The organism is Streptomyces sp. CWNU-52B (assembly GCF_047444975.1).
In the GTDB taxonomy this organism is placed as follows: domain Bacteria; phylum Actinomycetota; class Actinomycetes; order Streptomycetales; family Streptomycetaceae; genus Streptomyces.
Map to the genome: position 1 here is coordinate 396,377 of NZ_JBLFJV010000006.1, position 55,968 is coordinate 452,344.

Here is a 55,968-nt window from a genome sequence, read left to right on the forward strand (position 1 = left end):
GGGGGTGCCGCCGGGGAGGATGAAGGAGCGGAGCTTCTCCAGGCGTTCGTTGAAGCGGTCGCAGTCCGCCTCCAGCTTGTCGATGTAGAACTGCTCGACCCGCAGGGGCGGGAACTCGGGGTTCTCGACGACCGGCGTGCAGAGGTCCGCACCCACGTCGAACAGGTCGTTCTGGACGCGGGAGAGGACCTTCACGACCTCCTCGTCGAGGTCCCCGAGGGCGATCGCCGTGCCGATGGCCGCGTTCGCCTCGTTGGCGTCGGCGTACGCCGAGATCCGCGGATCCGTCTTGGCGGTGCGGCTCATGTCGCCGAGGGCGGTGGTGCCCTGGTCGCCGGTCCTGGTGTAGATGCGCGTCAGATTGACCATGCGGCCAGCGTAGTGACGCCCCGGCTGTTCGGAACACTTCGGAACACGCGTACGCCTCACCGGTCACTCAACTAGGCCGTACGGGCGGCGGAATGAGCTGCCCGGTGTGATGTCCGTCAGATGAGACGTGACGCGCGTTACTTACCGGTCACACGGCACCGCACGGACGCTAAGGTCCGCCGGAGAGACAACTCGAGGGCGCGTTGTTCGAGGCTGTCTCGCGATGTCAACGCCAGTCGTCCCAGCCGGCCCCTCGCCGGCTGGGGTCCGGGGTCGCGCGGCAGCAGCCGCACATCGACGCGGCCCCCGGGAAGAAGCAGGGGAGTCGGACAGTGGCAGGGAAGCTCGCCGTCATCGGAGCCGGACTCATGGGGTCCGGTATCGCCCAGGTCGCCGCACAGGCCGGCTGGGACGTCGTCCTGCGGGATGTCACCGATGCGGCGCTCACCCGTGGCACCGACGGCATCAAGGCCTCGTACGACAAGTTCGTGAGCAAGGGGAAGCTGGACGCCGGCGCGGCCGAGGAGGCGCTGGGCCGCATCAGCACGACGACCGACCTGGACGCGGTCGCCGACGTCGACATCGTCGTCGAGGCCGTCTTCGAGAAGCTCGAAGTCAAGCACGAGATCTTCCGTACGCTCGACAAGCTGGTGAAGGACGAGACCGTACTCGCGTCCAACACCTCCGCCATCCCGATCACCAAGATCGCGGCGGCCACCGGGCGGCCGGAGCGGGTCGTCGGCGTGCACTTCTTCTCGCCGGTCCCGATGATGCAGCTCTGCGAGCTGGTCCGCGGGTACAAGACGAGTGACGAAACGCTTCGCCGCGCGCGGGAGTTCGCCGAGTCGGTCGGCAAGACCTGCATCGTCGTCAACCGCGACGTGGCCGGCTTCGTGACCACCCGGCTCATCTCGGCGCTCGTCGTCGAGGCGGCCAAGCTGTACGAGTCGGGCGTGGCCACCGCGGAGGACATCGACCTCGCCTGCAAGCTGGGCTTCGGGCACGCCATGGGACCCCTCGCCACCGCCGACCTCACGGGTGTCGACATCCTGCTGCACGCGGCGAGCAACATCTACACCGAGTCCCAGGACGAGAAGTTCGCTCCGCCGGAGCTGATGCGCCGGATGGTTGACGCCGGTGACATCGGGCGCAAGAGCGGGCAGGGCTTCTACGCGTACTGATCCACGCAACGTGATCCACGTGATCGATCCACGCAACTGATCCACGCAACTGATCCACGTACTGACTCCGTGGTGATCCTCGACCCGTCGCTCTGTCACTCGTCGGAGTGGTTTCGGTATCGGATCGCTTACAGAGGGCAACTTCTGCACCGGTATGGCAGTCAGTCCTTGCAACACAGGACGCAAAGAAGACGCTGAGGACGAATAAGCACTCTCGGGGAGCGCATATGTACATCAGGGGCGACCACGCCGAGCTGGTCGTCGGGGGCCGCCTCGACGTACGCAGCGCGGCGGACGCCCGTACGGTCCTGCACTCGGCAGTCGACGACGGAGTCGGCGACCTGGTGCTCGACCTGTCAGAGCTGGACTCCTGGGACGCCACCGGACTCGGCGTCATCATGGGGGCCCACCGGCGGGCGGGGCGGTGCGGCCGGACGCTTGTGCTGCGCGGCGTCCCGCCGCAGATGCAGCGCCTGCTGGTGGCCACCCGGCTCCACCGCATCCTGGCGATCGAGGGCGGCATCGGGGTCGAGTCACTGCCCCGGGTCTGACTCCCTCCTTCTCCGTACGCGGCCCCGCGTCACTGCCGCAAACGGCGAAGACCGGACGGGGACCGGATGGGAAGCGACGTACGAAACCCGTACCTCGCGAACAATCCTCACGAAGCTGTGACGTCTCGGACGGCGCGGTACCCCGTGTGTTCATAGATACTGTGCGAAGGTTTAGGGTTCGGCTGCCCGCAACTTCAGAACCCGTGAGCGGGCACCGGACCAGAAGCGACAGCGCGGTGTGCGGCAGGCCGGGAGGGGCTCGGCACACGACGCTTTTGGGGGGCTTGGACCTATGGACCCGACAAACCGGGGACCCGAAGAGTACGGCCACGACGACGGCTCGGCGCCGCGACAGCGCCCACCGCGTGATCCTTTGACGCACGCGCTGGGGCAGGGCGGTGCCCAGCACACACCCGCTCCGGCCCGTACCGTCCGACTGGTCGCGGGCGATCACCTGGTGACCGTCAATCCCGTCGACGGCAGCGAGATCGAGCTCTGCCCGCCGGGCGAGCGGCCGCCGCGGCCCACGAAGTTCAGTGCGTCCGACCGGGCCGACCTGGCCCGCGCCGCACGGCCTCCCGTACCGCCGGGGGCCCCGCAGCACAGACTTCCGCTCCTGGAGCGTCAGGAGGAGCGTGAGCGGCTCGTACGCCTGCTCGCGCGCGGCCGCTCCGTACGGCTCACCGCGGCCTCGGGCTCGGGCCGCACCGTTCTGCTGGACGCCGTCGCCGACGACTGCGCGGACCTCGCGCCCGACGGCGTGATCCGGCTCAGCGGCCATCGCCGCACGGCGGACGATCTGCTGCACGGACTGTTCGCCGCCGTCTACGACGCGCCGCTGCACCGACCGGAACAGGACGAACTGCTCGCACTCGTCCGCGACATCGGCGCGGTCGTCGTCCTGGACGACGTGGAGTTCGGCGGCGCCGCGCTCGACGACCTGCTCGACGCGGCGCCCGAGTGCGCCTTCCTGGTCGCCGCGACCCCCGAGGTCGCCGCGCCGTCCGCCGACTCGCTCCTCGAAGAGGTCTTCCTCGGCGGTCTCGGCCGCGCCGGAGGCCTCGAACTCCTCGAACGTGCCGTCGGCCGCGTCCTGACCGAGGAGGAGGCCAACTGGGCGGGTGACCTCTGGTTCGAGTCCGAGGGACTCCCGCTGCGGTTCGTCCAGGCCGGCGCCCTGCTGCGCCAGCGCGACCAACTGCGCGCCGACCCGGACGCCTTCGGCGAGGCCGGCGGCTATCCGGACGCCCGTCCCGACACGTACTCCGACCCGTACTCCGGCACCTACGACGACGCGGCCACGCAGCCGCCCCCGGACGCCGAGGACAGCCCCGACGTGCCGCTGCCCTCGCTCGCCGAGGGTGCCGCGCCCGCCGCGCTGCTCGCCTCCCGGCTCGGCGAGTCGGCCCGCGCCACGCTGCGCTTCGCCGTCGCGCTGGGCGGCGAGGTGCCGCACCAGGCGCATCTGCCCGCCCTCGTCGGACACACCCACGCGGACGCCGCGCTCGCGGAGCTCGTGGGCTGCGCGCTGCTCACCCCGGTCGGATCGCACTACCGGCTCGCGGCCGGCGTACAGACCCAGCTGGAGGCCGTGGGGTACGCGGCCGAGGCTCCGGCGACGGCCCTGGCCGCCGCCCGGCACTACACCTGGTGGGCCGGACATCCGTCCGTCACGCCGGAGCGGGTCGCCGCCGAGGCGGACGCCGTGCTCGCCGCGCTGGCCGCCCTGGTGCCGCTCACGGCGCCGCCGGCCGAGGACGAGGAGAGCGCCCCCGCGGTGGCGCTGGCCAGGACCGCGGCGCCCGCCTTCGCCGCGGGACTGCACTGGAGCGCCTGGGAGCGCGCGCTGCGCTCGGGGAGCGAGGCGTCCCGGCTCGCCGGCGAGGTCTCGGATCAAGCCTATTTCCACCACGAGTTGGGCGTCCTCGCGCTCTGCGGCGGACAGTTCGACCGGGCCCGTGCCGAGCTGGAGGCCTCCATCGGCCTGCGCGGCGCCCTCTCCGACAAGCGGGGCACCGTCGCGGGCCGGCGCGCCCTCGCCCTGGTGGCGGACCGCACCGGGACCACACCGCCCACGGGCATCGGTCCCATGGCGGGCGAGGAGGTGCCCGACGCGCGGTACGAGGAGTCGGCGTCGCCGCCCGGCGGCGTACCGGCCGCGTTCGCGGCGGTCCCCTCGCTGCAGGGCCCCGGCGAGCCCGCCACCCTGATCACGCACCGCGGCGGTCCCGCCGCCCCGGCGAAGGCCCGCGGGGTCGGGGGCCGTCTGGTCAACGGCACCCGGCGCAATCTGGTGGCCGTCGGAGCGGGCGCCCTGCTCGCCGCCGTGCTCGGCACGGTGGTGACGCTCGGCGCGACCTCCAACCCGGACGACAACGCCCCCGCGGAGAAGGTCGGCACCAACCCGTCGGCCACCGCGGGCGACGAGGACGGCGGGCTCGACGCCGACCGGCCGAAGAAGGGCAGCAGCGACGTGGAGCCGGTGGCTCCGCCGACCGACGCGGGAGAGGACGGCGTCCTGGGGACCGCGGACGACCCGACGCCGACGTCGACGGGCGAGCCGTCGGACGACCCGAGCGGGTCGAAGGAGCCGAGCCCGACCAAGTCCACGACGAAGCCGCCGACCTCCAGCAAGCCGCCGACGACCAAGCCGCCGACCACGAAACCGCCGACCACGCCGCCGAGTTCGCCGACCGACCCGCCCGAGTCGCCGGATCCCACCGACGACCCCACGGACCCTCCGTCGTCACCGGACACCTCCGACTCGGCCAGCGGCCCCGCGTCCAGCCCCGCCGAGAGCAGCGGCCCCGCGAGCAGCCCGGCGGACAGCGGCCCGTCAGGCTCGCCGACGGTGATCTGAGCCGGACACAGAGCGGTGGGCCGGGTCCTGTGGAAGGACCCGGCCCACCGTCATGTCGTGGCGATGCCGTGCGGTCGAGGCCGTGGCGCGGGCCCCGCCGCCGTCAGAACAGCCGCAGCTTGTCGTCCTCGATGCCCCGCATCGCGTTGTAGTCCAGGACCGTGCAGCCGATGCCCCGGTCCGTGGCCAGGACGCGGGCCTGGGGCTTGATCTCCTGCGCCGCGAAGACGCCGCGCACCGGCGCGAGGTGCGGGTCGCGGTTCAACAGGTCCAGGTAGCGCGTCAGTTGCTCCACGCCGTCGATCTCGCCGCGCCGCTTGATCTCCACGGCGACGGTGCCGCCGTCCGCGTCCCGGCAGAGGATGTCGACCGGTCCGATGGCCGTCATGTACTCGCGGCGGATCAGCGTGTAGCCCTCGCCGAGCACCTCGATGCGGTCGGCGAGGAGCTCCTGGAGGTGTGCTTCCACGCCATCCTTGATCAGGCCGGGATCGACGCCGAGTTCGTGCGACGAGTCGTGGAGGACCTCCTCCATCGTGATGATGAGCTTCTCGCCGGCCTTGTTGACGACGGTCCAGATGCCTTCGTCGTCTCCTGAGCCCTCCTTCAGGGTGCAGGGCGGCGACATCCAGTTGAGGGGCTTGTAGGCCCGGTCGTCCGCATGGATCGAGACACTGCCGTCCGCCTTCACGAGGATGAGGCGAGGGGCCGACGGGAGATGGGCGGTGAGCCGGCCCGCGTAGTCAACGGAGCAGCGGGCAATGACGAGACGCATGGTCGGCAACGCTACTCGACCGGTACGGGTCGGCGCGATCCGCCCAGGAGGCTCGTCGACCGGCGCTTCTCCTGGCGCCCCTGTTTCCCCGGATAAGCCCTGTTCGAAAGTGGCCGGTTGTGTGCACCTCCGGACCGCACTGTGTGCCCGATGTCCTGGTGCGGCCACGAACAGTTGCCTACCGTATGAACGGGAGGTCGCGATGCGTGTACTCAGCGTGTTCGGTGTCGCGATCCCCTTCCCTGTCCGTCAGCCCCCTCTCCCGAGGGGGTGCGAGAGGAGAACCCATGTCGCTGGACGTCTCACCGGCCCTACTCGAAAAGGCCGAGCGAGGCGAGGTCGACGAAGCGGAATTCGTCGACTGCGTCCGGACCTCCCTGCCTTACGCATGGGAGATGATCAGCTCCCTGGTGGCCCAGCTGAAGGTGGACGGCGGCAACTTCGCCGACAACCAGACGCCGCCGCCGGACGAGCAGGCGCGGGGCCAGCTGCTGCGAGCCCTCGCGAGTGACGCGATACGAGGTGCGTTGCAGAGGCACTTCGGGGTGAGGCTGGCCTTCCAGAACTGCCACCGCGTGGCAGTGTTCCCGCTGGACGGCTCGGTGGACGACACCCTGGCCCGCTTCACATCAGTGCGCAGTCAGCTGCTGAACCAGTCGCCGGAGTTCCGGGACTGCTGATGCCGTGATACCGCACAGCTTGCCGCTCCGTACGCGGGAGGTGTTCTGTACAGGAGCGGCAAGCTTCCGGCGGCTCGGGCCCGCCCGGCCCGGGTGCCGGGCCGGCTCACCGGAGCCGCGGCAGTACCTCGCACCCCAGCCGTCGCACGTTCTCCTCGGTGGCGGCCAGATCGCCCGAGCCCTCCACGAGGAGGGCGAACCGCGTGATCCCCGTACGCTCGGAGGTCGCCGCGAGGCGGTCCGCGCACAGCCGGGGGGTGCCCACCGGGTGCAGCCCGCAGAGGAGTTCGGTGTAGGCGGAGGGGTCGCGCATCGACCGCGCGCGGTCGTCCACCGTCACATGCGCCTCCAGGCCCTGCTTCAGCCATCCGGGCATGGCCTTCTGCAGCAGTTCGACGGCCTCCGTGCGCCGGTCCGCGATCTGCGCGACCCCGGCCGAGACGTGGGAGGTGCCGGCGATCTCGTCGGGGGAGCGCCCCGCGGCGCGTGCGTACGTGGTCCACAGCGCGACCATCTCGGCCTTCTCCTCGTCCCCCACGTGCATGCCGAGCAGCATCGGCAGCGCGCGCTCGGCGGCCATCCGGATACTCGCGGGCGAGGTGCAGGCGACGACGACCTCGGGGCTCTCACCGCCGGACAGGGCCTCCGACGCCCTGGGGACGACCTGGACCTCACGGAAGCCGAAGCGCTCGGAGCCACCCGCCACGGAGGCCTGGCGCAGCCAGCGCACCAGCAGATCGAGTGATTCCGGGAACCCCTTCTCGTACGCCTCCAGGCCTGCCCCGAAGACCTCCAGGTCGACCCAGGGGCCGCCGCGTCCCACGCCGAGGGAGAACCGCCCGCCCGACGTCACGTGCAGCAGCGCGGCCTGCTCGCCGAGCGCCACCGGGTGCACGGTGGGCAGCACACTGACCGCCGTGCCCACGCGGATACGACGGGTGCGGCCGAGCAGTAACGCCGCGAGCGTCACGGCCGACGGGCACGTCCCGTACGGCACGAAGTGGTGCTCGGCCACCCACACCGTGTCGAGCCCGGACTCCTCGGCGACCTCCGCGGACCGCACCGCGCGGTGCAGCGCCTCGCCTTGGCCCTGCCCGGGAAACTGGGCCGCCAGAACAAAACTTCCTACGCGCATCGCACTCCTGCCTCCTTGTGCCGACGCGGCTCCCCCACATCGCATAACCGTCTGACACGTGCCAAGGACACGGCCTGGTGGGGGGATTGGCGGATTGTCTGCAGAATGAGCCGGCCGTGCGGGGGATTCGTGTGGATAGGCGACGTACACGCACCCCTGGGTGCTCCGCGTAGGCTGGACACAGCCCGTGCTCCCTGTATAGCTCCGTGAGGTGTCCTGTGTCCCCGCGTCGCAACCGTCCCCACGCCGTCGGCTCCGGCCGCGCCGCGGACGAGGATCCGTCCGACCGGTACGGCGGCTGGCAGTCGTCCGAGAGCTGGCAGGGGGAGTCCTGGAGCGTACGGCACGTGGCGGGCGCGAGCGCCCAGGGCAAGACGTACCGCTGCCCGGGGTGCGACCAGCAGATCCCCTCCGGCGTCCCGCACGTGGTGGCCTGGCCCGAGCACTCCGGCGTGGACGAGCGCAGGCACTGGCACAAGTCGTGCTGGAACGCGAAGGACCGCCGCACCACGAGGGTGCAGCGGTCCCGTAACGCGCCGAGGTTCTAGCGCCCTCCCGAGGGGGCAAATCCTGGGACGGGTCTCACACGTCCCGTCGCTCCAGCAGCGCGTACGCGCCCGCGATGGCGGCCGCGGTGACACAGACGAGCAGGATGAGCTGCGGGCCGCCGGTGCCCTCCTCGGCGTCGATCTCGAAGATCTTGGCGAGCGCGTTCGGGGCGTTGTAGTCCAGCATCTTCTCGCCGATCGCCTTCAGGCTGTCGGAGATCATCAGGAACGCGGGCAGGATCGCCGGCACCAGCACCAGACCGAGCATCGCGGTGATCGCGCCGGCGGAGTGCCGCAGCATCGAGCCCACGGCGAGCGCGAGCACCCCGAGCAGCGACACGTAGAGCGCGCCCTTCAGGACGCTCGGGATCCACGAGACCTCCGACGCCCCGCTGTGCATCCCCGAGGTGGCCAGCCCGACGAACCCGATGGCCAGGGCCGACACGACGAACGCGACGGTGAAGAAGATCAGCAGCTTGGCCGTGAGCACCCGGTGACGCTGCGGCGAGGCGGTGAACGTCGTACGGATCATGCCGGTGCCGTACTCGGACGAGACCACCAGCACCCCCAGGGTGATCAGGCAGATCTGCCCGAGGATCAGCCCGAAGAAGGCGGGGATCGTGTAGGGGGTGTCCCCGTAGTCGACGTCGCTCGTGTTGGCGGCGACGAGGAGGCCGATCCCCACGACCAGGAGCAGGAAGACACCGATCGTCCACATCGTGGAGCGCACCGACTTGATCTTCGTCCACTCCGAGGTGAGCGCGTGCCCGAGGTGGGTGCGCGTCACCGGGATCGGCGAGGTGTACGTGTTCCCGGGCGCCGACTGCCAGTTCGGGGCAGGGGCGGCCTGCTGCTGCGACTGCGGCTGGGGCGTGCTCATCGGGCGTCCTCGGGCTTGGTCAGGTCGGCGGCGGCGGAGGGCTGCGCGGCGGCGGGCCCCGCGGGGGCGGGCTGGACGGGCGCGGCGTACGGATTGGGCTCCCCGGCGCCCAAGGCGCCCTGAGCGCCGTACGGGCCCGCCTGGGGCTGCCCCTGGGGCATCGCGAAGGGCTGCCCGCCCTGCTGGGGCGGCGGCGGTGCGTACCAGCCCGGCTGGCCCTGTCCCGGTACCGGCATCTGCGGCGGGGGCATCGCCCCGGGCGGCAGCTGCTGCTGGAGGCCCGCGCGCTGGTCGGTGGTCGAGCGGTAGTCGACGGCGCCCTGCGTCATCCGCATGTACGCCTCCTCCAGCGAGGCCTGGTGCGGGGAGAGTTCCCACAGCCGGACGTCCGCGTCGTGCGCGAGGTCGCTGATGCGGGGCAGCGGCAGCCCGGTGACACGCAGCCCGCCGTCCTGCTCGGGCAGCACCTGGCCGCCCGCCTCGGTGAGCGCGGCCGTCAGCTTCTCGCGCTGGTGGGGCTCGGTGTCGGGGGTGCGCACCCGCGCGAAGTCGGCGGAGTTGTGCGAGATGAAGTCGCGGATGTTCATGTCCGCGAGCAACTGGCCGCGGCCGATCACGATGAGGTGGTCCGCGGTGACGGCCATCTCGCTCATGAGGTGCGAGGAGACGAAGACGGTCCGGCCCTCCGCGGCCAGGGACTTCATCAGGTTGCGCACCCAGAGGATGCCCTCGGGGTCGAGCCCGTTGACCGGTTCGTCGAACAGCAGCACCTGCGGGTCGCCGAGCAGCGCGGCCGCGATGCCGAGCCGCTGGCCCATGCCGAGCGAGAAACCCTTGGAGCGCTTTCTCGCCACGTCCTGGAGCCCCACGACACCCAGCACCTCGTCCACCCGGCGGGCCGGGATGCCGGACAGCTGCGCCAGGCACAGCAGGTGGTTGCGGGCGTGCCGGCCGCCGTGCACGGCCTTGGCGTCGAGCAGCGCGCCGACCTGGCGCGGGGCGTTGGGCAGCCTGCGGTACGGGTAGCCGCCGATCGTCACCTGCCCGGCGGTGGGGTTGTCGAGCCCCAGGATCATCCGCATGGTCGTCGACTTGCCCGAGCCGTTGGGGCCGAGGAAGCCGGTGACGGAGCCCGGCCTGACCTGGAAGGAAAGGTTGTACACGGCTGTCTTGTCGCCGTAGCGCTTCGTCAGGCCGACTGCCTCGATCATTCTCCGCACCCATCGAAAGGTTCAGGACGTCGGGGCGCACGCCCCCGTAAGGGTTAGGAGGATATCGGGGCGCTGACGGTTCCCCTCAATTCCAGGTAAAAAACCTGAGCCCTACGCGTCCCGCCTCTTCAGCAGTACGTACCCGCCGGCCACCGCCGCGATCACCCACAGCACCATGATCCCCAGGCCGCCCCAGGGCCCGTACGGCACGTCGTCGTCGATCGGGGTGACCACCTGCATGATCTTGCTGCCCGCCTGGTCCGGCAGGAACCGGCCGATCTTCTTGGTCGCCGGGACGTTGCCGAGGATGTTGGAGATCAGGAAGAAGAACGGCATCAGGACGCCGAGGGAGAGCATCGGGCTGCGGAGCATCGAGGCGACGCCCATCGAGAAGAGGGCGATGAGCGTCATGTAGAGGGCGCAGCCGATGACCGCGCGCAGCACACCCGGGTCGCTGATCGAGGCCCGGTGCGAGCCGAGCATCGCCTGGCCGAGGAAGAAGGTGACGAAGCTGGTCACGAGGGCCACGAGGAAGGCGAGCGCGGTCGCCACCGCGAGCTTGCCCGCGAGGAACGTGCCGCGTTGCGGGACCGCGGAGAGCGAGGTGCGGATCATGCCGGTGCTGTACTCGTTGCCCACCACCAGCACACCGAACACGATCATCGCCAGCTGGCCGAGGCTCGTCCCCGCGAAGCTGATGTAGGTGGGGTCGAAGGAGAGCCGGTCGGCGCGGTCCATCTTGTCGAACTCGTTCTTGGACAGCAGCGAGATCAGCGCGCCGAGCGCGACGGTCACCACGGCGGCGAGACTCAGCGTCCACACCGTGGACGCCACCGACCGGATCTTGGTCCACTCGGACCTGAGGACCTGGGTCGCGGCCATGGAGTTCAGCCCTTCTTCCAGTCGGAGCCCCACTGCGGTCGCGGCTGCTCCCCGGGAGGCGGCGGTGCGGAGAGCGACGTATCGACGGGAGGCGCGCCGGTGGGAGGCGTGCCGCTGTGCGCGTGGTACTCCACCGACTCCGCCGTGAGCTGCATGAAGGCCTCTTCCAGCGAGGCCTGCTGGGGGCTCAGCTCGTGCAGCACGATCCCGTGCCGGGCGGCGAGCTCACCGAGGTCCTGCGACGGGACGCCGTCCACCTCCAGCGTGCCGCCGCCCGCCTCGACGGCCGTGACACCGCCCCGGTGCAGCTCGTCGAGCAGCTGCTCCCGCTGCGGAGTCCTGATCCGTACGTACGAGCGGGAGTTCTCCCGGATGAAATCGGCCATGGACGTGTCGGCGAGCAGCCGGCCCTGGCCGATCACCACGAGGTGGTCGGCGGTGAGGGCCATCTCGCTCATCAGGTGCGAGGAGACGAAGACGGTACGGCCCTGGGCGGCGAGGGACTTCATCAGGTTGCGGATCCAGTGGATGCCCTCGGGGTCGAGCCCGTTGACCGGCTCGTCGAACATCAGGATCCGCGGGTCGCCGAGCAGCGCGGCCGCGATGCCGAGGCGCTGGCCCATGCCGAGCGAGAAGCCCTTGGCCTTCTTCTTCGCCACCGCGGTGAGGCCGACGGCGTCTAGGACCTCGCGCACCCGGCTCCTGGGGATGCCGTTGCTCTGCGCGAGGCACAGGAGGTGGTTCTGCGCGCTGCGGCCGCCGTGCATGCCCTTGGCGTCGAGGAGGGCGCCGATGTACTTCAGCGGGTCCTTGAGCCGGTCGTAGTGCTGCCCGTCGATCCGGACGTCCCCCGCGGTCGGCCGGTCGAGCCCGAGCATCATCCGCATCGTCGTGGACTTCCCGGCCCCGTTCGGCCCCAGGAACCCGGTGACGATCCCGGGCCGCACGGCGAACGTCAGATGATTCACCGCCACTTTCTCGCCGTACCGCTTGGTCAGCCCCTCAAGCTCGATCATGCCCCCACGCTAGAACGCACCAAAGCCCCCTGCCACCGGAGTGACAGAGGGCTTGGAACCAGGTTCGGCAGCGGGCCGCATCGATATGCGGCTCCGCCGCGTGGGCGCGACCAGCCGCAACTGCTCAAGGGGCGCGGGGAACTGCGCGACCAGCCACAGCCGACCCGCAGCTCACCCACAACCCAAAGCCGTACCCGACGGACCCGTACGCGAACCTCTACGCGACGGACCCGTACGACCTACCGGGTCTGCTGAGCCGGCACCCCACGGGTGACCGGCTCGTCCTCGGGCGCCCCCGCCGCAGCGACCGCCGCACCGGTGAGCGTCGCCAACATCTCACGCACGTTCGTGAGCTGAGCGTTGATCGAGTCACGCCGGTTCGTCAGCGCCGCGAGCTCACGCTCGGACTCCGACCGGATCCGGTCGGCCTTCGCGTTCGCATCGGCGACGATGTCCTCGGCCTGGCGCTGAGCCGTCTCCACCGTCTGGCGGGCACGACGCTCGGCGTCCGTACGCAGCTTCTCGGCCTCGAGCCGCAGCTGCTCCGCGCGGTGCTCGATCTCCGCGAGGCGCTTCTCGGCCTTGGCCTGCCGCGAGGCAAGGTCGCGCTCGGACTGCTCGCGCCGCTTGGCGAGGTTCGTCTCGAAGTCGGCGGCGGCCTGCGCGGCCTTCGCGCGGGTCTCCTCGAAGAGGGCGTCCGCCTCCTCGCGCTTCGACTGCGCGTCCTTCGTCGCCTCCTGGCGCAGCTGGGACGCGTCCGTCTTCGCCTTCTCGACGATCCGGACGCCCTCGTCCTCCGCCTTGGACTTGCGGTCCGCGGCGAACGACTCCGCGTCGTTGCGCACCTGCTGGGCCGACGACTCGGCCAGCTCACGGTGCTGTTCGGCCGCGCGACGGGCCTCCTCGCGCAGGTCCTTGGCCTCCTCCTCGGCGAGGCGGAGGATCTTCTCGACGCGGGCACCGAGGCCGGCGTACGACGGCTCGGCGTCGCTTACCTGGGCCTGGGCGTTCTGCGTTTCGAGATGGAGTTCCTCGATGCGCTTCTCGAGAGCAGTGATACGGGCCAGAGCGCTGTCACGGTCGGAGACGAGCTTCGAAATGCGTTCGTCCACCTGAGCGCGGTCGTACCCACGCCGCACAAGCTCGAAGCCGTAGGGGGAAGTGTCGCTCATGGGGTTCCTGTCGAATGAGACCGGTGAGGTGATAGGTGGAATCCTAGGGGTCAAGACGGTGTGTCACCGAGCAGTAGCCCGATTGATATGGAGAATGACACCCTTTTTTGATGGTCGGCGGCCGGAGCGCCTGCCGGAGAGCTCTCTCAAGCACCCCGGCGAGCACGGAAGTTGCCCCTCAGGCTAGCCCTCCGACGGCTTTCCACCCGATCGAGTCACACCGGCCGCAGCGCCCGCCTTGACGCCACCGTCCTTGCCGCTCGACGGGGCCTCAAAAGACTCCAACGCCTCCAGGACGTCCTGGACACGGGAGATCTCGGCATTGATGTCGGCCCGGCGACGGACCAGCACCTCCAGCTCCCGCTTGCCCTCGTCGACCGCGGCCCGCGCCTCGGCGACCGCCTCGGACCTGATCCCCTCGGCCTCGGCGATGAGCGCGGCCTTCTTCTGCTCGGCCTCCTTGAGGAGCCCCTCCGCCTTCTTCACCGCCGCGATCCGGACCTTGCTCGCCTCGGAATTGGCCTCCGACACCAGGTCCTTGGCCTTCGCCTCGGCTTCCTTCAGCTGGTCCTCGGCGGCCCTGATCAGCGCGTCGCACCGATCACCCGCCGCTCTCATCGTCTCCGCGGACTCCCGGCGGGCCCGGTCGTGCAGCTCCTCGATCTCACCGGTGATCCGGTCCCGCAGCTCCTCGGCCCGCTCTCTTATGGCCGTCGCGTCCCGGCGCGCGCCGACCAGCAGCTCGTCGGCGTCCGTCCTGGCCCGCTCCACCAGGGAGTTGCCGTCGACGGTCGCCTCGGAGAGCACCCGCTCCGCCTCGTTGCGCGCGGCGCCCACCATCGAGTCGGCCTGCGCCTCGGCGTCCGCGGTGGTCTTGCGCGCGCTCTGCTGCGACTCCGAGAGGAGCTTGTCGGCCTCGGCGGTCGTCTCCGTGATCAGCTTGTCGACCTGCTCGGCCGCCTCGGAGCGCCGCTTGTTGGCCTCCCCGCGCGCCTTGTCCAGCGTGTCGTCGGCCTCGTCACGGGCGTTCGACATGAGGCGGTCGGCCTCCGCTGCGGCCTCGGCCTTGACGCGCTGTGCGTCCGACCTGATCCGCTCGGCGTGCTGCTGCGCGGAGCCGACCGTGTCGGCCGCCTCGGCCCGCAGCCGCTCCGCGTCGCCCGTCGCGTCCGAGATCAGCTTCTCGGCCTTCGCCACGGACTCGGCGCGCACGCGCTCCGCCTCCTGGTTGGTCTCCGCGGTGAGCCGCTCCACCTCGGCCGTCGTCTCGGTGATGAGGGTGTCCGCCTGCGTCGCCGCGTCCGACCGGATGCGGTTGGCGTCCTCCCGTGCCTCGGCCCGGGAACGCGCGGCGTCCTGCTCGGCCGCCGCGACGGCCTCCGACGCCTCCGTACGCACCCGCTGGGCGTACTCCGAGGCGTCCGCGCGCACCCGGTCCGACTCGGTGATCGCCTCCGAGACCGTGCGCTCCGCGAGGGTCTTGGCGGCCTCCGCCTCGCCCTGCGCCTCGCGCCGGATCCGGTTGCCGTCCTCGGTCGCCCGCTCCCGCTCCGCGTGCGCGTCGGCGCGGACCCGGTCCGCCTCCTCCTGCGCCTCGCCGCGCATGCGCTCCGCGACGTGCTCGGCCGCGCTGCGCAGACCGGTGATCTCCTCCTGGGCCTGCTCGTGCAGCCCGGCCACGGAGTCCCGTACCTGCTGCGCGGTCTGCTCGGCGGCCGACACCATCTCGGTCGCCCGGCGGTCCGCCTCCTCGACCAGCCGTACGGCCTCGGTCTGGGCCTCCTCCACGCGGTTGCGCGCCGAGGCCAGCAGCTCCTCGCTCTGCTCGCGCGCCCGCTCGCGCTCCTGGTCGGCCTCCTGACGCGCGCCACCGAGGAGTTCCTCGGCCTCGCGGCGGCGTCTGGCCGCCTCCTCCTGGGCCGCGGACAGCGCCTCCGCGGCCTCCGTGGCGAGCCGCTCGGCGGCGGCCTGCGCCTCGGCCCGTACGCGGTCCGCGGTGTCCTGGGCCTCCGACTTCAGTCGCTCGGCCTCCGCCGCGGCGTCCGAACGCAGCCGTACGGCGATGGACTCGCCCTCGGCACGGGACGCGGACGCGTCCGCGGCGGCCTCGGTGCGCAGCCGCTCGGCCTCCGTCTCGGCCTGCGACTGGAGCGTACGGATCCGCTCGGCGGCCTCCGTGCGCAGCCGGTCGGTCTCCTCGGCGGCCTCGCGGCGGATCCGCTCGGCCTCCGCCCGCGCGTCGGTCAGCGCCTCCTCGGCGGAGGCGACCCGCTCCTCGGCCTCCGTGTGCAGCCGGGCCAGCCCCTCGGCGGCCTCGGCCTGGCGGGCCGCTATGGCGCGCTCGGTCTCCTCGTGGAGCTCGGCGGCGGCCCGCTCGGCCTCCGCCTTGATCTCCTCGGACTGCTCGACGGCCTCCGTACGGTGCCGCTCGGCCTCCGTGCGGGTGCGCTCCAGGGTCTCCTCGGCCTGACGGCGCAGGGTCGTCGCGCGCTCGATGGCCTCGGTGCGGACGCGCTGGCTCTCCGTCGTCGCGTTCGACCGCTGCTCGTCCGCGTCGGCCTTGGCCTTGGACAGCAGCTCCTCGGCGGTCTTGGCCGCCTCCTCGATCTGCTGGACGGCCTCACGGCGGGCCTCGGAGCGGATCCGCTCGCCCTCGGCGTTGGCGTCCGAGCGCAGCTGCTCGGCGTCACCGCGCAGCCGGCGCGCCTCCTCCTGCAGCTCGACGGTCTTGGCGCGGTACTCCTTGGTGTCGTCCTTCGCCGTGCCCTTGAGCTGTTCGGCGATGTCGTGCGCCTCGGCGCGCAGCCGGTCGGCCTCCGCCTCGGCCTCGGCGCGGATGCGCTCGGCCTCCTCGGAGGCGGCCTTGGTGGTCGTCTTGGCTTCCTCGGACGCCTTGTTCAGGACGTCCTCGGCGGTACGGGCCGCCTTGGCGAGCTGGGACGCGGTCTCCTCGGCGGTGAGACTGCGGGCGCTCTCCTCGGCCTCCGCGACGATCTTCTCGGCCTTGGCGCGGGCGTCCGCGACGACCTGCTCGGCCTCGGACTTGGTGGACTCGGCCTCCTTGTTGGCCTCGCCCACCATCCGGGCGACCTGCTCCTTGGCCGTACGGGTGCGCTGTTCGTTCGCCGACTCCGCGCCGGCCAGCGCCTTGGCCGCGGCCTCCTTCGCCTCGGCGAGGACCTTCTCCGCCTCGGCGCGCGCCTCGCGCAGCGCCGCTTCGGCCTCGTGGGCGCGCTGCTCGGCGGCGCGGCTCAGCTCGCCGGCCTGGCGGCGGGCGTTGTCCGACTCGGACGCGGTCGAACTGCGCAGCTGCTCGGCGTGGTCGGTGGCCTCCTGGGCCTGCGACGACGCCGCGTTCAGCAGCCGCTCGGCGTCGGTGCGGGCCCGGCGCAGCAGGGCCTCGGCCTCCGCGCGCGCCTGCTCGGCGTCGCTCTGCAGCCGTTGGCGGGCCTCGGCGGCGACCCGCTCGGCCTCCGCGCGGGCGGCGGCCAGGGCCTGCTCGGCCTCCGTGCGCGACTCGTCGACCAGCCGGCGGGCCTGCTGCTCGCTGCGGGCGCGCAGCTGCTCGGCCCAGGCCACGTTCTCGTTGACGTGCGACTCGACGCTCTGGCGGCGCTCGGCCAGCTCCTGGTCGAGCTGCTGGCGGCGGGTGACCGCCTCCTGGTGCAGCTCCGCCTGGAGACGGGCGGCCTGCTCGGCGTGCTCCTGGAGGATCCGCTGCGTCTGCGCGCGGGCCTGGCTCAGCTCCCGCTCGGCGTCCGTACGCAACTGATCGGCCTGGATCTGCGCATTACGGAGCATCTGCTCGGCTTGGTAGCCGATGTCCGCGTTGTCGTAGGCAGGCCGGGTCGCCAGACTGCGCCGCGCCTCGTGCAGCTTGGCGCGCAGCACCTCGACCTGATAGCCGAGGTCCTCGGCGTGCTGGACGGCCTTCTCCCGCTCGGTCTTCAGCCGCTCCATCTCGGCCTCGAACCGAGAGAGGTGGTCGACGTCAGCCGCCGGCTCTCGCTCCTGGCGTTCGTAGCCCCGCACTGCGCGGTCCCATCCGTCCCCTGGTCGCAAGTCTCTCCAAACGAGCACCGTCCATCGGCCGGACGGGCCCCCGGGGAATGGTGTCAGATCAACGGCGAAGCCCGGGCGCCTGCCCCGACGCTCGCCCCCCGAAACCTGGACCCCGGCCCTCGGATCCAAACGATGAGGACCCGGACCGCCCCGAAGAGGCGACGGCCGTGCCCAACCCTACCGGCCCAGATATACGGAGGTCAGTGCTCAGGTGACTCAACTGGCGCCGAAGTGACCAGTTCTGTCAGAACGCCATGACAGTCCTTCGGGTGCAGAAAGGTGATCCTGGAGTCCATGGAACCCCTGCGCGGCTCGTCGTACAGGACCCGTACGCCCTTGTCCCGGATGTCGGACGCGTCCGTATCCACGTCCGCCGTGCCGAAGGCGATGTGGTGGACGCCCTCACCGTTCTTGGCCAGCCACTTTCCGACCGCGGAGTCCTCGCGGGTGGGTTCCAGGAGCTGGAGGTAGGAGGCGCCTCCGTCGGACGTCTCATTGATCTTGAGCATGGCCTCGCGCACGCCCTGTTCCTCGTTGATCTCGGAGTGGAACACCTCGAAGCCGTAGGTGGCCCGGTAGAACTCGACGGTCTTGTCGAGGTCGAAACAGGCGATCCCGATGTGGTCGATTCGCGTCAGCATGGTGTCAGTGCAGCGCTCCGGACGTGGTTACGCAACGTGCGCGCGATCACACGACGGGCCGGATGACGGGTGGCCTACCGGTCAGTACATTTCAAGGACACCCTCATCTGGGGGATTCTCCCAAATCCTCCGACTCGTTCACTCCTCAGCTGTGCAAGCTGGAAGGGGATCGCTCCTCATGTCTGGAACGAACAACACCACCTCCGTCGTCGTTGCGGGTGCACGCACCCCGATGGGGCGGCTGCTCGGCTCCCTGAAGTCCTTCTCGGGAGCCGATCTCGGTGGATTCGCGATCAAGGCCGCCCTCGACCGTGCGGGAATCGGTGGCGACCAGGTGCAGTACGTGATCATGGGCCAGGTGCTCCAGGCCGGGGCGGGGCAGATCCCGGCACGGCAGGCGGCCGTCAAGGCCGGCATCCCGATGAACGTCCCGGCGCTCACCATCAACAAGGTGTGTCTGTCGGGCCTCGACGCCATCGCGCTCGCCGACCAGCTGATCCGCGCCGGTGAGTTCGACGTGGTGGTCGCGGGCGGCCAGGAGTCGATGACCAACGCCCCCCACCTGCTGCCCAAGTCCCGGGAGGGCTACAAGTACGGCGCGATCGAGATGCTCGACGCGATGGCGCACGACGGGCTCACCGACGCCTTCGAGAACATCGCCATGGGCGCGTCGACCGAGAAGCACAACACGACCCTGGGCATCCTGCGCCCCGAGCAGGACGAGATCGCCGCCCTGTCGCACCAGCGGGCCGCCGCAGCGCAGAAGAACGGCACCTTCGAGGCGGAGATCACGCCCGTCGAGATCCCGCAGCGCAAGGGCGAGCCCGTCGTCTTCAGCCAGGACGAGGGCATCCGCGGCGAGACGACCACCGAGTCGCTCGGCCGGCTGCGGCCCGCGTTCGCCAAGGACGGCACCATCACGGCCGGCTCGGCCTCGCAGATCTCCGACGGCGCGGCCGCCGTGGTCGTCATGAGCAAGGCCAAGGCGCAGGAGCTCGGTCTGGAGTGGATCGCGGAGATCGGCGCCCACGGAAACGTCGCGGGACCCGACAACTCTTTGCAGTCGCAGCCGTCGAACGCGATCCAGCACGCGCTGAAGAAGGAGGGCATCGGGGTCGAGGATCTTGACCTGATCGAGATCAACGAAGCCTTCGCCGCCGTGGCGGTCCAGTCGATGAAGGACCTCGGCGTGTCCACGGAAAAGGTGAACGTGAACGGCGGCGCCATCGCCCTCGGCCACCCGATCGGCATGTCCGGCGCCCGGCTCGTCCTGCACCTCGCCCTCGAACTGAAGCGGCGCGGCGGCGGTGTGGGCGCGGCGGCGCTGTGCGGCGGCGGCGGGCAGGGTGACGCGCTGATCGTGCGGGTACCCAAGGCCTGACACGCCTGATCCAGTGGAACGGAGCTTGCTGTGACGCAGGACGTCGCCTCGTTGGTGGCCGCGGCCAGAGAGGGCGGGCCGCGGGCCGTGGCCCGGCTGATCTCCCTGGTCGAGGGGGCGTCCCCGCACCTGCGCGAGGTCATGGCGGAGCTGGCCCCGCTGGCGGGCAACGCGTACGTCGTGGGCCTCACGGGCTCGCCGGGTGTCGGCAAGTCGACGTCCACCTCGGCGCTCGTGGCCGCCTACCGGCGCCAGGACAAGCGGGTCGGCGTCCTCGCCGTCGACCCGTCCTCGCCGTTCTCCGGCGGCGCGCTGCTCGGTGACCGCGTCCGGATGTCGGACCACGCGTCCGACCCGGGCGTGTACATCCGCTCGATGGCCACCCGCGGCCACCTCGGCGGGCTCGCCCGGTCGGCGCCCCAGGCGATCCGGGTGCTGGACGCGGCCGGCTGCGACGTGGTGATCGTCGAGACCGTGGGCGTGGGCCAGTCCGAGGTGGAGATCGCCTCGCAGGCGGACACGTCCGTGGTGCTGCTCGCGCCCGGCATGGGCGACGGGATCCAGGCGGCCAAGGCCGGGATCCTGGAGATCGGGGACGTGTACGTCGTCAACAAGGCCGACCGGGACGGGGCCGACGCGACGGCCCGCGAGCTGAACCACATGCTCGGCCTCGGCGAGTCCCGCCGGCCGGGGGACTGGCGGCCGCCCGTCGTGAAGACGGTCGCCTCGCGCGGGGAGGGCGTCGACGAGGTCGTCGAGGCGCTGGAGAAGCACCGGGCGTGGATGGCGGAACGGGGCGTGCTCGCCGAGCGGCGGCTCGCCCGTGCCGCGCGGGAGATCGAGACGATCGCGGTCACGGCGCTGCGGGAGCGGATCGGCGACCTGCACGGCGACCACCGCCTCGGCGCGCTCGCCGCCCGCATCGTCGCCGGCGACCTGGACCCGTACGGCGCGGCGGACTTCCTGGTGGCGGAACTGACGGCCCGCGCCCCTGGAGAGGGGCGCGGGGAACCGCGCGGCGGGGGTTCGGGGGCGGCGCCCCCGGGGCGGTGACGGAGCGCGGCTCAGTCGTCCGAGTCGTCGGACTCGGTGTCCGGCGTGACCTTCGCCGACTTCAGGTCCACCTTCCAGTCCTTCTCGACCCCGTTCGACGCGGTCGTCTCGACCTCCCACGCCGCGCCGCGCGTGTCGTCGTCGAGGTCGACGGACGTGACCGTGCCCTTCGCGGCGCCGGCCTTCGCCGCCTCCACGGCGCTGACGGACGCGCCCTTCAGCGTGGCCCGCGCCTCCGCCGTGTCGTCGGCGTCCTCCCGCTCGGTGTGCGAGCCGAGCACCTTGCCCGTGCCCGGGTCGACCTTGACGCTGTGCCAGACGTCGCCCGAGGCGAGCACGTCCACGTCCCACACCGGGCTGCTGCCGTCCTCGTCGTCCAGCTCGGCCGAGACCGCCGTACCCGACACGCTCTTCAGCGCGGCCGTGATCGCGTCGGCCGCGGAGACCTTCGCGGCCTTCGCCTCGGCGGCGTTCTCGGCCTTGTCGTCGGAGCCGTCGTTGTCGTCGTGCTCACCGCGGTCGTCGCGGTCGTCGGCCTCGGTCCCGTTCCTGTCGTCGTCCGAGTCCCGCACGCTGGACTGCTGCTTCACCTGCGGCTCGCCGTCTCCCGTGACGGCGAGGGCCGTGGCCGTGCCGCCTCCGATGAGGGCGGCGGCCGTGACAGCGGCGATGACGATGTTGCGCTTCATGGGGAATCCTCCGAGATCGTCTGCTTCGACTGCGTGCCGACGGTGTGCCGGTGCGTTTCGACGAGCCCCAATCTGGCTGAGCGACGCTGAAGGCAGCCTGAAGCTCCCTGAAGCCTTCTTCAGGTTCGGTTTGCGACTCTTGGCGCATGCGACTTCTGATCGTCGAGGACGAAAAGCGGCTCGCCCTGTCGCTCGCCAAGGGCCTGACCGCCGAGGGATACGCCGTGGACGTGGTCCACGACGGCCTGGAGGGGCTGCACCGGGCCGGCGAGGGCTCGTACGACCTCGTCATCCTCGACATCATGCTGCCCGGCATGAACGGCTACCGGGTGTGCGGCGCCCTGCGGTCCGCCGGGCACGACGTGCCGATCCTGATGCTCACCGCCAAGGACGGCGAGTACGACGAGGCGGAGGGCCTGGACACCGGCGCCGACGACTACCTCACCAAGCCGTTCTCGTACGTCGTCCTGGTGGCCAGGGTGAAGGCGCTGCTGCGGCGGCGCGGCTCCTCCGGCGGCGGGTCGCCCGTGCACGTGCTCGGCGACCTCAAGGTCGACACCGCCGCCCGGCGCGTGCACCTCGGTGCGGACGAGATCGCCCTCACCGCCAAGGAGTTCTCGGTCCTCGAACAACTCGTCGTACGGGCCGGGCACGTGGTGTCCAAGGCGGAGATCCTGGAGCACGTCTGGGACTTCGCCTACGAGGGGGACCCGAACATCGTCGAGGTCTACGTCAGCACGCTGCGCCGCAAGCTGGGGGCCGCGCTGATCCGGACCGTGCGCGGGGCCGGCTACCGCCTGGAGGCGAGATGACACGCGTCCTCGGGTCCGTACGGGCCAGGGCCACGCTCGCCGCGAGCGTCGTGGTGGCCGTCGCGCTCGCCGCGGCCGGCGCCGCGGTCCTGTTCTCGCTGTGGACCAACCTGAGGGAACAGGCGGGTACGGCGGCGGAGCGGGCCGCGAGGACGGTCGCCACCGACATGGCGACCGGCGAGTCCTACGGCGGCCTGTCGCTGGACAACGACGACCAGCCGGTCCAGGTCGTGGACGCCACCGGACGGCTCGTCGCGGTCACCGAGGACCTGGAGCGGATCAGTGGCACGGGCGTCGACCGGGTCAGGCCGCAGGCCCCGGGAGCCGTCACGGACGACGGCGGTGACGACGGCGACGACGGCGGTGACGACGACGCGGACGACGACGACTCGCTGGAGGTCGACGAGATCGGCGAGGCCACCTTCACCGACGGCTCCGCGACCATCGACGGCGACACCGCGGACTACCGCTTCGCCACCGTGCCGGTGGAGGTGACGGACAGGGGCACGCTCACCGTGCACGCGGGCGCTCCGCTGACCGCCGAACAGGAGGCCGTGAGCACCGCGCTGACCGTCATGCTCATCGGCTTCCCGCTGCTGCTGGCCCTGGTGGCGCTGGTGACCTGGCTCGTCACGCGCCGGGCGCTGCGGCCGGTGGAGGGCATCCGCGGCGAGATGGCCGCGATCACCGCCTCGGAGGACCTCACCCGGCGGGTTCCGGTGCCGGACACGCACGACGAGGTCGCGCGGCTGGCCCGGACCACCAACGAGACGCTCGCCGCCCTGGAGCAGTCCGTGGAGCGCCAGCGGCGGTTCGTCGCGGACGCCTCGCACGAACTGCGCAGCCCCATCGCCTCCCTGCGCACCCAGCTCGAAGTGGGCGCCGCGCACCCGGAGCTGCTCGATGTGGGAGGGGCCGTCGAGGACACCGTACGGCTGCAGCGGCTGGCCGCCGACCTGCTGCTGCTCGCCCGGCTGGACGCGGGGGAACGGCCCGCGGACGCGCGTTTCGACCTGGCCGCGCTCGTCCGTACGGAGGCGGGGCAGCGGGCCGGGGACCGGGTCGCGGTGTCGGTGGCGGCGGACACCGTGGACGTGAGCGGATCGCGCGGTCAGTTGGCGCGGGTGCTCGGCAATCTGCTGGACAACGCGCAGCGGCACACGCGGTCCTCGGTCGCCGTGACCGTGCGGCGGGCGGGGGAGTGGGCCGTCCTGGAGGTCGCCGACGACGGCGCGGGCGTGCCCGCCGATGAGTGCGAGCGGGTCTTCGAGCGGTTCGTGCGGCTCGACGAGGCCCGTGCCCGGGACGACGGTGGGGCCGGTCTGGGGCTCGCGATCGCCCGGGACGTGGCCGTCCGGCACGGGGGGTCGCTCACCGTCCGGGAGGCGCCGGCGGGCGGAGCCCTGTTCGAACTCCGCCTGCCCGTGGCCTGAGCGGCCCGGCCGCCACCAGCCCGCGGGCGCACCCCGGCGAGCCCTACGTCACGGACGGCCGCGCTGGCCCCGGAGGTGTTCCGCGATCGGGGTCAGGGCCTTGTGGAGGTCTTCCAGGGCCTCCGGCGGGAGGAGGTCGATGAAGTGCCGCCGCACGGACCCCACGTGGTGGGGCGCGACCTTCCTCATCGTCTCCAGGCCGTGGTCCGTGAGCACGGCGTACAGCCCGCGGCGGTCGGACTCGCAGTTCTCACGCCTGACCAGGTCCGCGTTCTCCATGCGGGTGACCTGGTGCGAGAGGCGGCTCTTGGACTGGAGGGTGGCGGACGCGAGGTCGCTCATCCGCATCCGTACGCCCTCCGACTCGGAGAGGTTCACCAGGATCTCGTAGTCGTTCATCGTCAGGCCGAACGGCTGGAGATCCTTCTCCAGCTGATACGTCAACAGCTTGTTGACCTCCAGGTGGGTGCGCCAGGCGCACTGCTCCGCATCTGTCAGCCAGCGGGTGGCCGTCTCGGTCTCCATGAATGAAGTCTACCTAAAATGTTGAAAGGCGAACTAGTGAGGGTGGTGTGACGACGTGCACACGTTCGACGTCACACTCCGCAGACTACCGCTCACAGACCGAAGCGACGCTGGAGGTCCCCCAGCTGTCCGGGAAGACGTGGTGCGCCGCCCGGCTGCCCCTGGTGACCGGGGGTGCCGGCGCCGGGTACCCCCGGCTCGTTCGGGACGGCGCCCGCCGCGTGCTCCGCCAGCAGTGCCTCGCTGGACTGGAGCAGTACCGTACCGGCGCCCACGAACTCGAACTGGTGCTCCTCGCCGGAGGCCCCGCCGAGCCCTGTCATCGCACGTAGGCCGCCCAGCAGGCCCGTCATGTAGGCGTGGTCGTAGTGGTGGCAGGGGGAGGGGCAGTCGGCCCAGCCGACCAGGGCCTGCGGGTCGACCCGGATGGGGGGTTCCATGAACACCACGGGGCCGTTCGACGCGGCCACGAACTTGCCCGTGCCGATCAGCGTCAGAAAGCCCGGCACGATCGACTGCTTGAGCGCGAGAGTTGGCTGAAAAGCGAGGAGGTTGCCCGAGCGAATGGTCAGGTTGCCCTCCTCCAGGTCGAAGGAATTCACATCGAACGCCCGGTCGGCGAGGAGCATCTTGCCCGAGCCGGACGCCACCACCCAGTCGCTCGCGTGCAACGGCGAATGGAACGACGTGCGCACGAGCCGGTCGAGGCGGCCGTGCCCGATGCCGTTGAACTCCATCGAGCCGTAGTAGGCGATCATCTTGCCCTTCTGCAGGAACCACTCGCTCCCCTTGAGCTCCACGCAGAAGGTGTACGCGTTCACGTTGTCGTCGGCCGGCAGGGACGCCGGGTCGTGGATGACGGGGCCCGTGCCCGGATAGGTGGTCACAGCTTCTCCTCCGACGCCTGCACGTACACCGCGCCGCTGCCGCTCAGCTCCAGCTGGAAGGCCTCGCCCGAGCCGCGGCCCACCAGATCGCGCAGACCGAGCGCGCTGGACAGTTTGTTGCGTACCTCCCCGTGGTGGGCGACGTACGCCTGGGGGTCGACGTGCACCGGGCGCTGCGGGCTGATCGGGACCTCGATGACCCCGCCGTGCGCCATGACGGCGACCGAGCCGTGGCCCTTGAGGGTCGTGGTGAAGAGGCCCTGCCCCGTCACCTGGCCGCGCACCATGCCCATGACGCCGCCCTGCGAGCCCATGAACATCGTGCCCTGCTGGAGGGTGCCGTCGAAGGCCAGGAGCCGGTCCGCCTCCACGTACAGGGTGTCGCCCGTGAGGCTGATCACCTGGATGTGGTGGCCGCCGTGCCCGAACAGGACCGTGCCGGAGCCCTCCACGGTCATCAGGGGCGTCGCCTCGCCCGCGACGCGGCGGCCCAGCATCGACGCGATGCCTCCCTGGCCGCCCTGCACGTTGGGGGTGAAGGACACCTCGCCCCGGTAGGCGAGCATCGCGCCGCGCTGGCTGAACAGCCGCTGCCCCGGCGTCACGGTGGCCTCGATCATCTTCGAGTTGATCTCGCGGAAGGCCATGTCACACGTCTCCCGCGATCGAGTTGCGCTCACTGGGCTGGACGTAGACGACTCCGTCGCCCTCGAAGCGGATCTGGAACGCCTCGCCGCCGCCCTCGCCCATGAACGTACGGAACGTCACGCCGGACTGGAAGGACTGCCGCAGATTGCCCTGATGCGCGATGTACGCGCCCGGGTCGACGGTGAGCGGGTACTGCGAGCTGACCCGCAGCACCACCGCCGGGCCGTCCGACATGATCGCCGCCTGGCCGTGGCCCTCGATCGTCGTGGTGAACAGGCCGTTGCCCTGCGAGGCGCCTCTGAGCCCCGTGAAGGACGTGCCCGTGCGCAGCCCCGAGCCGGTCGCGAGCAGGTTGCTCGACTCGACGAAGAGCTTGTCGCCCTGGAGGTTCACGAGGTTGATCTCACTGGCCCGGTCGGCGAACCAGCACGTCCCCTGGCCCTTCACCTCCATGAGGGTCATCTGCTCGCCGGTGATCCGGCGCGTCACCATGCCGCGGATGCCCTCGCCGCCGCCGCTGAGTTTCTTGAAGGCCATCTGACCGTCGTACGCGACCATGGAGCCGTTCTTCGCCTTCACGGCGTCCCCGGTCATGTCGACGGCCAGCACCTTGCTGCCTTGAAGTCGGAACATCGCCACGCAGTGAAGGTAGCGGGCGGAAAGTCCCACCAACAGGTCCTAAGGGTGGAGAACGACCCGGACCGCTCCCCTAAGGGGTCCCGACCCCCGGACCGGGGGGCCGCCGTCGCAATGCCACAATGGGCGGGAGTTTGTGCTCCCATTCACAAAGCGTCTGATCCCCATCGAAGGTGACCCGTGGACATCAAGACCGCCTCCGCCCTCCGTCGTCTCCGACTGGTCTCCGCTCCGGAGGCCGTCTCGTTCCTGCTGCTGCTCGTCTGCTCGGTGCTGAAGCGGACCACGGACTTCAACGCGGTGCCGGTGATGGGCATGGTGCACGGCGTCCTGTTCGTCCTGTACGTGATCTTCTGGGCCGACGCCTGGAACCGCGCGAAGTGGGGGCCGGGGACAGCGGCGCTCTACTTCGTCCTCTCCGTGCTGCCGACCGGCGGGTTCTTCGCCGAGCGCAAGCTCAAGCGGGAGGCCGAGAGCGCGGTCATCGCGTCCCGCGCGCGCAACGACGGGATCGTGAACGCATGATCGTCGCCTTCTCCGTGACGCCTCTGGGGGTCGGCGAGGACGTGGGGGAGTACGTGGCCGACGCGGTGCGTGTCGTGCGCGAGTCGGGGCTGCCGAACCGCACGGACGCGATGTTCACCTCCGTGGAGGGGGAGTGGGACGAGGTCATGGACGTCGTGCGGCGGGCCGTGGCCGCGGTGGAGGCGCGGGCGCCTCGGGTGTCGCTCGTCCTGAAGGCCGACATCCGTCCCGGGGTGACCGACGGGCTCACGTCCAAGGTGGACACGGTGGAGCGCCACCTGTCCGCTTGACGCGGTGTGTAACTGTCGACCGGTGGGGGCCGGCCGCGCGACAAAAGACTGCGCAGTTCCCCGCGCCCCTGAGAGCGCGAGCCCGCGCCGGCCCCCGCGAGCCCCCGGGTTTTCAGGGGCGCGGGGAACTGCGCGCTCAGCCCCTGCCGGGCCGCACTCGACTGCCTGACCGCCGGGGGCACTCGTACCCGTGTGGACCCTCTCCGTTCGACGCGGTGTGGCTGTCGGCCGATTGGCCCCGGCCGCGCGACAGAAGACTGCGCCGGTCCCCGTGAGCCCCCGGGTTTTTGGGGCGCGGGGAACTGCGCGCTCAGCCCCCGCCGGGCCGCACTCGACCGTCTGGCCGCCGGGGGCACTCGTATCCGTGTGGACCCTCTCCGTTCGACGCGGTGTGGCTGTCGGCCGGTTGGCCCCGGCCGCGCGACAGAAGACTGCGCCGGTCCCCGTGAGCCCCCGGGTTTTTGGGGCGCGGGGAACTGCGCGCTCAGCCCCTGCCGGGCCGCACTCGACCGTCTGGCCGCCGGGGGCACTCGTACCCGTGTGGACCCTCTCCGTTCGACGCGGTGTGGCTGTCGGCCGATTGGCCCCGGCCGCGCGACAGAAGACTGCGCCGGTCCCCGTGAGCCCCCGGGTTTTTGGGGCGCGGGGAACTGCGCGCTCAGCCCCCGCCGGGCCGCACTCGACCGTCTGGCCGCCGGGGGCACTCGTGCCCGTGTGGACCCTCTCCGTTCGATGCGGTGTGTGGCTGTCGGCCGGTTGGGGGCTGGCCGCGTGACAGAAGACTGCGCCGGGCCGCCGTGAGCCCCCGGGTTTTCAGGGGCGCGGGGAACTGCGCGCTCAGCCCCCGCCGGGCCGCACTCGACTGCCTGACCGCCGGGGGCACCCGTACCCGTGTGGACCCTCTCCGTTCGACAGGCTGACTGAAAGCCACTTTTGTGTGGGTATCGGCTAGTTCGATCACTGGAGGGCGATGTGCGGCCGGAGGGCTACGACTACGACACCCACAGCAGGCTGGCCGGACCGCTCACCGAGCCGTCCGGCTCGGCCTACCGGGTGCAGTACACCAAGCTCCTGTCGAGCGAGCCCCACCGAACAAGAGCCGTCCTGCTCATGACGCTCGCCCCGCTGCTCACGGGGCTGCTCCTGGTCTACCTGGTGTGGCCCACCCACTGGGTGTCCCGCGAGGGCGGCGCCCGCTGGCTGGTCGGGCTCGACGTCACGATGCTCGTGGCGATCGGTCTGATCGAGCTGTTCATGGTCGTCAACGTGGTCTCCATCGCCCACGCGACGATGGTCGCCAGGGACCCGGTCCCCGTCACCCCCGAGAGCGGCACCCGCGTCGCGTTCCTGACCACGTACGTCGCCGGCAAGGAACCCCTCTCGATGGTCCGCGGCACCCTCGAGGGTGCCGTCCGGCTCACCCACCCGGGCCCGCTGGACGTCTGGCTCCTCGACGAGGGCGACGACGCGCAGGCCAAGGCCCTGTGCGAAGAGCTCGGCGTACGCCACTTCACCCGGCACGGCGTCCCCGAGTGGAACAGGGCCAAGGGCGTCCACAAGACCCGTACCAAGCACGGCAACTACAACGCGTGGATCGCGATGCACGGCGGCGAGTACGACTACTTCGCCTCCGTCGACACGGACCACGTCCCGCACCCGGACTTCCTGGCCCGGATGATGGGCTTCTTCCGCGACCCGGACGTCGCCTTCGTCGTCGGCCCGCAGGTGTACGGCAACTACACCGCCCCCGTCACCAAGGCGGCCGAGTCCCAGCAGTTCCTCTTCCACGCCCTGATCCAGCGCGCCGGAAACCGCTACCGCGCGCCCATGTTCGTCGGCACCAACAACGTCGTGCGGATCGCCGCCGTCAAGCAGATCGGTGGCCTGTACGACTCCATCACCGAGGACATGGCCACCGGCTTCGAGCTGCACCGGCACAAGAACCCCAGGACCGGCCACCACTGGCAGTCCGTCTACACCCCCGACGTACTCGCCGTCGGTGAGGGCCCGGCCTCCTGGACGGACTTCTTCACCCAGCAGCTGCGCTGGTCGCGCGGCACCTACGAGACGCTGTTCAAGCAGTACTGGAAGGCGCCGTTCACCATGCCGCCCGGCCGGCTCTTCTCGTACACCCTGATGCTCGTCTACTACCCGATGACGGCCGTCAACTGGCTGCTCGGCATCCTCAGCTGCGTCCTGTTCCTGTGGTTCGGCGCGTCCGGCACCCAGGTCTCCGCCTCCGTGTGGCTGATGCTCTACAGCGACGCCGCCGCGCTCCAGGTCGGCCTCTACCTGTGGAACCGGCGCCACAACGTCTCCCCGCACGAGCCGGAGGGCTCCGGCGGTCTCGCGGGCATGGCGATGTCGGCGCTCTCCGCACCGATCTACCTCAAGTCCCTGGGTGCGGCCGTGATCCGTCGCCCCAGCCGCTTCGTCGTCACCCCCAAGGGCGGCGACACCAGCCCCGACCGCGTACTGACCTTCCGTATCCACCTCTTCTGGGCGGCGGTCCTGTCGGCCTCACTGATCGCGTCGTTCGTGCTGGACCACACCCACGCGGCCATGCGGACCTGGGCGGTGCTCGCGCTGGTTGTCTCCCTCTCCCCGGTGGCCGTCTGGTACGGCACCCGCAGCCGGGCGCGCCGGGCGGACCGCCGCGTCGCGCCCGCCGTCCGGATCACCGAGGCGGAACCCGCCCCGGCGCTCACCGGCGGTTCGATCCCGAGCGGCTCGATGCCCGGTGACCCGATCGCCGGCGGTTCGCTCTCCGGCGGTTCCCTCACGGCGGGTTCGATGGCCAGTGGTTCGATCACCGGCGGGACGGTCTCCAGCAGCACGTCAGGAGGTAACTAGGCCATGGCCCACCGGCCCTCGAAGAAGACCCAGAGACGGTTGCTCGGCGCCGGCGGCATCGCGCTGCTCGCCGGACTCAACGCCCCGGCCGCCATCGGCTTCGGCTCGGAGCAGTACTACGAGTACAAGATCGCCCAGCCCGGCTACAAGGCGAAGTACGGCTCCTGGAAACAACTGAACATCCCCGAGGAGTTCCGCACCAACGCCATCCACGCGGCGCTCCTGCACACCGGCAAGGTGCTCATCGTCGCGGGCTCCGGCAACGAACAGAAGAAGTTCGACAAGGGCTCCTTCGACACCGTCCTGTGGGACCCGAGGACCGACACCTTCAAGAAGATCCCCACGCCGGACGACTTCTTCTGCGCCGGGCACGCCCAACTGCCCAGCGGCCGCATGCTCGTGGCCGGCGGCACGGCCCGCTACGAACTGCTCCCGGGCGAGGTCGAGCGGGCCGGCGGCGGCATGCGCGTGAAGAACGAGAACCCGGACAAGCCGATCGTCCTGAAGAAGGGCACCCGCTTCCGCTCGCCCGGCGGCGTCGAGTACGTCAGCAAGTTCGACGTCACCGTCCCCAAGGCCGAGCGCACCCAGAAGATCACCTACAACAAGGCCGGCGTCATGCAGCCGTGGAAGACGAAGGTCAAGGCGAGCGAGGCCCGCGTCTTCGTCGAGGCCACCAAGGACGGCCCGGTCGCGGTCACGGACAAGCAGGCCCAGTACGAGGTCCTCGGCCTCAAGGGCAAGGACGCGGACAACACGTACGGCCTCTCCGAGAAGATCACCCTGGACAAGCAGGACTTCCAGGGGATCAAGGCCGCCTACGAGTTCGACCCCACGGCGGAGAAGTACGTCCCCGTCGAGCCGATGGACAAGGCCCGCTGGTACCCGACGCTCGTCGGGCTCCAGGACGGGCGGGTGCTCGCGGTCTCCGGGCTCGACGACGTCGGCGCGATCGACCCCGGCGACAACGAGATCTACGACCCGAAGACCAAGAAGTGGACCCCCGGCCCGCACCGCTACTTCCCCACCTACCCGGCGCTCTTCCTCACCAAGGGCGGCAAGCTCTTCTACCCCGCCTCGAACGCCGGTTACGGCCCCGACGACCAGGGCCGTGAACCGGGCCTGTGGGACCTGAAGACCAACAAGTTCCAGAAGGTGCCAGGACTCACCGACCAGGACGAGACGGAGACCTCGGCCTCGCTCCTGCTGCCGCCCGCCCAGGACCAGAAGGTGATGATCCTCGGCGGCGGAGGCGTCGGAGAGTCGGACAAGTCGACCTCGCGCACGGCCGTCGTCGACCTCAAGAAGGAGAACCCCGCCTTCGAGGACGGCCCCGACCTGCCGCAGGGCACCCGCTACCTGAACAGCGTGATCATGCCGGACGACTCGGTGTTCACGTCCAACGGATCGAAGGACTACCGCGGGCGCGGCGCCAGCAACATCCACAAGGCGCAGTTCTACGACCCGAAGTCCAACACCTTCCGCTCGGCCGCCTCGCCCCGGGTCGGCCGCAACTACCACTCCGAGGCGCTCCTGCTGCCCGACGGCCGCATCGCCACCTTCGGCTCCGACCCGCTCTTCGACGACCAGCAGAACACCAAGCTCGGTCACTTCGAGCAGCGCATGGAGATCTTCACGCCGCCCGCCCTGCACAAGAACGGCAAGAGCCGCCCCGTGCTCGGGGACGGCCCGCAGGAGGTGGACGGCCGGGGCCGCGCGACCTTCGCCACCCGGCACCCGGACCGGATCGTGAACGCCCGGCTGATGCGGCCCAGCGCGGTCACGCACACGACGGACGTCGAACAGCGGTCCATCGCGCTGGGGCTCACCAGGACCGAGGACTCGGTGACCGTGGCCGTACCGAAGGACCGGACGCTGGTGCCGCCCGGCTGGTACATGCTGTTCGTGACGGACAGCGACGGGACCCCGTCCGAGGCGAAGTGGGTCCAGGTGACCTGAGGCGACGGGCCGCGCGCTCCCGGGAGGGCTGCTAGGCCTTGGAGTTGCGGGCCAGCCCCAGGGCGTAGTCCGCCCACCACTGCCCCGCCGGGGGGCCTCCCCGGCACTGCCCGTCCGACTCCCCGGGCCGCTTGATCCACAGGTACGCGTCCACGAGCGGGTCACCGGTCTCCGTGGTGGGCGGGGTGCCGAGGGCCCGGCCCGGCGGATTGCACCAGACCTGGGAACGGTCGCCGGACAGCGGCCCGTTGCCGTTGCGGCTGGTGTCCACGACGAAGTGCTTGCCGCCGAGGGCCTGGGAGAGGTGGTGGCCGTAGCGTGTGGTGGCCTTGTCCGTCTGGAAGTTGGAGACGTTCAGGGCGAAGCCGTCGGCGTTCGCGACGCCCGCCCGGACGAGGGGTTCGACGAGCTTGGCCGGCTCCTGGATCCAGGCCGGGTTGCCCGCGTCCAGGTACACCCTCGTACGCGGCTGCCGCTTCAGCCGCACGATCGCCTCGGAGAGCAACTGCTCGCGCTCCGCGTGGTACTGGCCGGGGGTGCACCCGTCGACCACGTGTGCGACCGCGTCGGGCTCCAGCACGACCAGCGCGTCGCTGTCGCCCAGCGTCCCCGCGAACCGCTCGATCCAGTTCCGGTAGGCGTTCGCGTCGGGCGCCCCGCCCGCCGAGTGCTGACCGCAGTCGCGGTGCGGGATGTCGTACGCGACGAACACGGCCGTCCGCTTCTCCCGCGCCGCCGCCCCGGTCGCCGCCCTGATCTGCGGCTCGGGGTCGTCGCCCGCCGGCCACAGCGCCACCGGCCGGTCCGCGATGCGCCTGAGCAGCCGGGCGTCGTCACCGCGCCCCTCCCGCTCCCAGGTTTGGACCTGCTGGGCCGCGGGGCTCGCCGGGTCGATCCAGAACGGGGAACCGGCGGCGGGGCTCGCCGGAGCGCTGGTCTCGCGCACCAGGGCGGTCCTGTCGACCTCGGACGGGGACGAACAGCCTGTCGCGAGTCCGAGCGCGGCGAGCGCCACGAGGGTACGGGTACGGGTCGGCCGGAACATCCTGCCCCCTTGGGTGAAGGTGACGGTCAGTGAGTTTTCCGGCCATCGTGACATAAGGGAACTATCGACCGCGGGCACGACACCGAGAGCCACCGGCCCTCGGACGGGCCCCGGCCGACAGGAGCTAGCCGCCCGAGGCCAGCGCGATGCCGAGTGGCGTCCTCTCGTACAGCACCTGGTGTCCGTAGCGGTGCGAGACGAGCAGGCCCGCGTCGCGCAGCGTCGACAGGTGCGCGGAGACGGACGAGGGCGCCAGGTCCAGCCGGTGGGCGAGGGCCGTGGTGGCGGACGGTTCCTCCAGCGCGGCCAGTACGGCGGCCCGGCCGCGGCCGAGGAGCCGTACGAGGGCTTCGGGGGTCCGGCTCGACGGCTCGGCCCACAGGCCGCCGATGCCCCGGGCGGGGTAGACCAGCGTCGGCTGCCAGGGCGGGTCGAAGCCGCTCACCACGTCCGGCCAGGTGAAGGCACTGGGCATCAGGACCAGCCCCCGGCCGCCCAGTTCGCGTACGTGCTCGCCCTTCGAGTCGACCGTGAGCCGCCCCCCGTCCCAGGCGACCCGCCGGTCGAGGCCGGGGAGCAGCCCGGCGAGCCCCACCTCGGCGAGGCGGCGCGAGTGGAAGGCGATGTCCGCCTCCAGCAGGGCCCGGAGCCTGGGCCAGACGGGCTCCACCAGGGCGTGCCAGGCCGCCTCCATCGTGTCCGCAAGCTCCGCCACGGCCCACCCCGGGTCGGCGAGCAGCCTCCGGCCGAGCGGGGACTCGGCGGCGCCGGGAGTGTCCGCGAGGGACTGCGCGAGCTCGGCGCGCACGACCTCGGGACCGGTGGCGCGCACGGCCGCGATCTCCTCCTCGAACGTGGCCGCGGGCCCGATCGGAGGCGGCATCAGGCAGTCCGGGCTGTTCCCGTGGTGCGGCATGAGCAGCCACAGGGGCTCCAGGTCAAGGGCCGCCGCCGCGGTACGGATGCGGCGCAGCCACGCGGAGTGGTAGCCCTGCCGCGCCGGGCGCCGCAGGGTGCGGACCGCCTCGTGGGTCTCCCACAGCGGGGACAGCGCGAAGCGGCAGTTGAGAAGGTCTTCCTCCCCGAAGTGGAGATGGAACGGCATCGGGCCTCCCGGCGCGGCGAAGATTCGGCCTGTGCCGAAACTCTATGGCGATCGACGTGCGCACGTGACGCTGCTGCCCATGCCACAAGAAACACAGACCGTGACGACGGAGCCCGAGCCCTCCGTCGGCGTCGACGCGCCGGGGAACGGAAGCGGATACCGCAGGGTCTTCGCCGTCAGGGAGTTCCGCTTCGTCTTCGCCGCGTACGCCCTGTCCCTGCTGGGCGTCGTCGTCAGCGAGATCGCACTGACCGTCCTCGTGTACGAGTTGACGGGATCGCCGCTGCTCAGCGCCCTGGCCTTCGCGCTGGGCTTTCTGCCCTACCTGGTCGGCGGGACGCTGCTGTCCGGCGTGGCCGACCGGTTCCCGGCGCGGCGGGTGCTCGTCGTGTGCGACCTCCTGTGCGCCGGATGCGCGGCGCTGATGGCCCTGCCGACCACGCCCGTACTCGCGCTGCTCGCGCTGCGGTGCGCCATCGCGGCCGTCTCACCGGTGTTCAGCGGTACGCGGATGGCCACGCTGACCCAGATCCTCGGGGACGGCGACCTGTTCGTGCTCGGCCGCTCCCTGCTGCGCATCGTGTCGCAGAGCGCCGTGCTCGTGGGCTTCGGACTCGGCGGCGTCCTGCTGATCGTCGTACCGCCGCGCGGGGCGCTCGTCATCACCCTGGGCACCTTCCTCGCCTCCGCGCTGCTCCTGCGGGTGGGCACCCGGCGCAGGCCCGCCAAGGCCGGCGGCGGATCGCTGATGCGGTACTCGCTCTCCGGCGCCCGGCAGGTCCTCGGCGACCGCCGGATCCGGGCGCTGCTCCTCCTGCTGTGGGTACCGCCGATGTTCGTCGTCGCGCCGGAGGCCCTCGCGGCGGCGTACGCGGACGAGATCGGGGTCGGCACGGCCTGGATCGGGCTGCTGATGTGCACGATGCCCATCGGCACGATCGCGGGGGAGCTGTACGCGGGGGCCGCCCTGTCCCCGGTGGCCCGCTCGCGCATCGTGCTGCCCCTCGCGGGCTGCGGGCTGCTGCCGCTGCTCGCCTACCCGTTCCGCCCGGACCTCGGCTGGATCCTGCTCGCGCTGGTGCTCGCCGGTGCGGCGGGGGCGTACAGCCTGGGCCTCGACCGCTGGTTCGTGGACGCCGTGCCCGAGGAACTGCGCGGGCGGGCCATGACCGTGCACACGGCCGGGCTGATGACCATCCAGGGCGTGGGCATGGCGCTGGCCGGCGCGGCTGCCGAGTTCTGGGCGGTCAGCACGGTCGTGGGCGGCGTCGGTGTGCTCGGCACGCTGTGCTGTCTCCTGTTGGCGCTGGAGGTGCGGCGCACCGGGAGGACCGCGGAGACGGAGGTGGTGGAGGTGGCGAAGGTGGCACAAGAGGCGTGAGGGAGGCGGGTCGGGCAGAAGGTGAGGTAGGTGAGGAAGGGGATGAATACCGATGGGCGAGACGGGGCTGACCACGATATGACCGGCCGGTAGGGTCTTTGCCGTGTCGAAGCCGCTCAGCCTTGCCTTTGATCCCATCGCCCGAGCCGACGAACTCTGGAAGCAGCGCTGGGGGTCCGTGCCGTCCATGGGCGCGATCACCTCGATCATGCGCGCGCACCAGATCCTCCTCGCCGAGGTCGACGCGGTCGTCAAACCGTACGGACTCACGTTCGCCCGGTACGAGGCCCTGGTGCTGCTCACCTTCTCCAAGGAGGGGGAGCTGCCGATGTCCAAGATCGGCGAGCGCCTGATGGTCCATCCGACGTCCGTGACGAACACCGTGGACCGGCTCGTGCGGTCCGGACTCGTCGACAAGCGGCCCAACCCCAACGACGGACGCGGCACCCTCGCCTCGATCACCGAGAAGGGCCGCGAGGCCTGCGACGCGGCGACCCGCGACCTGATGGCGATGGAGTTCGGGCTCGGGGCGTACGACGCCGAGGAGTGCCAGGAGATCTTCGCGATGCTGCGGCCGCTGCGGGTCGCCGCGCGGGACTTCGACGAGGAGTGACGCGGAGCGAAAGCGAAGGGGGACCGGGCCCTGGAGCGGGGCCGGGGGCGCCCGAAGATCGTGCGAAAGCGGTGGTTAGGCTCGGAGCCATGAAAAAAAGCGTGCTGACCCGCTACCGAGTCATGGCCTACGTCACCGGTGTCCTGCTGGTCCTGCTGGTCCTCGGGATGATCGGCAAGTACGTGCTCGACCTGGACGGCGCCGCGGACTTCACGCGGGTCGTCAGCGTCGCGCACGGGTGGCTGTACGTCGTCTACCTGGTCTTCGCCTTCGACCTGGGCTCCAAGGCGAAGTGGCCGGTGCCGAAGCTGCTGTGGGTCCTGCTCGCGGGTACGGTCCCCACCGCCGCGTTCTTCGTGGAGCGCAAGGTCAGCCGGGAGCTGGAGCCGAAGGTCGTGGCGGAGCCGGGCGCGGTGGCGAAGGCGTAACAGCCGGTCGAGCGGGACGGGGCCGCCGCGCGGCACATCGCGCTGTGCGCGCAGGCCGGCCCGGGGCCTCCCGCGGTCCGCTTTCTTCTCCGCGCACGGCGTACGGCGCACCGCGGACGCGGTGCGCCGCCGTGTACCACCTCGCGTCCCGTCCCCCCGCCTCACGCATCCCGCGCGGTTGACGCCGGGGGCCTCGGCCCGTGGCAGATCGCGGGATCGTGGTGCTGCTCACCGCGTTCGACGAACGGGCTCCCCGCGCCTCGCCCCACCCGCGGGAGGGTGTGGCTCAGGTGGGGGAGATCGCGGTCAGGCCGCCGAGCAGGAGGCGGGTGAAGTCGCGGGCCCAGTCCGTGTCGACGGGTTTCGAGCTGACCAGGCAGCGGTGTACGACCGCGCCTGCGATCACGTCGAAGATGAGGTCGGAGCCGCGGGCGGCGGTCTCCGGGTCGTTCTCGGTCGGCAGTTCCCCTCGGGCCTGGGCGCGGGTGCGGCCCTGGGTGACGAGGTGCTTCTGGCGGTCGACGATCGAGGAGCGGATGCGGTCGCGCAGTGCGGCGTCGCCGGTCGACTCGGCGACCACGGCCATCAGCGCGGTCTTGGCCTCCGGGCGGCTGAGGATCGCCGCGAACTGGAGCACCACGACCTCGATGTCGGCGGCGAGGCTTCCCCGGTCGGGCAGTTCCAGCTCGTCGAAGAGGACCGCCACCGCGTCGACCACGAGTTCGTTCTTGCCCGCCCAGCGGCGGTAGAGCGTCGTCTTCGCGACCCCGGCCCGGGTCGCCACGTTCCCCAGCGTCAGCTTGGACCAGCCCAGTTCGACGAGGGCCGCACGGGTCGCAGCCAGGATCGCCGCGTCGGCCTCGACGCTGCGCGGACGTCCCGGACGGGGGGCGGAACTGCGACTCTGCATGGCGGCGACCATATCCGGACGTTTCCGGGGGCAGGCGTTCCGTGCATGAGGATTTCGTGGACGGGTGAGGGAGATCACCGGGGTGGCCTTCCCCCGGCCGATCCGCGACAGTTACGCTACGACTCGTAGCGGAAGCGTGAGCGCCGAGCGTGCCCGGAAGACGTGTCGGAGCCGGCTTTCCCAAGGCTTTTCACGCAGGCGCGCGGAGGGGGGAGGATAGACGCATGCAGCCACGGAACATGTCCATGAGCGGAGTCGTCGACCTCGCCGCGGTGAAAGCGGCCCAGGAGGCCAAGGCGAAGGCGGAGCAGGCGCGCGCCGAAGCGGTACGGCAGGGCGGCGGGGCCGTCCCTGAGGTGTCCGCGTCCAGTCTTGTCATCGATGTCGACGAAGCGGGTTTTGAGCGGGACGTCCTGCAGCGCTCCACCGAGGTGCCGGTCGTCATCGACTTCTGGGCCGAGTGGTGCGAGCCGTGCAAGCAGCTCAGCCCGCTTCTGGAGCGGCTCGCCGTCGAGTACAACGGCAAGTTCGTCCTCGCCAAGATCGATGTCGACGCGAATCAGATGCTGATGCAGCAGTTCGGGATCCAGGGGATCCCGGCGGTCTTCGCGGTGGTGGCCGGCCAGGCCCTGCCGCTCTTCCAGGGCGCGGCTCCCGAGGCCCAGATCCGGGGCACCCTGGACCAGCTCGTCCAGGTCGCCGAGGAGCGTTTCGGGCTCACGGGCCTGACCGTGGACCAGAGCGGCGCCGGTCCCGACGAGGCCGCGCAGGCCCCCGAGATCCCGGTGGGTCCCTACGACGCGCTGCTGGAGGCCGCCGTACAGGCGCTGGACGCGGGCGACCTGGGCGGCGCGGTCCAGGCGTACAAGAACGTGCTGAGCGACGACCCGGGGAACACGGAGGCCAAGCTGGGCCTCGCCCAGGCGGAGTTGCTCCAGCGGGTGGAGGGTCTCGACCCGCAGCAGGTCCGCAAGGACGCCGCGGACCGGCCCGGTGACGTGGCGGCGCAGATCGCCGCGGCCGACCTGGACCTGGTGGGCGGCCATGTGGAGGACTCCCTCGGGCGGCTCGTCGACACCGTGGCGCGTACGGCCGGTGACGACCGTGAGGCCGCGCGGGTCCGACTGGTCGAGCTGTTCGAGGTCGTCGGCGGCGACGACCCGCGTGTGACGGCCGCGCGCAGGGCACTGGCACGCGCCCTGTTCTGACCAGTCGCTAAACGCCGGGACTCGTGATGCCCGGGTGAAGGATTTGCCGACAGGGCTACTTGCGGCCGCGCTTTACCAAAACTTGGTAAACGCGGCCGCTGTTACTGGGAGTAAGTCGAAGGCGTCGATGTGTCGGTTTCCGTCCAGTCTTCGATCATTTTGTCACCTCCTTCTGGGCAACCCTCAGTTGTCGCTCGATACCGACAGGTCGTTGTTCGGTTATCCGGCCGTTACTAGCCAGTAACGAACCCCCTTGTGCGGGCGGCCAGAATGCACCACGATCGGCGACGCTCGGTCCATTTCCCTCCCCCCGACAACCACTCGGGCAGCGGGTTCTCTTGGGTCCCCACCGAGTAGGGCCGGTGGCAGTGGAGTCGGCCCTTGGACAGGGGGGTCTCTGCCGTTCGGTGGAGCCTGTCCAGCAGGTTGTGCGTGAAGTGTTCAGGCGCGACCAGTGGTTGTCGCTCGGGGGTGATCGCCGGTGATCCGGGTGCTTAGAGCGCCCCCGGGTCGGGCGCTCTCCTTCCCGAGGACGTAGCACTTCTCCCATCCCTGCCCGGCTGAGCCGCCGTCTGGAGGCAGCCAGGGCCGGAGATGTACGTCCGAGAAGGAGGAAATATGGAGTCCCAGGTGCGTGGCGGGACCAGATGGAAGCGGTTCGCGGTCGTCATGGTGCCGAGCGTGGCCGCGACGGCGTGCATAGGCATCGCCCTTGCACAAGGCGCTCTCGCCGCGTCGTTCAGCGTGTCGGGTCAGTCGTTCAAGGTGACGGCGGACCGTCTCGACGGTACGGGCTTCTCGCAGTACGGAGCCATCGACCAGGGGTACACGCTCAAGGGCGACAAGACGGCGCACCCGGTCGCGGTGTCGGCGTTCAAGACCGCCAAGATCACGAACATGTGCCAGTCCGTGGTCACCCCGGACGTCCCGCTGCTCGGTTCCGTCAGCCTGACGCTGAAGGCGGGCGGCGGTGACACGCCGGTGAAGGCCCAGAACCTCTACATCGACGTGGAGGACCTGCAGGCCGACGCGACCTTCCGCAACATCGACATCGGTGTCGCGGCCAAGGACGCGAGTAAGGGCCCGGGAATCGCCAAGGGTGACCAGGCGAACCCCTACGGCTTCGCTCAGCAGGCCGACTCGGCCACGCTGACCGACGTGAAGCAGACGGCGTGGGCGACCACCGCCGGCACCTTCAAGCTCAGCGGCCTGAAGATGTCGCTGTCCAAGGGTGTCAAGGAGTGCTACTAGGCACGCCCCGGGCGGGCGAGGGAGCCTTCGCTGCCTCGCCCGCCCGTCCCCTACTGCGTAGTACGTGTATGTGTACGTGTACTCGTGCGTGTACTTCGTATTACGTGAACCTCTCATAGCAACGCCGTTCCAGGGAGCTGTTTTTCCATGAGCGCCGAGACTCCTGCAGGGACTCCTGCCGCGCGCGGTCGATTCATCTACTGGCGGCTCCGGTTCCGTGCCTGGCGGGGTGGCCGCCCGTTCTGGGCCGGTCTCTTCATCCTGCTCGGCGGATTCCCGATCGCGTACTTCCCGTATGCGAACCTGCAGATCGGGCATCTCACGCTGGCCCTGTCGACGACCGCGGGCGCCGGTTCGCTCATCATCGGGGTGCTCCTGGGCGTCCTCGGGATCAGCCTCTGGTACCAGAAGCACGTGCGGACCTTCGCCGGTGTGGCGGCGATCCTGCTCGGGCTGGTCTCGATCCCCGTGGCGAATCTCGGCGGCTTCCTGGTCGGCTTCCTGCTGGCCCTGGTGGGCGGCGGGATGGCGGTCTCCTGGGTGCCCGGCGACGAGTCGGCCGCACGCCGGACCGAGACGGACCGTACGGACAAGGGAGGCGCCCCTGGGGCCGTGGCGGCCGACGGGGCGGGTGGGCCGAACGATCTGTCGGATACGAGCCCGATCAACGGGGCGAACGGGAGGCACAGTGCCGGCTGACGAGGTCCAATACGCGGACTCCGCGGGTGAGTCCCGTGAGAGAACCGGACCGCGGCACGCAGCCCCCAGGAAGCCGCTGTTCACCAGGCTGCACGTGCCCGCGGGCAAGGCGATAGCCATCGCGTCGATGCCGACCGCGATCCTCATGGGGATGGGGTTCACCCCGACGCTCGCCCAGGCCGACGACAAGCCGTCGGCGAAGAACCTCACGATCGACGAGTACAAGGACTGTGTCGCGGCGCTCGACGAGAGCGAGAAGGCGGCCAAGGACGCCAAGGACGACGAGGCCGACAAGGACAAGGACGCGTCGGCGACCCCGTCGCCGTCCGCCTCCGCCTCGACGACCGCGCCCGCCTCCGGCGACGAGGAAGACTCCTCGGGCGACGGCTCTTCCTCGGATTCAGGTTCCGAGGACAAGCCCGAGCCCGCGCCGTCCGCCTCGACGAGCAAGCCGGCCGGGTCGGAGGGCGGGGCGTCCACCCCGGCGCCCTCTGCCTCGCAGAGCGGCGGCAACCTCCTGGACGACATCGGCAACGCGCTCGAGGACATCTTCACGCCCGGCGAGAAGGAGTCCGCGACCCCCACCGCGGAGCCGTCCGCCACGGCCACCCCCTCGGCATCGAAGGGCGTCGACGACGCGGTCAAGGACGTCGAGGACACCGTCAAGGACACGAAGGGCAAGGCCGAGGACACGGTCAAGGACGTGACCGACAAGGCGTCCGAGGCGGCGGAGGACGCCGCGGAGAAGGCGAAGGACGCGGCGGACGAGGCCACCGCCTCGCCGTCCCCGAGCCCGTCCGCGGGCTCCACGACGGACCCGGACGACTGCCCGGCCGCCACGGACGACGAGGGTGGCGTCGAGCAGGGCATCCCGGCCCTGGCCGACGACCCCTGGATGCTGGAGGCCAGCTCCCTGACGCTCAAGGGGGCCGACTACCAGGGCGTCGTCAAGGTGAAGACCGCCAACGGCTCGGTCAAGGAGGTCCTGAAGTACGTGATCTCCGACGGCACCGACATCGGCGACCTGCACCAGACCGTCGACGACAAGGACGCCGGGGTGAAGTACCACGTCCAGGCGGGCAACGGCACGACGTCCACCATCAAGGACGGCAAGACGACGATGTACACGGAGAGCATCTCCGGCAACCTGCTCGGGCTGATCCCGATCACGTTCGACCCGAAGAACCCGCCTCCGCTGAACATCCCGCTGATCTACTTCACGAAGGTGAAGGTCGTCCAGGCCGCCCAGTTCGGCGGAACGCTGACGGTCCCCGGAATGAAGCAGTACAACACGCCGCTCGGCTAGTCCGCCAGGGACCGGTTCGGGCACTGAACAGGGTCACGCCCCGGTTCTTCCGCTGACGCGGGAGCCGGGGCGTTGCCTTGATCGGCGCTCACAGCGCTCCTCCACGAGTCGGATCGCGTCACCACAAGTACTCCGTCACCACCTGTTTAGATTCTTCACGCAGACTCCATAAGGTGCTTCGTGTCGTGCACATGACCATGCGCGGCACGGGGGCGTCACAGAGGGAACCACGACCGGTGTTGCGGCCATCGGCGACTGCGTACGCAAGCCCCCGCCGACCTTCCGGCTGAACATCAACAGTCACAGTGGCCACTTCTTCAAGGAAGGGGACCCGTTCTGGGCGCCTGGCGGTGGAGCGGAACTGCTCGGCAGAGAGATGTTTGAGGCGGCCGGAGTGGGGTTCTGATGGACGGTCTCTTCGATGGCCTGGACCGGCTAGGCCTGGACGATCACGTGCGTCGCTGGTCGGCGCCGCAGATCGCGGGCGCCGATGGCGAGGTGAACCAGTGGCTGCTCGCGGCCCAGATGTTCGCCGCACGGCTTCAGCAGGATCCGTCGGAGATGCCCACCGAGCGGTGGCGTGCGGTCGGAGCGGCGTGGTCGGCCCTGATGGCGGCTGCCGAGCGGTCGACCGGTCCACAGAGCGGCGAATGGCTGATGCGTGACTTGTGGCTCAGGGCCTGGCTGTTGACGAACGTGGGACCGCGCCCGGACGTGCCCATGCTCGATCCGCGGCCGTTGCTCGGCCGGGCCCTGGACGCTCTGCCCATGAGCCGTGAGGAAGCCGCCGGACTCGCCCCGCGCTGGAAGGAGTTGGAGCGGGAGCAGATGCTGTCTCTCCGGACGGCCAAGCGGCTGCTGGCGGTCATGCGTGCCGTGGCGCCCCATGCCGGGGATCATCCCCGGCGGGCCGAGCACGAGGCCTGGCAGCAACTGGCCGGCGACCTGCCGTAGCTCTCACGGCACCGCAACGCCGAAGGCGCCCTCTGTTGAGCCAGGGGGCGCCTTCGGCGGCGTACGGGAGCGGTACCGGTACGGATATGACTACGGGTACCGGAGCGGGTCAGCCGCCCAAGTGGTGTACCCGGACCATGTTCGTGGTGCCCGGGACGCCGGGGGGTGAGCCCGCGGTCATCACGACGACGTCGCCCTCGGTGAAGCGGTTGAGCTTGCGCAGTTCGTTGTCGACCAGGTCGACCATCTCGTCGGTGCTGTCCACGAACGGCACGACGTAGGACTCGACGCCCCAGCTCAGCGCGAGCTGGTTGCGGGTGCTCTCCTCCGTGGTGAAGGCCACGATGGGCTGCTCCGCGCGGTAGCGGGAGAGTCGGCGGGCCGTGTCACCGGACTTGGTGAAGGCCACCAGGCCCTTGCCGCCCAGGAAGTCCGCGATCTCGCACGCGGCACGGGCCACCGAGCCACCCTGCGTACGCGGCTTCTTGCCCGGCACGAGCGGCTGCAGGCCCTTGGAGAGCAGCTCCTCCTCGGCCGCGACGACGATCTTCGACATCGTCTTCACGGTCTCGATCGGGTACGCGCCGACGCTCGACTCGGCGGACAGCATGACCGCGTCCGCGCCGTCCAGGATCGCGTTGGCCACGTCGGACGCCTCGGCGCGCGTGGGGCGGGAGTTGGTGATCATCGACTCCATCATCTGGGTCGCGACGATCACCGGCTTGGCGTTGCGCCGGCACAGCTCCACGAGGCGCTTCTGCACCATCGGGACCCGCTCCAGCGGATACTCGACGGCCAGGTCGCCACGGGCCACCATGACACCGTCGAAGGCCGCCACGACGGCCTCCATGTTCTCCACCGCCTGGGGCTTCTCCACCTTGGCGATGACGGGGACCCGGCGGCCCTCCTCGTCCATGATCTTGTGGACGTCGTTCACGTCGTGGGCGTCGCGCACGAAGGACAGCGCGACCAGGTCGCAGCCCATCTGGAGGGCGAAGCGCAGGTCGTCGATGTCCTTCTCGGACAGCGCCGGCACGTTCACGGCGGCACCGGGCAGGTTGATGCCCTTGTGGTCCGAGATGACACCGCCCTCGATGACCATCGTCTTCACGTTCGAGCCCTCGACCTCGACGACCCGCAGCTCGACGTTGCCGTCGTTGATCAGGACCTGGTCGCCCTTGGAGACGTCGTTCGGCAGGCCCTTGTACGTGGTACCGCAGATCGACTTGTCGCCCGGGACGTCGTCGGTCGTGATGGTGAACTCGTCACCGCGCTCCAGCTCCACGGGGCCCTCGGCGAAGGTCTCCAGCCGGATCTTGGGGCCCTGCAGGTCGGCGAGGACGCCGATGGCGCGGCCCGTCTCCTGGGCGGCGGCCCGGACACGGTCGTACCGGCCCTGGTGCTCGGCGTGCGAGCCGTGGCTGAAGTTGAAACGGGCCACGCTCATGCCGGCCTCGATCAGCGAGACGAGCTGTTCGTGGGAGTCGACGGCGGGGCCCAGTGTGCAGACGATTTTGGAACGGCGCATGGGAGCGATCCTATCGGTTTGTTTCGCTTCGGAATATTCCGTCTGGCGGAAGATACAAATGGGCGGGTGTGCGCTCAGGCGTGGGCCCGTCGGCCTTTCCTGGGCGTTTCCCAGCTGCTTCCGGCCCGGCCGCGCGTCGGCCGCGAACCGGTCGCGCTCCGGCTGCTTTCCCGCCGCTCGACGGTCGCTTTCCGGCGGTTCGGCGGCCCGGCGACGTTTTTCAGGTGTTCCCGTTCGGGGGCTTCTCGTCCGAGGTGTTCCCGTCCGAGGTGTTCCCGCTTCCCACGAGCGCGTACGTCTGGTCGGCGATCTCCAGTTCCTCGTCGGTCGGTACGACGGCCACCGCGACCCTCGCCCCCTCGGGCGAGATCAGCCGCGCCTCGGCGGACCGTACGGCGTTCCGTCCGTCGTCCACGGCCAGGCCCAGCGAGTCCAGGCCCGCGATCGCGGCCTCGCGCACCGGGGCGGCGTTCTCCCCGACCCCGGCCGTGAAGACGACCGCGTCGACGTGGCCCAGTACCGCGTAGTACGCGCCGATGTACTTCCTCAGCCGGTGTATGTAGATGTCGAAGGCGAGCCGGGCCCGCGCCCCGTCCGCGGCGGTCTCGGAGCCCTCCGGGGCCGCCTCGCCCTCGTCGATGCGGCGGCGGATCTCCCGCATGTCGTTGTCGCCGCACAGCCCGACCAGACCGCTCCTGCTGTTGAGCAGGGTGTCGATCTCGTCCGTGGACATGTTGCCCACGCGCCTCAGATGGAAGACGACCGCGGGGTCCACGTCTCCGGACCGCGTACCCATCACGAGCCCCTCCAAAGGCGTCAGCCCCATGGAGGTGTCCACGCACCGGCCCTTCTCGACCGCCGAGGCCGACGCGCCGTTGCCCAGGTGCAGCACGATGACGTTCACGTCCTCGGGGGCCCGGCCGAGGAGGCGGGCGGTCTCGCGGGACACGTACGCGTGCGAGGTGCCGTGGAAGCCGTACCGGCGGATGCGGTGCTTGTCGGCGGTCTCCACGTCGATCGCGTAGCGGGCCGCGGACTCCGGCATCGTCGTGTGGAACGCGGTGTCGAAGACGGCGACCTGCGGCAGGTCCGGGCGCAGCGCCCGGGCGGTACGGATCCCGGTGAGGTTGGCCGGGTTGTGCAGCGGCGCGACCGGGATGAGCCGCTCGATCTCGGCGAGGACGGCGTCGTCGACGACGGTCGGCCGGGTGAAGAGCTGCCCGCCGTGCACGACCCGGTGGCCGATCGCGGCCAGCTCGGGGGAGTCGAGGCCGAGCCCGTCCCGGGAGAGCTCCTGGGCGACGGCCTTCAGCGCGGCGTCGTGGTCGGCGATCGGTCCGGTGGTCTCGCGGGCCGCGCCGCCGGAGGCCAGCGGGGTGTGCTTGAGCCGGGAGGTCTCCTCGCCGATCCGCTCGACGAGGCCCACGGCCAGCCGGCTGCCGTCGCTCATGTCGAGCAGCTGGTACTTCACCGACGAGGAGCCGGAGTTGAGGACGAGGACGCGGGTGGCGGTCACTGGGTGGGAGCCTTCGGGGTCGGGGCGGCAGGGGCGGCAGGGGTGGAAGGGACGGAAGGGGAGGCCGGATCCGGCGTCGAGTCCGGCGTCGAGGCCGAGTCCGGAGTCGCGGGCCGTGCCTGGTCCGGGCCCTGGCCCTGGTCGGGGCTCTGGTTCTGGCTCTGGGCCTGTATCGCGGTGATGGCGACCGTGTTCACGATGTCCCCGACGAGCGCGCCCCGCGACAGGTCGTTGACCGGCTTGCGCAGGCCCTGGAGGACTGGGCCGACGGCGATCGCGCCGGCCGAGCGCTGCACGGCCTTGTACGTGTTGTTGCCGGTGTTGAGGTCCGGGAAGATCAGCACGGACGCCTGCCCGGCGACCGCCGACTGGGGCAGCTTGGTCGCCGCGACGGACGGCTCCACGGCCGCGTCGTACTGGATCGGCCCCTCGACGCTCAGATCGGGGCGCCGGGAGCGGACCAGCTCGGTGGCGGTGCGCACCTTGTCGACGTCCGCGCCCGAACCGGACGTGCCGGTCGAGTACGAGAGCATCGCGATCCGCGGTGCCACCCCGAACTGCCCGGCGGTGGCGGCCGACTGGATGGCGATGTCGGCCAGCTGCTCGGCGTCCGGGTCGGGGTTGACCGCGCAGTCGCCGTACACGAGGACCTTGTCGGCCAGGCACATGAAGAAGACCGAGGAGACGATGGCCGCGCCCGGCTTGGTCTTGATGATCTCGAACGCGGGACGGATGGTGGCCGCGGTGGAGTGCACCGAGCCGGAGACCATGCCGTCGGCGAGGCCCTCCTGGACCATCAGCGTGCCGAAGTAGTTCACGTCCGAGACCACGTCGTGGGCCAGTTCGACCGACACGCCCCGGTGCGCGCGGAGTTCGGCGTACTTCTCGGCGAACCGGTCGCGCAGCTCGGAGGTCTGAGGGTCGATCAGCTGGGCGGCGCCGAGGTCGATGCCGAGGTCGGCGGCCTTCTTGCGGATCTGCTCGACGGGGCCCAGCAGGGTGAGGTCGCAGACACCGCGGCGCAGCAGCACCTCGGCCGCGTGCAGGACGCGGGCCTCGGTGCCCTCGGGCAGCACGACGCGCCGCTTGTCGGAGCGGGCCTGCTCCAGGAGCTTGTGCTCGAACATCATCGGCGTGACGCGGCCGCTGCTGGGCGCGGAGACGCGTTTGAGCAGGTCGCCGGTGTCCACGTACCGCTCGAAGAGGCCGAGGGCGGTCTCCGCCTTGCGGGGCGTGGCCGCGTTCAGCTTGCCCTCCATGGCGAAGAGTTCGGACGCCGTGAGGAAGGAGCCCGCCTCGACCGCGACCACCGGGGTGCCGGGGGCGAGGCGGGCGGCCAGGGTGAGGACGAGGTCGCTGGGGCGCTCGTTCAGGGTGAGCAGGACGCCCGCGATGGGCGGGGTGCCGGCGCTGTGCGCGGCGAGGGCGCCCACCACGAGGTCGGCGCGGTCGCCCGGGGTCACGACCATGCAGCCCGGGGTCAGCGCGCCCAGGAAGTTCGGCAGCATGGCGCCGCCGAAGACGAAGTTCAGCGCGTCGCGCGCGAGCCCCGCGTCGTCGCCGAGCAGCACCTTGCCGCCGAGGGCGTGGGTGATCTGGGCGACGGTCGGCGCGGAGAGCGCGGGCTCGTCCGGCAGGACGTGGCAGGGCACGGGGAGGCGGTCGTCGAGCATCTCGTGGAGGTCCGCGCGGTCGGCGGGCGCGACCCGGTTCACCACCATCGCGAGGACGTCGCAGCCCAGTCCGTCGTAGGCGCGGAACGCGTTGCGGGTCTCCGCGAGGACCGACTCGGCCGTCTGTTTGCGGCCGCCGACCACGGGGATCACGGACGCGCCGAACTCGTTCGCCAGGCGGGCGTTGAGCGCCAGTTCGTCCGGGAACTGGGTGTCGGCGTAGTCCGTGCCGAGGACGAGGACGACGTCGTACTCGCGGGCCACCCGGTGGAAGCGGTCGACGAGCCGGGAGACCAGCTCGTCGGTGCCCTGCTCGGCCTGGAGCGCGGACGCCTCGTGGTAGTCCATGCCGTAGACCGTCGCCGGGTCCTGGGCCAGGCGGTAGCGGGCGCGCAGCAGCTCGAAGAGCCGGTCGGGCCCGTCGTGGACGAGGGGCCGGAACACCCCCACCCGGTCCACCTGGCGGGTCAGGAGCTCCATGACTCCCAGCTCGATGACCTGGCGGCCGTCACCTCGGTCGATCCCGGTCACGTACACGCTGCGCGTCACGCATGCTCTCCGTTTCGTCCGGTACGGGAAAAGTCTGTGCGGCCAGGATCTGTCAGGAACTGTGGGGACCGAACGTGGCCGGTGTTGTCGGCTGAGTCCTCTTGACAATACCTCCGGGCATGGTTAAGGCGCCCGTCAGGCCGGGGGCGGGCGGGTGCTTCGGGGAGGGGCGAGCGGGGTCCGCCGGGGGCGCGTGGGCGGGGCGAGGGGGCGCGCGGGGCGCTGACAGCGGCCCATTGCCGCCCGTGAAACAATCGGACTGGCTCTCGCGCCACAGGAGACACAGGCCAACAGCGAGCAGGAGACACAGCACGATGCGTATCGGAGTCCTCACCGCAGGCGGCGACTGTCCCGGACTGAACGCCGTGATCCGGTCGGTCGTGCACCGGGCCGTCACCAATTACGACGCCGAGGTCATCGGCTTCGAGGACGGTTACGCGGGTCTGCTCGAAGGCCGCTACCGCAACCTCGACCTGGACGCCGTGAGCGGCATCCTGGCCCGCGGCGGCACCATTCTCGGCTCCTCCCGCCTCCAGCGCGACCGGCTGCGCGAGGCGTGCGAGAACGCGCAGGACATGGCGCGCGAGTTCGGCATCGACGTCCTGATCCCGATCGGCGGCGAGGGCACGCTCACCGCGGCGCGGATGCTGTCGGACGCGGGCCTGCCGGTGGTCGGGGTCCCCAAGACGATCGACAACGACATCTCGTCGACGGACCGCACCTTCGGGTTCGACACGGCGGTCGGGGTCGCCACGGAGGCGATGGACCGCCTCAAGACGACCGCGGAGTCCCATCAGCGGGTGATGGTCGTCGAGGTCATGGGCCGGCACGCCGGCTGGATCGCCCTGGAGTCCGGCATGGCCGCCGGCGCCCACGGCATCTGCCTGCCCGAGCGGGCCTTCGACCCGGCCGACCTGGTGAAGATGGTCGAGGAGCGCTTCGCCCGCGGCAAGAAGTTCGCGGTCGTGTGCGTGGCCGAGGGCGCGCACCCCGCCGTGGGCAGCATGGACTACGGCCACGGCGACATCGACCAGTTCGGCCACGAGCGTTTCCAGGGCATCGGGACGGCGCTGGCGTACGAGCTGGAGCGCCGCCTGGGCAAGGAGGCCAAGCCGGTCATCCTCGGCCACATCCAGCGGGGCGGCACGCCGACCGCGTACGACCGGGTGCTGGCGACGCGCTTCGGCTGGCACGCGGTGGAGGCCGCGCACCAGGGCGAATTCGGCCGGATGACGGCGCTGCGCGGCACGGACGTGGTGATGGTGCCGCTGGCCGAGGCGGTCACGGAACTGAAGACGGTCCCGAAGGACCGGATGGACGAGGCGGAGTCGGTCTTCTAGGGCCGCCCGGGTCCTGGGCTCCCGCCGGAGCCCAGGGCTGTCGGAGCCCAGGACCGCTGGAGCCGGGCTCCGGCGGCGCTGAGCCCCTGAGCCCCTGGGGTCAGGAGTCCTGGTCCCTCATCGAGAGGTGGCGCATGCCCCTGACGGCGGAGTCGACGCCGTCACCTCGCAGGTCGGCGGAGCCGCCCTCGCCGTCGTGGGAGCTCCACCCGTTCATGTTCAGGGCCATCTGCCCCATCCTGCTGGCGACTTCGTCCGCCGGATCGGCGTCCTTCACCGCCAGGTGCCCCAAACGACTGGTGATGTCGTCGACGGGGCCCTGCGGCTGGAACGTGGTGAACTTGCCCTCGATGACGTCGTCGCTGCCGCTGGGGACGTGCCAGACCATGGCCGTGGAGCCGTGCACGGTGGTCTGCAGGATGTTCGCGATGTTCTGGGCGGGTGAGGCGTGGGAGTCCACCGGGCGGCGCCCGGCGTTGCAGACCACCAGCCGTACCTCTCTGCCACCGCCGGGGCGGAAACCGGCTTGGCGGACATGGTTCGCCGCCGCGGTGCCGTCGCCGATCTCCGAGCCGTGCCCGATGATCCAGAGGACCTCGCCGGGTTTGACGTTCTTCGGGTCGGTGCTCAGGCCATGGCGTTGCTTGAGGTTCTCCGCGAGGGTCTGGGACTCCCTGGCGCCGGTCGCGATGTAGGCGCTGGCACGCTGGACCGGCACCGCCGCCATGGACGCCACGGCGGCGGCGTTGCCCGCGGAGCGCTGCACGGACCGCAGGGCGCCTGCCGAGGGGTGCCCGGCCGACAGCAGGGCCGCCGCGCGGCTCGCCGGATTCGGCCGTCGGGCCCCGCGGTGCGCGTGCCCCGCCTTGTTGCTCGCTTCGGGGGCTTGCGACCGGTCCTGTCCGTACATCACGTCTCTCTTCGTCCCGGCACGGGCGGGTGCCGGGCGCTTCTCGTCCTCCGGTGCCCTCTCAGCTGGATCCGCTGAACCCGGGTGATCACACTCTTCCTCCGGGCCGATTGTGGGGCCGGTGTCAACGGACGGGGAGAGGTGCCGGGGAAAACCTTCGGGCAGAACTCGCTGCCCGTTCGGCCCGGTCCGGTCTGGTTAGGTCCGGTCTGGTTCGGTTCGGTCCTGTGCCGCGGGGGATCAGCGCTCCATCATGCGCATCCCGGACGCGTTGTGGGTGTCGCCGGCGGCCGGAGGGAGGGCGGTGAGCTGCGCGAGCTGCTCGTCGGTGAGGTGTACGGCGTCGGCGGCGGCGTTCTCCTCGACGCGGGACACGCGCTTGGTGCCGGGGATGGGCGCGATGTCGTCGCCCTGGGCCAGCAGCCAGGCGAGGGCGACCTGGGCCGGGGTCGCGTCGACCTGGGCGGCGACGGCGGCGACCTCGTCGGCCAGGCGGAGGTTGTGCTGGAAGTTCTCCTCGGTGAACCGGGGGTTCTTCGTACGGAAGTCGGTGGCGTCAAACTGGTCGGTCGAGCGGATCGTGCCGGTCAGGAAACCGCGTCCGAGTGGTGAGAAGGGGACGAAGCCGATGTTCAGCTCGCGCAGCACCGGCAGGACACGCGCCTCGGGGTCACGGGTGAACAGCGAGTACTCGGACTGGACGGCGGTGACCGGGTGGACGGCGTGGGCGCGGCGGATGGTGTCGGGCCCCGCCTCGGAGAGGCCGATGTACCGGATCTTGCCCTCGGCGACCAGCTCGGCCAGCGCGCCGACGGTGTCCTCGATCGGGGTGCCGGGGTCGACGCGGTGCTGGTAGTAGAGGTCGATGCGGTCGGTGTCCAGGCGCCTCAGGGAGCCCTCGACCGCGGCGCGGACGCTTGCCGGGCTGCTGTCGGTGCCGCCCTCGCGGCCGGCGTGGGAGATGAGCCCGAACTTGGTCGCCAGCACGACCTGGTCCCGGCGGCCCTTCAGGGCGCGGCCGACGAGTTCCTCGTTGGTGTACGGGCCGTAGACCTCGGCGGTGTCGACGAAGGTGACGCCCAGTTCCAGGGCGCGGTGGATGGTACGGACGGACTCGGCCTCGTCCGTTCCGGCGCCGGTGTAGCCGTGGGACATGCCCATCGCGCCCAGGCCGATACGGGATACGTCCAGGTCACGCAGGTCGATGTGCTTCACCGTTGCTTCTCTCCTTCGCTCTTCACCCGGTCGGACGGCGCTCGCGCCAGTGGTTCCCCGGCCGTCTTCTGTCGTCCTCTGCTCCGGCCGCCCAGATTATCCGGGGTGGTGCGCGGTGCGGACGTGACGAAACGAGGGGGAGCACGGGCGCGACGCCGTACCGGAGGGGTGAACGCGTTCTTGAGATGCCCTGGTGAGCCGACCGGGCTTGGCTAGGCCCGGTCGGTGTGCAGGAACTGCAGGTGGGCGGTGACGTCGTCGAGGGTGCGGCGGGTCGGTTGTCCCGAGAGGCCGGGCGTGCCTATGTCCAGGGAGCCCAGGAGCTGTTCGTCCGGGCGGGCGCCCAGCAGGAGCCGGCTGCCCGGACTCCGGCACAGCCGGCCCGTACGCCAGATGCTGCCGAAGCCGCGGGCGTGCAGGAGCAGCATCAGGCCGTAGGCGACGTTGCTCGCCGAGGCGAGCTGCTCCCACTCCGGCACCCGGTGTTCCGCGGCGGGCGAGAAGACGAGCACCGCCTTCAGGGGGGCTCGCAGGAACTTCTTCTCGACCAGATCCCGTTCCTCGGGCTCCGCCTCGGCGGCGAGGCAGGCGCCGACCCGCTCCAGATCGGCGCCCCTCAGCAGGACCCAGCGCCAGGGGCGCAGTCTGCCGTGGTCGGGGGCCGCGGCCGCTCCCTTCAACAGGTAGGCGAACTCCTGGTCCGAGGGGGCCGGATCGGAGAGCGAGTGGATGCTACGGCGCGTCAGGATGGCCGTCATGACGTCCAAGACAAGTACTCCTCAGCGCAGAGGGTGAACGGAGGCCGGGTCGGTGCAGCCCACGTGCAGCCGACGTAGGGGAGAACGCGGTTCGGAGGAGGGGCGCGTACGGGTGCGAGGGCGTACCGAGCGGTGACGCCGCCCTGGTGGATGGTGGAGCAGGCCCCCACGGGCTTCGGGCACCGCCCGCTCGTGCGGGCGACGGACCCGTCACAGGCTCTTGAGGAGCACCAACTCGCCCTTGCCGATGGGCAGCAGGACTCCGGAGAAGTCCTCCGACGCCTCGACCAGCCGGTTGAAGTCCGTCAACTGGTGCGCGTGGGAGACGGCGTTGTCGACCACGAGCAGACAGCCGTCCGCGAGGATCCGCCGCAGCGAGTCCCACCAGCCGACGTATTCCCCGCGGTTGCTGTCCAGGAAGACGAAGTCGTACTCGCCGGCGTCGCGTGAGCCGAGGAAGGGTCCCGCGTCGCCGGTGATCTGCCGGATCCGGGACCGGAGTCCGGCACGCCGGAAGTTCCGCTCGGCCATCCTCACCTTGTCGTCGGCCTGTTCGACGGTGGTGACCGAACCCTTCGGGCCCACGGCGTCGGCGAGCCACAAGGTCGAGTAGCCGTTGGACGTGCCGATCTCCAGAACGTTGCGTGCCTTGCAGGCCTGGACGAGCAGCGCGAGAAACGGGCCGGTGTCGGGCGTGATGTTCAGCATTTTGCGGCTGCGGTCGTCCGTGGACGAGTCGTTGGCCTCGCCGAATTCCTCCAGCTCGCGCAGTAATGCGGCGAGGCCGCGGTCCATGGTGTTTCCCCTCGTCGGCAAAAGGTCCGGTGTCACTTGGTCAGATTCTGGGCCGTGATGTAGAGGCCCAGGAGCACCAGCGCGGTACAGAGTACCGTGTGGAATTTCTCTTCGGGAATGCTGCGGCGGATCCTGTTTCCGATCGACATTCCCAGAAAGGCCGGGGCGAGGGACACCGCGGACATGGCGATGAGGTGCGCGTCCAGGAGGTCCTGAGTGCGCAGCGACCACGCCAGGGAAACCGTCGACAGCGTGAAGAGGATCCCCATGCTCTGAATCAGCTGATCCCGCAGCAGACCGATCGACTGAAGGTAGAAGACCCCCGGGACGGCCGACGATCCGGTCATTCCGGTGAGAAATCCGTTGATGGCCCCGAACAACGCGCCGACGGGGTGGTTCCACCATTTTCCGCTGATGTTCACCCGCAGTCGGAACAGGCCGAGAATTCCGTAGACGGCGAGCCCGGCGCCGAGCAGGGCGGACATCACGTCCGCCCTGAAGTAGCCCAGCGTCAGCGCGCCCGACAGCGTGAAAAGGGTGGCGGCCAGAAGGAAAGGCCACGTGAGACGGATGATTCTGCGACCGTGGCCGCCGCGCGCCGCCTGGAACACATTGGTCAGGAACGTCGGGATGATGATCAGAGCCTTGGCGGGCTCGATACCGATCGTTGCCGTGAGGATTCCGAGGACGACGGGCGGCAGCCCCAGGCCGGTCAGCCCCTTGAACAGCCCACCCACGAAGAACGTGAGGACGATCAGCGCGAAGGTGGTGAGCCGGAAGGAGAAGGGAGCGGCGTCGGTCACGGCCGGGCGGCGGCCCTCGGATGCTCCGCCGGGATACCGCGGTCCACGAAACAGCGCAGCGCCCGCACCACGTCGGCCTGTTCGTCCGTGGTCAGGACCTCCGGCTTCTCCGACGCGAAGTGGTCGGCGAGCTTGATGATCTCGGCCTTGCGGTCCTCGACGTACACGTCGGCGTCCGCCACGTGGGTCACCGTGCTGTCGGCGATCTTGCCCGCGAGTCCTTCGGCGGGCGGCACGAAGTTGATGTCGAACGTGCCTATCTGGAGGAGGACGTACCGCGAGGGCGTGCCGACGGGTGCTCCGTTGACGAACCGGTGCTTGTTCGTACGGGGCACCTGGAAGACCTCTCCGGGAAGGACGGTGAACACCTCACCGGCTTCGGGGAGTTCGATGGAGATCTGGCCCAGGGAGCAGTACACCATGTCCGACACTTCGTTGTGGAAGTGGTAGGGAACGGCTTCGTGGTCGAGGTTGAACACACTGACCCGTAGACCGTCCTGATAGTAGAACTCTTTCATTTCCATCGCTCAACTCCCTGTTTCGGTGATGGCCGGCCCCGAGCGGTCCGGGGCGGTGCTGCGGCGTGGCGGCTCGGCGGCGGTATCGGCCCAGTCGGCGGCCACCAGTTCGGCGGCCTTCACGAAGGCTCCGGCGTAGTTGTGTTCGTTCTGCCAGAACCTGACGGGAGAGCCGTACGACGACAGATGCGGCGACGGTCCGGAAACGCTCCCCACCCGCCTGGTCACCCGGTAATTTCCGTCCGGATCGAGGGCCAGTCCGCCGGTGACGTATCCGGATTCCTCGTGGCGCACGATCTCCCCCCGCCGCAGCAGGTTCCGCACCAGTGCCGAAGGGTGGCGTTCCAGGTCGAAATCCTGTGTCGTGGCGCGCACCGCGCAGTCGGCCCGCAGGCTGGCCCGCTCGCCGTCGCCGGTCTCGTACGCGATCACGAATCCGCCGTGTTCGTGCGCGCCGATCGCTGGTTCCGTGTACCCGTGTTTCACGGTGGTCAGGATTCCGGCGTCCATGAGCGCGATCAGTTTCTCCGCGTTCGCCGTCGGCATCGGCACCGCCGTCCGAATGAAGTGCGTATCGAAAAGGCGGTCGTACCGGGCTTTGTCGCCGGGTTCGAGTTCCCGGTAGAAGCCCATCCTGCGTGCCTTCAGGACGAGTGTGTAGAGGAGGTTTCCATGGCGTGAGTCATGGAGATCGCTCTCGAGTTTCTCCCTGGCCGACGAGTACCGGGGTCTTTCGACGTCGCGCCACCCCAGTGCCCCGTCGGTCGCTTCGCGCAGGTCCTTGTCCAGCAGCCGCAGGACGGGTTCGATCCGCAGCCGCCCCTGGTGCTCGCTCCGGATGCCGGCGACCGCTTCCGGGGTGAGATGGGACAGCTCACGGCGGGCGAGCGGGCCCCGGACGGGGGGAAAGAAGCCGGAGCGCGATCCGGCGACGATGTGCAGGGGCTCCGCTCCCCCTTCCCGCGGTGCCGGCCGGTAGGAGGCGACATGTCCGTCGGCCGTGTAGGTGAACTCGCCCTCGCCGCTCAGGGTCATGATGGCGTCGATGCCGCTCGGGCCCATCCCCTGGACGTAGACCCGTGGATGCGCGCCCGGTGTCCGCCGTGACCGGACACGCCCGGAGACGACGGACCGGAGCCTGTCCGGCGGATAGGGCGCCGGTACGTACCCCTCGTGCTCCGCGAGTACGTCCTTCCCCGTGGGCTGCCAGTGCCCGGTGCTCAGCAGTACCCGGTCGAGTCCGTCCAGGCTGAACTCGCGTCCGGTACCGAGGTCGCGGAGCGAGACGGAGAACCCGTCCTCGGTCGTCCGCCCGTCGAAGACCTCGTGCCCCACGTACTGCTGTACGTCGATCCCGTGGTCCCGGGCGATCTTGACGGCGTCCTGGAACCGGTGTTCCAGGTACAGGCCGAACAGGGCCCGTGGATAGAACTCGCCGTCCTCGGGCTTCCACGCTTCAGGATCGATCCCGGGGTGGGTCTCCAGGATGAGTTCCGGATGGTCGGCGACGAGCCACGGTTTGCTCTCGGTGAGCCAGTCGACGAAGTCGTTGCCATGGATTCCCATGGTGCCGGCCTCGTTGTTGCACCTGTGCCCGAGGTGGGCGTTGTCCTTGGCGTAGGGGTATCCGGGGCCGTTCACGATCCCCCGCTCCACGGTGGTGATCGTGCAGGACGAGCGGGAGGGCGGTGACGGGCAGCCTCGGACGGACAGTTCTCGGACCAGATGCCACAGCGCGCAGGTGCCGGCGAATCCGGTCCCGACGATGCAGTACCTGACAGTCCCTTCCGTGTTGGCTTTCAGCTCAGG

At 70.6% G+C, this 55,968-nt stretch carries 51 protein-coding genes (3 of these 51 cut by a window edge); 22 read left to right on the forward strand and 29 right to left on the reverse strand.

All coding sequences use genetic code 11. The features are described from left to right. On the reverse strand, window positions 1-369 hold the 5' portion of the coding sequence (locus ACLVWQ_RS09195; RefSeq protein ID WP_414107733.1) for a cob(I)yrinic acid a,c-diamide adenosyltransferase. The gene continues 204 nt to the left of window position 1, outside the view; the window shows 369 of its 573 coding nt (coding positions 1-369); it begins with the start codon at window positions 367-369; its stop codon lies off the left edge, out of view. Window positions 370-701: 332 nt separating this feature from the next. Between ACLVWQ_RS09195 and ACLVWQ_RS09200 the strand changes: the two genes are divergently transcribed. The 3 genes from ACLVWQ_RS09200 to ACLVWQ_RS09210 all read left to right on the forward strand — a co-directional run bounded on the left by ACLVWQ_RS09200 (window position 702) and on the right by ACLVWQ_RS09210 (window position 4,961). After that, the gene (locus ACLVWQ_RS09200) at window positions 702-1,550 is read left to right on the forward strand and encodes a 3-hydroxyacyl-CoA dehydrogenase family protein (RefSeq protein WP_414107734.1); all 849 of its coding nucleotides are present in this window, start codon (window positions 702-704) and stop codon (window positions 1,548-1,550) included. 227 nt (window positions 1,551-1,777) lie between these two features. Further along, window positions 1,778-2,101, forward strand: a complete 324-nt coding sequence (locus ACLVWQ_RS09205; protein ID WP_414107735.1) for an STAS domain-containing protein — start codon at window positions 1,778-1,780, stop codon at window positions 2,099-2,101. Between the two features lie 292 nt (window positions 2,102-2,393). Continuing rightward, on the forward strand, window positions 2,394-4,961 hold the full coding sequence (locus tag ACLVWQ_RS09210; RefSeq protein WP_414107736.1) for an ATP-binding protein: 2,568 nt from the start codon (window positions 2,394-2,396) through the stop codon (window positions 4,959-4,961). 103 nt (window positions 4,962-5,064) lie between these two features. Here ACLVWQ_RS09210 and nucS read toward each other — a convergent pair whose 3' ends face one another. Continuing rightward, complete coding sequence (gene nucS / locus ACLVWQ_RS09215; protein WP_414107737.1) at window positions 5,065-5,736, reverse strand: endonuclease NucS; 672 nt, start codon at window positions 5,734-5,736, stop codon at window positions 5,065-5,067. A gap of 287 nt (window positions 5,737-6,023) precedes the next feature. On the opposite strand from nucS, the gene ACLVWQ_RS09220 reads away from it, so the two are divergent. Continuing rightward, the gene (locus ACLVWQ_RS09220; protein ID WP_149511509.1) at window positions 6,024-6,416 is read left to right on the forward strand and encodes an SCO5389 family protein; all 393 of its coding nucleotides are present in this window, start codon (window positions 6,024-6,026) and stop codon (window positions 6,414-6,416) included. A 106-nt stretch (window positions 6,417-6,522) separates the two neighbouring features. Here ACLVWQ_RS09220 and ACLVWQ_RS09225 read toward each other — a convergent pair whose 3' ends face one another. Next, window positions 6,523-7,551, reverse strand: coding sequence for an LLM class flavin-dependent oxidoreductase (locus ACLVWQ_RS09225; protein ID WP_414107738.1), 1,029 nt, complete (start codon window positions 7,549-7,551; stop codon window positions 6,523-6,525). A gap of 218 nt (window positions 7,552-7,769) precedes the next feature. Here ACLVWQ_RS09225 and ACLVWQ_RS09230 point away from each other — a divergent pair, with 218 nt between their 5' ends. Then, entirely contained in the window at window positions 7,770-8,099 is a 330-nt protein-coding gene (locus ACLVWQ_RS09230) for an ATP/GTP-binding protein (protein ID WP_414107739.1), read from the forward strand. Window positions 8,100-8,133: 34 nt separating this feature from the next. Here the strand turns inward: ACLVWQ_RS09230 and ACLVWQ_RS09235 are convergent, their stop codons facing one another. The 7 genes from ACLVWQ_RS09235 to mce form a co-directional block, all read right to left on the reverse strand. Continuing rightward, entirely contained in the window at window positions 8,134-8,979 is an 846-nt protein-coding gene (locus ACLVWQ_RS09235; protein WP_414107740.1) for an ABC transporter permease, read from the reverse strand. Beyond that, window positions 8,976-10,190, reverse strand: a complete 1,215-nt coding sequence (locus ACLVWQ_RS09240) for an ABC transporter ATP-binding protein (protein WP_414107741.1) — start codon at window positions 10,188-10,190, stop codon at window positions 8,976-8,978. The genes ACLVWQ_RS09235 and ACLVWQ_RS09240 overlap by 4 nt, the downstream gene beginning before the upstream one ends. A 111-nt stretch (window positions 10,191-10,301) precedes the next feature. Continuing rightward, window positions 10,302-11,072 (reverse strand): ABC transporter permease, encoded by a 771-nt coding sequence (locus tag ACLVWQ_RS09245; protein WP_414107742.1) that lies wholly within the window; start codon window positions 11,070-11,072, stop codon window positions 10,302-10,304. Window positions 11,073-11,077: 5 nt separating this feature from the next. Next, window positions 11,078-12,088, reverse strand: coding sequence for an ABC transporter ATP-binding protein (locus ACLVWQ_RS09250; RefSeq protein ID WP_414107743.1), 1,011 nt, complete (start codon window positions 12,086-12,088; stop codon window positions 11,078-11,080). Window positions 12,089-12,327: 239 nt separating this feature from the next. Next, window positions 12,328-13,260, reverse strand: a complete 933-nt coding sequence (locus ACLVWQ_RS09255) for a cellulose-binding protein (protein WP_414107745.1) — start codon at window positions 13,258-13,260, stop codon at window positions 12,328-12,330. A 183-nt stretch (window positions 13,261-13,443) separates the two neighbouring features. Continuing rightward, a complete protein-coding gene (gene scy / locus ACLVWQ_RS09260; protein ID WP_414107746.1) occupies window positions 13,444-17,292 on the reverse strand; it encodes a polarized growth protein Scy in 3,849 nt (1,282 codons plus the stop codon). A gap of 230 nt (window positions 17,293-17,522) precedes the next feature. Beyond that, on the reverse strand, window positions 17,523-17,963 hold the full coding sequence (gene mce / locus ACLVWQ_RS09265; RefSeq protein WP_414107747.1) for a methylmalonyl-CoA epimerase: 441 nt from the start codon (window positions 17,961-17,963) through the stop codon (window positions 17,523-17,525). 178 nt (window positions 17,964-18,141) lie between these two features. Here mce and ACLVWQ_RS09270 point away from each other — a divergent pair, with 178 nt between their 5' ends. Together ACLVWQ_RS09270 and meaB are read left to right on the forward strand one after the other, a co-directional pair. Next, a complete protein-coding gene (locus ACLVWQ_RS09270; protein WP_414107748.1) occupies window positions 18,142-19,344 on the forward strand; it encodes an acetyl-CoA C-acetyltransferase in 1,203 nt (400 codons plus the stop codon). Window positions 19,345-19,374: 30 nt separating this feature from the next. Continuing rightward, a complete protein-coding gene (gene meaB, locus ACLVWQ_RS09275) occupies window positions 19,375-20,397 on the forward strand; it encodes a methylmalonyl Co-A mutase-associated GTPase MeaB (RefSeq protein ID WP_414107749.1) in 1,023 nt (340 codons plus the stop codon). An 11-nt stretch (window positions 20,398-20,408) separates the two neighbouring features. Here the strand turns inward: meaB and ACLVWQ_RS09280 are convergent, their stop codons facing one another. Further along, entirely contained in the window at window positions 20,409-21,086 is a 678-nt protein-coding gene (locus tag ACLVWQ_RS09280; protein ID WP_414107750.1) for a PepSY domain-containing protein, read from the reverse strand. Between the two features lie 146 nt (window positions 21,087-21,232). Here ACLVWQ_RS09280 and ACLVWQ_RS09285 point away from each other — a divergent pair, with 146 nt between their 5' ends. Then, window positions 21,233-21,898, forward strand: coding sequence for a response regulator transcription factor (locus ACLVWQ_RS09285; protein WP_414107751.1), 666 nt, complete (start codon window positions 21,233-21,235; stop codon window positions 21,896-21,898). Continuing rightward, window positions 21,895-23,331 (forward strand): ATP-binding protein, encoded by a 1,437-nt coding sequence (locus ACLVWQ_RS09290; RefSeq protein WP_414107752.1) that lies wholly within the window; start codon window positions 21,895-21,897, stop codon window positions 23,329-23,331. The genes ACLVWQ_RS09285 and ACLVWQ_RS09290 overlap by 4 nt, the downstream gene beginning before the upstream one ends. 48 nt (window positions 23,332-23,379) lie before the next feature. Here ACLVWQ_RS09290 and ACLVWQ_RS09295 read toward each other — a convergent pair whose 3' ends face one another. From ACLVWQ_RS09295 to ACLVWQ_RS09310, 4 genes are all read right to left on the reverse strand, one after another. Next, window positions 23,380-23,856 (reverse strand): MarR family winged helix-turn-helix transcriptional regulator, encoded by a 477-nt coding sequence (locus ACLVWQ_RS09295; RefSeq protein ID WP_414107754.1) that lies wholly within the window; start codon window positions 23,854-23,856, stop codon window positions 23,380-23,382. Window positions 23,857-23,948: 92 nt separating this feature from the next. Then, window positions 23,949-24,743 carry an AIM24 family protein gene (locus ACLVWQ_RS09300; protein ID WP_414107755.1) on the reverse strand — a complete coding sequence of 265 codons (795 nt, stop codon included), beginning with the start codon at window positions 24,741-24,743 and terminating at the stop codon, window positions 23,949-23,951. Continuing rightward, on the reverse strand, window positions 24,740-25,390 hold the full coding sequence (locus ACLVWQ_RS09305; protein WP_414107756.1) for an AIM24 family protein: 651 nt from the start codon (window positions 25,388-25,390) through the stop codon (window positions 24,740-24,742). The genes ACLVWQ_RS09300 and ACLVWQ_RS09305 overlap by 4 nt, the downstream gene beginning before the upstream one ends. Before the next feature lies 1 nt (window position 25,391). Then, window positions 25,392-26,024, reverse strand: coding sequence for an AIM24 family protein (locus ACLVWQ_RS09310; RefSeq protein WP_414107757.1), 633 nt, complete (start codon window positions 26,022-26,024; stop codon window positions 25,392-25,394). Between the two features lie 183 nt (window positions 26,025-26,207). On the opposite strand from ACLVWQ_RS09310, the gene ACLVWQ_RS09315 reads away from it, so the two are divergent. The 4 genes from ACLVWQ_RS09315 to ACLVWQ_RS09330 all read left to right on the forward strand — a co-directional run bounded on the left by ACLVWQ_RS09315 (window position 26,208) and on the right by ACLVWQ_RS09330 (window position 31,654). Continuing rightward, entirely contained in the window at window positions 26,208-26,552 is a 345-nt protein-coding gene (locus tag ACLVWQ_RS09315) for a DUF3817 domain-containing protein (protein ID WP_414107759.1), read from the forward strand. Further along, window positions 26,549-26,842: an MTH1187 family thiamine-binding protein gene (locus ACLVWQ_RS09320; protein WP_414107760.1), complete on the forward strand. Its 294-nt coding sequence runs from the start codon at window positions 26,549-26,551 to the stop codon at window positions 26,840-26,842. The genes ACLVWQ_RS09315 and ACLVWQ_RS09320 overlap by 4 nt, the downstream gene beginning before the upstream one ends. A 972-nt stretch (window positions 26,843-27,814) precedes the next feature. Then, window positions 27,815-29,695 carry a glycosyltransferase family 2 protein gene (locus ACLVWQ_RS09325; protein WP_414107762.1) on the forward strand — a complete coding sequence of 627 codons (1,881 nt, stop codon included), beginning with the start codon at window positions 27,815-27,817 and terminating at the stop codon, window positions 29,693-29,695. A gap of 3 nt (window positions 29,696-29,698) precedes the next feature. After that, on the forward strand, window positions 29,699-31,654 hold the full coding sequence (locus ACLVWQ_RS09330; protein ID WP_414107763.1) for a galactose oxidase-like domain-containing protein: 1,956 nt from the start codon (window positions 29,699-29,701) through the stop codon (window positions 31,652-31,654). Between the two features lie 31 nt (window positions 31,655-31,685). Here ACLVWQ_RS09330 and ACLVWQ_RS09335 read toward each other — a convergent pair whose 3' ends face one another. Both ACLVWQ_RS09335 and ACLVWQ_RS09340 read right to left on the reverse strand, forming a co-directional pair. Next, window positions 31,686-32,699 (reverse strand): glycoside hydrolase family 6 protein, encoded by a 1,014-nt coding sequence (locus ACLVWQ_RS09335; protein WP_414107764.1) that lies wholly within the window; start codon window positions 32,697-32,699, stop codon window positions 31,686-31,688. A gap of 124 nt (window positions 32,700-32,823) precedes the next feature. Beyond that, window positions 32,824-33,804: a DUF5937 family protein gene (locus ACLVWQ_RS09340; protein WP_414107765.1), complete on the reverse strand. Its 981-nt coding sequence runs from the start codon at window positions 33,802-33,804 to the stop codon at window positions 32,824-32,826. A 79-nt stretch (window positions 33,805-33,883) separates the two neighbouring features. On the opposite strand from ACLVWQ_RS09340, the gene ACLVWQ_RS09345 reads away from it, so the two are divergent. The 3 genes from ACLVWQ_RS09345 (at window position 33,884) to ACLVWQ_RS09355 (ending at window position 36,226) form a co-directional block, all read left to right on the forward strand. Further along, the gene (locus tag ACLVWQ_RS09345) at window positions 33,884-35,185 is read left to right on the forward strand and encodes an MFS transporter (protein ID WP_414107767.1); all 1,302 of its coding nucleotides are present in this window, start codon (window positions 33,884-33,886) and stop codon (window positions 35,183-35,185) included. Between the two features lie 103 nt (window positions 35,186-35,288). After that, window positions 35,289-35,798: a MarR family winged helix-turn-helix transcriptional regulator gene (locus tag ACLVWQ_RS09350; RefSeq protein WP_414107768.1), complete on the forward strand. Its 510-nt coding sequence runs from the start codon at window positions 35,289-35,291 to the stop codon at window positions 35,796-35,798. An 89-nt stretch (window positions 35,799-35,887) separates the two neighbouring features. After that, a complete protein-coding gene (locus ACLVWQ_RS09355; protein WP_414107769.1) occupies window positions 35,888-36,226 on the forward strand; it encodes a DUF3817 domain-containing protein in 339 nt (112 codons plus the stop codon). Between the two features lie 286 nt (window positions 36,227-36,512). On the opposite strand, the gene ACLVWQ_RS09360 is transcribed toward ACLVWQ_RS09355, so the two are convergent. Then, a complete protein-coding gene (locus tag ACLVWQ_RS09360; protein WP_414107771.1) occupies window positions 36,513-37,136 on the reverse strand; it encodes a TetR/AcrR family transcriptional regulator in 624 nt (207 codons plus the stop codon). Window positions 37,137-37,360: 224 nt separating this feature from the next. Between ACLVWQ_RS09360 and ACLVWQ_RS09365 the strand changes: the two genes are divergently transcribed. From ACLVWQ_RS09365 to ACLVWQ_RS09385, 5 genes are all read left to right on the forward strand, one after another. Beyond that, entirely contained in the window at window positions 37,361-38,344 is a 984-nt protein-coding gene (locus ACLVWQ_RS09365; RefSeq protein ID WP_414107772.1) for a tetratricopeptide repeat protein, read from the forward strand. A gap of 618 nt (window positions 38,345-38,962) precedes the next feature. Next, a complete protein-coding gene (locus ACLVWQ_RS09370) occupies window positions 38,963-39,595 on the forward strand; it encodes a DUF6230 family protein (protein ID WP_414107773.1) in 633 nt (210 codons plus the stop codon). Window positions 39,596-39,742: 147 nt separating this feature from the next. Further along, window positions 39,743-40,294 carry a DUF6114 domain-containing protein gene (locus ACLVWQ_RS09375; protein WP_414107774.1) on the forward strand — a complete coding sequence of 184 codons (552 nt, stop codon included), beginning with the start codon at window positions 39,743-39,745 and terminating at the stop codon, window positions 40,292-40,294. Then, entirely contained in the window at window positions 40,284-41,600 is a 1,317-nt protein-coding gene (locus tag ACLVWQ_RS09380; RefSeq protein WP_414107776.1) for a hypothetical protein, read from the forward strand. The genes ACLVWQ_RS09375 and ACLVWQ_RS09380 overlap by 11 nt, the downstream gene beginning before the upstream one ends. Window positions 41,601-42,005: 405 nt before the next feature. Continuing rightward, window positions 42,006-42,554, forward strand: a complete 549-nt coding sequence (locus ACLVWQ_RS09385) for a hypothetical protein (protein WP_414107777.1) — start codon at window positions 42,006-42,008, stop codon at window positions 42,552-42,554. A gap of 109 nt (window positions 42,555-42,663) precedes the next feature. Here ACLVWQ_RS09385 and pyk read toward each other — a convergent pair whose 3' ends face one another. From pyk to pta, 3 genes are all read right to left on the reverse strand, one after another. Beyond that, window positions 42,664-44,082: a pyruvate kinase gene (gene pyk / locus ACLVWQ_RS09390; RefSeq protein ID WP_414107778.1), complete on the reverse strand. Its 1,419-nt coding sequence runs from the start codon at window positions 44,080-44,082 to the stop codon at window positions 42,664-42,666. Window positions 44,083-44,302: 220 nt separating this feature from the next. After that, on the reverse strand, window positions 44,303-45,598 hold the full coding sequence (locus ACLVWQ_RS09395; protein ID WP_414107779.1) for an acetate kinase: 1,296 nt from the start codon (window positions 45,596-45,598) through the stop codon (window positions 44,303-44,305). Beyond that, the gene (pta, locus tag ACLVWQ_RS09400; protein ID WP_414107781.1) at window positions 45,595-47,820 is read right to left on the reverse strand and encodes a phosphate acetyltransferase; all 2,226 of its coding nucleotides are present in this window, start codon (window positions 47,818-47,820) and stop codon (window positions 45,595-45,597) included. The genes ACLVWQ_RS09395 and pta overlap by 4 nt, the downstream gene beginning before the upstream one ends. 314 nt (window positions 47,821-48,134) lie before the next feature. Here pta and ACLVWQ_RS09405 point away from each other — a divergent pair, with 314 nt between their 5' ends. Then, the gene (locus ACLVWQ_RS09405; protein WP_414107782.1) at window positions 48,135-49,160 is read left to right on the forward strand and encodes an ATP-dependent 6-phosphofructokinase; all 1,026 of its coding nucleotides are present in this window, start codon (window positions 48,135-48,137) and stop codon (window positions 49,158-49,160) included. A gap of 100 nt (window positions 49,161-49,260) precedes the next feature. On the opposite strand, the gene ACLVWQ_RS09410 is transcribed toward ACLVWQ_RS09405, so the two are convergent. Continuing rightward, entirely contained in the window at window positions 49,261-50,070 is an 810-nt protein-coding gene (locus ACLVWQ_RS09410) for a hypothetical protein (protein ID WP_414107784.1), read from the reverse strand. A 240-nt stretch (window positions 50,071-50,310) separates the two neighbouring features. Then, entirely contained in the window at window positions 50,311-51,285 is a 975-nt protein-coding gene (locus tag ACLVWQ_RS09415; RefSeq protein ID WP_414107785.1) for an aldo/keto reductase, read from the reverse strand. Window positions 51,286-51,497: 212 nt separating this feature from the next. After that, entirely contained in the window at window positions 51,498-52,043 is a 546-nt protein-coding gene (locus ACLVWQ_RS09420) for a nitroreductase (RefSeq protein WP_414107838.1), read from the reverse strand. A 210-nt stretch (window positions 52,044-52,253) separates the two neighbouring features. After that, entirely contained in the window at window positions 52,254-52,838 is a 585-nt protein-coding gene (locus ACLVWQ_RS09425; RefSeq protein WP_414107786.1) for an O-methyltransferase, read from the reverse strand. Between the two features lie 32 nt (window positions 52,839-52,870). Continuing rightward, window positions 52,871-53,641, reverse strand: coding sequence for a sulfite exporter TauE/SafE family protein (locus ACLVWQ_RS09430; protein WP_414107788.1), 771 nt, complete (start codon window positions 53,639-53,641; stop codon window positions 52,871-52,873). After that, window positions 53,638-54,165, reverse strand: a complete 528-nt coding sequence (locus ACLVWQ_RS09435) for a cupin domain-containing protein (RefSeq protein WP_414107789.1) — start codon at window positions 54,163-54,165, stop codon at window positions 53,638-53,640. The genes ACLVWQ_RS09430 and ACLVWQ_RS09435 overlap by 4 nt, the downstream gene beginning before the upstream one ends. A gap of 3 nt (window positions 54,166-54,168) precedes the next feature. Continuing rightward, a protein-coding gene (locus ACLVWQ_RS09440; RefSeq protein WP_414107790.1) for an FAD/NAD(P)-binding protein crosses the window boundary here: on the reverse strand, window positions 54,169-55,968 show its 3' portion. Its footprint extends 21 nt past the window's final position; only the last 1,800 of its 1,821 coding nucleotides appear in the window; the start codon falls outside the window, past its right edge; the stop codon is at window positions 54,169-54,171. Then, window positions 55,964-55,968, reverse strand: the 3' portion of a protein-coding gene (locus tag ACLVWQ_RS09445) for a pyridoxal phosphate-dependent aminotransferase (RefSeq protein ID WP_414107791.1). The gene runs 1,162 nt beyond the window's last position; only the last 5 of its 1,167 coding nucleotides appear in the window; the start codon falls outside the window, past its right edge — the gene reads right to left on this strand; its stop codon occupies window positions 55,964-55,966. Before ACLVWQ_RS09445 ends, ACLVWQ_RS09440 begins: the two co-directional genes overlap by 26 nt.

Excerpts from the sequence above, each read along its gene's own strand:
- ACLVWQ_RS09245 (WP_414107742.1), bottom strand. The coding sequence starts at position 11,072 with ATGGCCGCGACCCAGGTCCTCAGGTCCGAGTGGACCAAGATCCGGTCG.
- ACLVWQ_RS09235 (WP_414107740.1), bottom strand. The coding sequence starts at position 8,979 with ATGAGCACGCCCCAGCCGCAGTCGCAGCAGCAGGCCGCCCCTGCCCCG.
- ACLVWQ_RS09225 (WP_414107738.1), bottom strand. The coding sequence starts at position 7,551 with ATGCGCGTAGGAAGTTTTGTTCTGGCGGCCCAGTTTCCCGGGCAGGGC.
- ACLVWQ_RS09270 (WP_414107748.1), top strand. The coding sequence starts at position 18,142 with ATGTCTGGAACGAACAACACCACCTCCGTCGTCGTTGCGGGTGCACGC.
- ACLVWQ_RS09420 (WP_414107838.1), bottom strand. The coding sequence starts at position 52,043 with ATGACGGCCATCCTGACGCGCCGTAGCATCCACTCGCTCTCCGATCCG.
- ACLVWQ_RS09220 (WP_149511509.1), top strand. The coding sequence starts at position 6,024 with ATGTCGCTGGACGTCTCACCGGCCCTACTCGAAAAGGCCGAGCGAGGC.
- ACLVWQ_RS09355 (WP_414107769.1), top strand. The coding sequence starts at position 35,888 with ATGAAAAAAAGCGTGCTGACCCGCTACCGAGTCATGGCCTACGTCACC.
- ACLVWQ_RS09335 (WP_414107764.1), bottom strand. The coding sequence starts at position 32,699 with ATGTTCCGGCCGACCCGTACCCGTACCCTCGTGGCGCTCGCCGCGCTC.
- ACLVWQ_RS09345 (WP_414107767.1), top strand. The coding sequence starts at position 33,884 with ATGCCACAAGAAACACAGACCGTGACGACGGAGCCCGAGCCCTCCGTC.
- ACLVWQ_RS09330 (WP_414107763.1), top strand. The coding sequence starts at position 29,699 with ATGGCCCACCGGCCCTCGAAGAAGACCCAGAGACGGTTGCTCGGCGCC.
- ACLVWQ_RS09295 (WP_414107754.1), bottom strand. The coding sequence starts at position 23,856 with ATGGAGACCGAGACGGCCACCCGCTGGCTGACAGATGCGGAGCAGTGC.
- ACLVWQ_RS09365 (WP_414107772.1), top strand. The coding sequence starts at position 37,361 with ATGCAGCCACGGAACATGTCCATGAGCGGAGTCGTCGACCTCGCCGCG.
- ACLVWQ_RS09280 (WP_414107750.1), bottom strand. The coding sequence starts at position 21,086 with ATGAAGCGCAACATCGTCATCGCCGCTGTCACGGCCGCCGCCCTCATC.
- ACLVWQ_RS09360 (WP_414107771.1), bottom strand. The coding sequence starts at position 37,136 with ATGCAGAGTCGCAGTTCCGCCCCCCGTCCGGGACGTCCGCGCAGCGTC.
- ACLVWQ_RS09240 (WP_414107741.1), bottom strand. The coding sequence starts at position 10,190 with ATGATCGAGGCAGTCGGCCTGACGAAGCGCTACGGCGACAAGACAGCC.
- ACLVWQ_RS09375 (WP_414107774.1), top strand. The coding sequence starts at position 39,743 with ATGAGCGCCGAGACTCCTGCAGGGACTCCTGCCGCGCGCGGTCGATTC.
- ACLVWQ_RS09290 (WP_414107752.1), top strand. The coding sequence starts at position 21,895 with ATGACACGCGTCCTCGGGTCCGTACGGGCCAGGGCCACGCTCGCCGCG.
- ACLVWQ_RS09305 (WP_414107756.1), bottom strand. The coding sequence starts at position 25,390 with ATGGCCTTCCGCGAGATCAACTCGAAGATGATCGAGGCCACCGTGACG.
- ACLVWQ_RS09370 (WP_414107773.1), top strand. The coding sequence starts at position 38,963 with ATGGAGTCCCAGGTGCGTGGCGGGACCAGATGGAAGCGGTTCGCGGTC.
- ACLVWQ_RS09320 (WP_414107760.1), top strand. The coding sequence starts at position 26,549 with ATGATCGTCGCCTTCTCCGTGACGCCTCTGGGGGTCGGCGAGGACGTG.
- ACLVWQ_RS09310 (WP_414107757.1), bottom strand. The coding sequence starts at position 26,024 with ATGTTCCGACTTCAAGGCAGCAAGGTGCTGGCCGTCGACATGACCGGG.
- ACLVWQ_RS09405 (WP_414107782.1), top strand. The coding sequence starts at position 48,135 with ATGCGTATCGGAGTCCTCACCGCAGGCGGCGACTGTCCCGGACTGAAC.
- ACLVWQ_RS09255 (WP_414107745.1), bottom strand. The coding sequence starts at position 13,260 with ATGAGCGACACTTCCCCCTACGGCTTCGAGCTTGTGCGGCGTGGGTAC.
- ACLVWQ_RS09435 (WP_414107789.1), bottom strand. The coding sequence starts at position 54,165 with ATGGAAATGAAAGAGTTCTACTATCAGGACGGTCTACGGGTCAGTGTG.
- ACLVWQ_RS09210 (WP_414107736.1), top strand. The coding sequence starts at position 2,394 with ATGGACCCGACAAACCGGGGACCCGAAGAGTACGGCCACGACGACGGC.
- ACLVWQ_RS09410 (WP_414107784.1), bottom strand. The coding sequence starts at position 50,070 with ATGTACGGACAGGACCGGTCGCAAGCCCCCGAAGCGAGCAACAAGGCG.
- ACLVWQ_RS09340 (WP_414107765.1), bottom strand. The coding sequence starts at position 33,804 with ATGCCGTTCCATCTCCACTTCGGGGAGGAAGACCTTCTCAACTGCCGC.
- ACLVWQ_RS09250 (WP_414107743.1), bottom strand. The coding sequence starts at position 12,088 with ATGATCGAGCTTGAGGGGCTGACCAAGCGGTACGGCGAGAAAGTGGCG.
- nucS (WP_414107737.1), bottom strand. The coding sequence starts at position 5,736 with ATGCGTCTCGTCATTGCCCGCTGCTCCGTTGACTACGCGGGCCGGCTC.
- ACLVWQ_RS09385 (WP_414107777.1), top strand. The coding sequence starts at position 42,006 with ATGGACGGTCTCTTCGATGGCCTGGACCGGCTAGGCCTGGACGATCAC.
- ACLVWQ_RS09285 (WP_414107751.1), top strand. The coding sequence starts at position 21,233 with ATGCGACTTCTGATCGTCGAGGACGAAAAGCGGCTCGCCCTGTCGCTC.
- mce (WP_414107747.1), bottom strand. The coding sequence starts at position 17,963 with ATGCTGACGCGAATCGACCACATCGGGATCGCCTGTTTCGACCTCGAC.
- ACLVWQ_RS09205 (WP_414107735.1), top strand. The coding sequence starts at position 1,778 with ATGTACATCAGGGGCGACCACGCCGAGCTGGTCGTCGGGGGCCGCCTC.
- ACLVWQ_RS09425 (WP_414107786.1), bottom strand. The coding sequence starts at position 52,838 with ATGGACCGCGGCCTCGCCGCATTACTGCGCGAGCTGGAGGAATTCGGC.
- pyk (WP_414107778.1), bottom strand. The coding sequence starts at position 44,082 with ATGCGCCGTTCCAAAATCGTCTGCACACTGGGCCCCGCCGTCGACTCC.